Annotated in this window: 47 protein-coding genes (2 of these 47 cut by a window edge); 22 read left to right on the forward strand and 25 right to left on the reverse strand. The window is 65.1% G+C overall.

Annotated features, from left to right (window positions below):
• Both ACWYRN_RS06555 and ACWYRN_RS06560 read left to right on the forward strand, forming a co-directional pair.
• A protein-coding gene (locus tag ACWYRN_RS06555) for an HpcH/HpaI aldolase/citrate lyase family protein (protein ID WP_488691665.1) crosses the window boundary here: on the forward strand, positions 1-660 show its 3' portion. It extends 264 nt beyond the left edge of the window; 660 of the gene's 924 nt are visible here — the last part of the coding sequence; its start codon lies beyond the left edge, outside the window; the stop codon is at positions 658-660.
• Entirely contained in the window at positions 657-1,916 is a 1,260-nt protein-coding gene (locus tag ACWYRN_RS06560) for a TerD family protein (protein WP_488691666.1), read from the forward strand. The genes ACWYRN_RS06555 and ACWYRN_RS06560 overlap by 4 nt, the downstream gene beginning before the upstream one ends.
• Positions 1,917-1,952: 36 nt before the next feature.
• Here ACWYRN_RS06560 and ACWYRN_RS06565 read toward each other — a convergent pair whose 3' ends face one another.
• The 6 genes from ACWYRN_RS06565 to rpsL all read right to left on the reverse strand — a co-directional run bounded on the left by ACWYRN_RS06565 (position 1,953) and on the right by rpsL (position 8,068).
• Positions 1,953-2,882 carry a hypothetical protein gene (locus ACWYRN_RS06565; protein ID WP_488691667.1) on the reverse strand — a complete coding sequence of 310 codons (930 nt, stop codon included), beginning with the start codon at positions 2,880-2,882 and terminating at the stop codon, positions 1,953-1,955.
• Positions 2,883-3,062: 180 nt separating this feature from the next.
• Positions 3,063-3,380, reverse strand: coding sequence for a 30S ribosomal protein S10 (gene rpsJ / locus ACWYRN_RS06570; protein ID WP_036209000.1), 318 nt, complete (start codon positions 3,378-3,380; stop codon positions 3,063-3,065).
• A gap of 198 nt (positions 3,381-3,578) precedes the next feature.
• Complete coding sequence (gene tuf, locus ACWYRN_RS06575) at positions 3,579-4,769, reverse strand: elongation factor Tu (protein WP_229435987.1); 1,191 nt, start codon at positions 4,767-4,769, stop codon at positions 3,579-3,581.
• Positions 4,770-4,853: 84 nt separating this feature from the next.
• Complete coding sequence (fusA, locus tag ACWYRN_RS06580; RefSeq protein WP_488691669.1) at positions 4,854-6,959, reverse strand: elongation factor G; 2,106 nt, start codon at positions 6,957-6,959, stop codon at positions 4,854-4,856.
• Between the two features lie 116 nt (positions 6,960-7,075).
• The gene (gene rpsG, locus ACWYRN_RS06585) at positions 7,076-7,546 is read right to left on the reverse strand and encodes a 30S ribosomal protein S7 (protein ID WP_488691670.1); all 471 of its coding nucleotides are present in this window, start codon (positions 7,544-7,546) and stop codon (positions 7,076-7,078) included.
• Positions 7,547-7,681: 135 nt separating this feature from the next.
• A complete protein-coding gene (gene rpsL, locus ACWYRN_RS06590; RefSeq protein WP_056336781.1) occupies positions 7,682-8,068 on the reverse strand; it encodes a 30S ribosomal protein S12 in 387 nt (128 codons plus the stop codon).
• A gap of 385 nt (positions 8,069-8,453) precedes the next feature.
• On the opposite strand from rpsL, the gene ACWYRN_RS06595 reads away from it, so the two are divergent.
• Positions 8,454-10,310, forward strand: a complete 1,857-nt coding sequence (locus tag ACWYRN_RS06595; protein ID WP_488691671.1) for a phosphoethanolamine transferase — start codon at positions 8,454-8,456, stop codon at positions 10,308-10,310.
• Positions 10,311-10,472: 162 nt separating this feature from the next.
• Here the strand turns inward: ACWYRN_RS06595 and ACWYRN_RS06600 are convergent, their stop codons facing one another.
• Positions 10,473-12,056: a MutS-related protein gene (locus ACWYRN_RS06600; protein WP_488691672.1), complete on the reverse strand. Its 1,584-nt coding sequence runs from the start codon at positions 12,054-12,056 to the stop codon at positions 10,473-10,475.
• A gap of 188 nt (positions 12,057-12,244) precedes the next feature.
• On the opposite strand from ACWYRN_RS06600, the gene ACWYRN_RS06605 reads away from it, so the two are divergent.
• From ACWYRN_RS06605 to ACWYRN_RS06655, 11 genes are all read left to right on the forward strand, one after another.
• Positions 12,245-14,029 carry a YbhB/YbcL family Raf kinase inhibitor-like protein gene (locus ACWYRN_RS06605; RefSeq protein WP_488691673.1) on the forward strand — a complete coding sequence of 595 codons (1,785 nt, stop codon included), beginning with the start codon at positions 12,245-12,247 and terminating at the stop codon, positions 14,027-14,029.
• Between the two features lie 382 nt (positions 14,030-14,411).
• Positions 14,412-15,680 (forward strand): efflux RND transporter periplasmic adaptor subunit, encoded by a 1,269-nt coding sequence (locus ACWYRN_RS06610; protein WP_488691674.1) that lies wholly within the window; start codon positions 14,412-14,414, stop codon positions 15,678-15,680.
• Between the two features lie 35 nt (positions 15,681-15,715).
• Entirely contained in the window at positions 15,716-16,438 is a 723-nt protein-coding gene (locus ACWYRN_RS06615; RefSeq protein WP_488691676.1) for an ABC transporter ATP-binding protein, read from the forward strand.
• A 10-nt stretch (positions 16,439-16,448) separates the two neighbouring features.
• Entirely contained in the window at positions 16,449-17,759 is a 1,311-nt protein-coding gene (locus ACWYRN_RS06620) for an ABC transporter permease (protein WP_488691677.1), read from the forward strand.
• 19 nt (positions 17,760-17,778) lie between these two features.
• Positions 17,779-19,011, forward strand: a complete 1,233-nt coding sequence (locus ACWYRN_RS06625) for an ABC transporter permease (protein ID WP_488691678.1) — start codon at positions 17,779-17,781, stop codon at positions 19,009-19,011.
• Between the two features lie 21 nt (positions 19,012-19,032).
• On the forward strand, positions 19,033-20,385 hold the full coding sequence (locus ACWYRN_RS06630) for a sigma-54-dependent transcriptional regulator (RefSeq protein WP_488691680.1): 1,353 nt from the start codon (positions 19,033-19,035) through the stop codon (positions 20,383-20,385).
• Between the two features lie 16 nt (positions 20,386-20,401).
• On the forward strand, positions 20,402-21,718 hold the full coding sequence (locus ACWYRN_RS06635; protein ID WP_488691681.1) for a sensor histidine kinase: 1,317 nt from the start codon (positions 20,402-20,404) through the stop codon (positions 21,716-21,718).
• A gap of 21 nt (positions 21,719-21,739) precedes the next feature.
• Positions 21,740-22,342: a glutathione S-transferase family protein gene (locus tag ACWYRN_RS06640; protein WP_488691682.1), complete on the forward strand. Its 603-nt coding sequence runs from the start codon at positions 21,740-21,742 to the stop codon at positions 22,340-22,342.
• Positions 22,343-22,397: 55 nt separating this feature from the next.
• Complete coding sequence (locus ACWYRN_RS06645; RefSeq protein ID WP_488691683.1) at positions 22,398-23,174, forward strand: spermine/spermidine synthase domain-containing protein; 777 nt, start codon at positions 22,398-22,400, stop codon at positions 23,172-23,174.
• A gap of 414 nt (positions 23,175-23,588) precedes the next feature.
• Positions 23,589-25,136 carry a hypothetical protein gene (locus tag ACWYRN_RS06650; RefSeq protein WP_488691684.1) on the forward strand — a complete coding sequence of 516 codons (1,548 nt, stop codon included), beginning with the start codon at positions 23,589-23,591 and terminating at the stop codon, positions 25,134-25,136.
• Positions 25,137-25,255: 119 nt separating this feature from the next.
• On the forward strand, positions 25,256-27,142 hold the full coding sequence (locus ACWYRN_RS06655; protein ID WP_488691685.1) for an ABC transporter ATP-binding protein/permease: 1,887 nt from the start codon (positions 25,256-25,258) through the stop codon (positions 27,140-27,142).
• A 448-nt stretch (positions 27,143-27,590) separates the two neighbouring features.
• Here the strand turns inward: ACWYRN_RS06655 and ACWYRN_RS06660 are convergent, their stop codons facing one another.
• The 12 genes from ACWYRN_RS06660 to ACWYRN_RS06715 form a co-directional block, all read right to left on the reverse strand.
• Positions 27,591-27,860, reverse strand: a complete 270-nt coding sequence (locus ACWYRN_RS06660) for a hypothetical protein (protein ID WP_488691686.1) — start codon at positions 27,858-27,860, stop codon at positions 27,591-27,593.
• 140 nt (positions 27,861-28,000) lie between these two features.
• Complete coding sequence (locus tag ACWYRN_RS06665; protein ID WP_488691687.1) at positions 28,001-28,498, reverse strand: hypothetical protein; 498 nt, start codon at positions 28,496-28,498, stop codon at positions 28,001-28,003.
• A gap of 76 nt (positions 28,499-28,574) precedes the next feature.
• Entirely contained in the window at positions 28,575-30,104 is a 1,530-nt protein-coding gene (locus ACWYRN_RS06670) for a hypothetical protein (RefSeq protein WP_488691688.1), read from the reverse strand.
• Positions 30,101-32,086, reverse strand: coding sequence for a hypothetical protein (locus ACWYRN_RS06675; RefSeq protein ID WP_488691690.1), 1,986 nt, complete (start codon positions 32,084-32,086; stop codon positions 30,101-30,103). Before ACWYRN_RS06675 ends, ACWYRN_RS06670 begins: the two co-directional genes overlap by 4 nt.
• Complete coding sequence (locus ACWYRN_RS06680) at positions 32,070-33,053, reverse strand: BatA domain-containing protein (protein WP_488691691.1); 984 nt, start codon at positions 33,051-33,053, stop codon at positions 32,070-32,072. The genes ACWYRN_RS06675 and ACWYRN_RS06680 overlap by 17 nt, the downstream gene beginning before the upstream one ends.
• Entirely contained in the window at positions 33,050-33,937 is an 888-nt protein-coding gene (locus ACWYRN_RS06685) for a DUF58 domain-containing protein (RefSeq protein WP_488691692.1), read from the reverse strand. The genes ACWYRN_RS06680 and ACWYRN_RS06685 overlap by 4 nt, the downstream gene beginning before the upstream one ends.
• Before the next feature lie 12 nt (positions 33,938-33,949).
• Positions 33,950-34,954, reverse strand: coding sequence for an AAA family ATPase (locus ACWYRN_RS06690; protein ID WP_488691693.1), 1,005 nt, complete (start codon positions 34,952-34,954; stop codon positions 33,950-33,952).
• Between the two features lie 3 nt (positions 34,955-34,957).
• Positions 34,958-35,578, reverse strand: a complete 621-nt coding sequence (locus ACWYRN_RS06695) for a DUF4159 domain-containing protein (RefSeq protein WP_488691694.1) — start codon at positions 35,576-35,578, stop codon at positions 34,958-34,960.
• Positions 35,579-35,591: 13 nt separating this feature from the next.
• The gene (locus ACWYRN_RS06700; protein WP_488691695.1) at positions 35,592-36,929 is read right to left on the reverse strand and encodes a TldD/PmbA family protein; all 1,338 of its coding nucleotides are present in this window, start codon (positions 36,927-36,929) and stop codon (positions 35,592-35,594) included.
• 9 nt (positions 36,930-36,938) lie between these two features.
• Complete coding sequence (locus tag ACWYRN_RS06705; protein ID WP_488691696.1) at positions 36,939-38,576, reverse strand: TldD/PmbA family protein; 1,638 nt, start codon at positions 38,574-38,576, stop codon at positions 36,939-36,941.
• 173 nt (positions 38,577-38,749) lie between these two features.
• Complete coding sequence (locus ACWYRN_RS06710) at positions 38,750-40,084, reverse strand: TldD/PmbA family protein (RefSeq protein WP_229439545.1); 1,335 nt, start codon at positions 40,082-40,084, stop codon at positions 38,750-38,752.
• Between the two features lie 10 nt (positions 40,085-40,094).
• Positions 40,095-41,732, reverse strand: a complete 1,638-nt coding sequence (locus ACWYRN_RS06715; RefSeq protein ID WP_488691697.1) for a TldD/PmbA family protein — start codon at positions 41,730-41,732, stop codon at positions 40,095-40,097.
• Positions 41,733-42,045: 313 nt separating this feature from the next.
• On the opposite strand from ACWYRN_RS06715, the gene ACWYRN_RS06720 reads away from it, so the two are divergent.
• Entirely contained in the window at positions 42,046-42,837 is a 792-nt protein-coding gene (locus ACWYRN_RS06720) for a class I SAM-dependent methyltransferase (RefSeq protein ID WP_488691698.1), read from the forward strand.
• A gap of 346 nt (positions 42,838-43,183) precedes the next feature.
• On the opposite strand, the gene ACWYRN_RS06725 is transcribed toward ACWYRN_RS06720, so the two are convergent.
• Entirely contained in the window at positions 43,184-44,827 is a 1,644-nt protein-coding gene (locus tag ACWYRN_RS06725) for a serine hydrolase (protein ID WP_488692785.1), read from the reverse strand.
• 22 nt (positions 44,828-44,849) lie between these two features.
• Complete coding sequence (locus ACWYRN_RS06730) at positions 44,850-46,706, reverse strand: M1 family metallopeptidase (protein WP_488691699.1); 1,857 nt, start codon at positions 46,704-46,706, stop codon at positions 44,850-44,852.
• 235 nt (positions 46,707-46,941) lie between these two features.
• Here ACWYRN_RS06730 and ACWYRN_RS06735 point away from each other — a divergent pair, with 235 nt between their 5' ends.
• Positions 46,942-47,517, forward strand: coding sequence for a TMEM165/GDT1 family protein (locus tag ACWYRN_RS06735; protein ID WP_488691700.1), 576 nt, complete (start codon positions 46,942-46,944; stop codon positions 47,515-47,517).
• Between the two features lie 126 nt (positions 47,518-47,643).
• Here the strand turns inward: ACWYRN_RS06735 and ACWYRN_RS06740 are convergent, their stop codons facing one another.
• Together ACWYRN_RS06740 and ACWYRN_RS06745 are read right to left on the reverse strand one after the other, a co-directional pair.
• Positions 47,644-48,570: a PfkB family carbohydrate kinase gene (locus tag ACWYRN_RS06740; protein ID WP_488691701.1), complete on the reverse strand. Its 927-nt coding sequence runs from the start codon at positions 48,568-48,570 to the stop codon at positions 47,644-47,646.
• 8 nt (positions 48,571-48,578) lie between these two features.
• Positions 48,579-49,199: a glutathione S-transferase N-terminal domain-containing protein gene (locus tag ACWYRN_RS06745; protein WP_488691702.1), complete on the reverse strand. Its 621-nt coding sequence runs from the start codon at positions 49,197-49,199 to the stop codon at positions 48,579-48,581.
• Positions 49,200-49,344: 145 nt separating this feature from the next.
• Between ACWYRN_RS06745 and purB the strand changes: the two genes are divergently transcribed.
• Positions 49,345-50,724 carry an adenylosuccinate lyase gene (gene purB, locus ACWYRN_RS06750; protein WP_488691703.1) on the forward strand — a complete coding sequence of 460 codons (1,380 nt, stop codon included), beginning with the start codon at positions 49,345-49,347 and terminating at the stop codon, positions 50,722-50,724.
• Positions 50,725-50,964: 240 nt separating this feature from the next.
• On the opposite strand, the gene ACWYRN_RS06755 is transcribed toward purB, so the two are convergent.
• Positions 50,965-52,944, reverse strand: coding sequence for a TOL_0244 family TonB-dependent receptor (locus tag ACWYRN_RS06755; RefSeq protein ID WP_488691704.1), 1,980 nt, complete (start codon positions 52,942-52,944; stop codon positions 50,965-50,967).
• A gap of 199 nt (positions 52,945-53,143) precedes the next feature.
• Here ACWYRN_RS06755 and ACWYRN_RS06760 point away from each other — a divergent pair, with 199 nt between their 5' ends.
• Genes ACWYRN_RS06760 through ACWYRN_RS06770 form a run of 3 tightly spaced genes read left to right on the forward strand, consistent with a single transcriptional unit; the run spans position 53,144 to position 54,837 of the window.
• Positions 53,144-53,677, forward strand: coding sequence for a cytochrome b (locus tag ACWYRN_RS06760; RefSeq protein WP_488691705.1), 534 nt, complete (start codon positions 53,144-53,146; stop codon positions 53,675-53,677).
• Between the two features lie 10 nt (positions 53,678-53,687).
• On the forward strand, positions 53,688-54,239 hold the full coding sequence (locus tag ACWYRN_RS06765; protein WP_488691706.1) for a YceI family protein: 552 nt from the start codon (positions 53,688-53,690) through the stop codon (positions 54,237-54,239).
• A gap of 28 nt (positions 54,240-54,267) precedes the next feature.
• Positions 54,268-54,837, forward strand: coding sequence for a YceI family protein (locus tag ACWYRN_RS06770; RefSeq protein WP_488691707.1), 570 nt, complete (start codon positions 54,268-54,270; stop codon positions 54,835-54,837).
• Between the two features lie 204 nt (positions 54,838-55,041).
• On the opposite strand, the gene ACWYRN_RS06775 is transcribed toward ACWYRN_RS06770, so the two are convergent.
• Positions 55,042-56,538, reverse strand: coding sequence for a hypothetical protein (locus ACWYRN_RS06775; protein ID WP_488691708.1), 1,497 nt, complete (start codon positions 56,536-56,538; stop codon positions 55,042-55,044).
• A gap of 353 nt (positions 56,539-56,891) precedes the next feature.
• Here ACWYRN_RS06775 and ACWYRN_RS06780 point away from each other — a divergent pair, with 353 nt between their 5' ends.
• Together ACWYRN_RS06780 and cls are read left to right on the forward strand one after the other, a co-directional pair.
• Positions 56,892-57,161, forward strand: coding sequence for a GlsB/YeaQ/YmgE family stress response membrane protein (locus ACWYRN_RS06780; protein ID WP_036212790.1), 270 nt, complete (start codon positions 56,892-56,894; stop codon positions 57,159-57,161).
• A gap of 73 nt (positions 57,162-57,234) precedes the next feature.
• Positions 57,235-57,671 carry the start of a cardiolipin synthase gene (gene cls, locus ACWYRN_RS06785; protein ID WP_488691709.1) on the forward strand. Its footprint extends 841 nt past the window's final position, so the window shows 437 of its 1,278 coding nt (coding positions 1-437); it begins with the start codon at positions 57,235-57,237; its stop codon lies beyond the right edge, outside the window.

Here is a 57,671-nt window from a genome sequence, read left to right on the forward strand (position 1 = left end):
AAGCTGACCGGCTTCGTGATCCCGAAAGCCACGCGCCACAACCTGGAGTCGTATGTGAAGCTGGTGCGCGGCACCGACCACATGCTGATGCCGACGCTGGAGACCGCCGAGGTGTTCAGCGAAAGCGAAATGGAAGCCTTCCGCGACCTGCTGCAGCAACCCGGCATCCGCAACCGCATCCTGGCGCTGCGCATCGGCGGCAACGACCTGCTGGCCCTCCTGGGGCTGCGGCGGCCGCGCGGCATGACGATCTACCGCACGCCGCTGGGCCCGGCGATCGCCCGGCTGGTGACCATCTTCCGCCCCTACGGTTTCGCGCTGACGGCGCCGGTGTTCGAGCACCTCGACCTGCCCGCACTGCTGGACCAGGAAGTCCAGGAAGACCTGGCTTACGGCATGGTCGGCAAGACGGCGATCCACCCGACCCAGGTCGCGCCGATCGAGGCGCACTACAAGGTGAAACCGCAAGACCTGGAAGCGGCGCGCGCGATCCTCGACCCGAACAGCCCGGCCGTCTTCAAGCTGCACGAGTCGATGTGCGAAGTGGCCACGCACCGCGCCTGGGCCGAGCGCATGGTCGCGCAGTCGCACCTGTTCGGATCCGACCCCACCGAGGCGCCGGGCTGGCCGGCCGCCTTTATCGAAAAGGAAAACACATGAACACCTTTGCACGCGGCCAGAAAGGCAAGCTGGCGGACCTGGGCGCCGGCACGCGCTTCCCGGTCGAGATCGACATCAATGCGCCGGGCATGTCGGTCGACGTGTCCTGCTTCGGGCTGGACGCCGCCGACAAGCTCTCGGACGACCGCTACATGGTTTTCTACAACCAGCTGGCCAGCCCGGGCGACGCGGTGCGCCTGGCCCTCTCGGGCAGCAAGGCGAGCTTTGACGTGAACCTCGACGCCTTGCCGGCCTCGATCGCCAAATTGGTCTTCGTGGCCGCCATCGACGGCACGCAGACCATGCGTGCGCTCGGCGCCAGTTCGCTGACCCTGGGCAGCGCGCTGCGCTTCCCGTGGTCGGGCAGCGACTTCGGCGACGAAAAGGCGGTGATCGTGGCGGAACTCTACCGGCGCGACGGCCAGTGGCGCTTCGGCGCCGTGGGCCAGGGCTTCAATGGCGGCCTGTCGGCGCTGCTGGCGCACTTCGGTGGCACCGAGGCCAAGCCGGCGTCGCCGTCGCCGGCGGCTCCTGCCGCACCGGCCGCACCTGCTGCGCCAAAGGTCTCGCTGTCGAAGATCACGCTGGAAAAGCGCGGCGACAAGGTCTCGCTCGACAAGGCGGCCGGCCGCGGCTACGGCCGCATCCACGTCAACTTGAACTGGAACCAGTCGTCGATGTCCAATCCAGCCTCAGCGCCGGCGCCGGAACGGACCGGCTTCCTCGGCCGCATCACCGGCGCCCTGGGTAACGCAGGCCGGCCGCGCCGTCCGGGCGGCGGCATCGACCTGGATCTCGGCTGCATGTTCGAGCTGGCCGACGGCCGCAAGGGCCTGGTGCAGGCGCTCGGCAATGCCTGGGGCGACTACGATGGACTCCCCTACATCAAGCTCGACGCCGACGACCGCACCGGCGCGGCCACCGGCGGCGAGAACCTGTGGATCAACGGCGACCAGTTCGACCAGATCCGCCGCGCGCTGATCTTCTCCTTCATCTACGAAGGCGTGCCGAACTGGTCGGCCACCGACGGCGTGGTGACGGTGGCGGTGCCGAACCAGGCCCCGATCGAGGTACGCCTCGACCAGGGCGGGCGCCAGATGATGTGCGCGATCGCCATGATCGAGAACCAGGGCGGTCGCCTGCAGGTGACCAAGATGGTCGAATACTTCGAGCAGCAGGGCCGCACCAGCGCGCACGAGATGATGGACCAGCGCTTCGGCTTTGGCTTGCGCTGGAAGACCGGCAGCAAGGATTGAGTCGCCACCCATGACGATGGCGGCTTCTTTGCTGGCTTAAGCTGAAGGCGCGGCGCGCTGCAGGGCCGCGCTCAGCAGCTCCGGACGGTCCAGGTACAGGAACACATACGCCGGCGCCGGTTTCTCCAGCTGGTAAGTGATGATCGTCACTGGCCGCTCCCGGCGCAGGCGCAGCACCACGTTCGGCGCATCGAAAGGCGACACGGTCACCGTATCGCGCTTCGCCACGCCATGGCGCTTGCACCATTCATCCGGTTTTTCGCCGACGCTCTCCACACGCTCGATCGCACCCAAGGGAATCAGGTCAGATGCGCGTGCGCCGATCGACAAATCGAGCGCATCGCCGGTCAGCACATGCCCTTGCGCACCGCGCACCAGCCAGCGGTCAGCCGCCACATACATCAGGATCGAGGCGGCGGACAACAGCGAGCACGTGTGCAGAATGCTACGCACCCCGGGATTGTCGATGAAGAGCGAAGCAATTGCGGCATCCAGCGGCAGTTCGATGCAGGCCGAGAAGACGGCAATCGCGAGTACGGTCGTGTAGGAGCCGCGTTCGGTATAGGTCAGCACGGTGCCGGCCGGGCGCGGCGCGTGCGGCTGGCGGCGCATCCAGGCGAAGAAGGCCCGGCGCATCGCGCGCTCAAACCGGTACAGGGCCAGGAACTCGGGCGGAAAGGCCGCGCCCACGCGCTCGCGCCAGGACGTGCCCTTGCGCGCCACGCGGCGCAGGCGCCCCGTGAAATCGGGAATACCGGCCAAGTCCTTGGCCACGATCAGCAGCAGGGGCAGCATGAACAGCGGCTTGTCGAGAAAGGGCTTGAGGGCGGCGGGAAGGACGATCGACGCCAGGCGCCCGAAGATGAAGACGAGCCAGGCATAGCCCAGCATCTGCCACCAGTTGGTGTCCTGCAGCCAGGTGATCTTCCGTTGTACTGCCTGCCTTACTGCTCCCTGCCCGTCCATGCCGTTCTCCATGCGCGCCAAGAAATCATTGCATGAAGTTTAACACGCTTGGTGTTCGGCAATTTGGATCGGCCGGGGACCCATAAAGCATCGGGGCCGGAAAGTGCCGCCTGTTGGCGGACCCTTCCAGCCCCGATTATTTGTCACCGGTGGATCGCTCCACCAATGGCGAAATCTTGATTACTGCAGTTTGATTTCGACGTCGACGCCAGCTGGCAGGTCCAGCTTCATCAGTGCGTCAACGGTCTTGTCGGTAGGATCGACGATGTCCATCAGGCGCTGGTGCGTACGGATTTCGAACTGGTCGCGCGAGGTCTTGTTGACGTGCGGCGAACGCAGGATGTCGAAACGCTGAATGCGGGTTGGCAGTGGAACCGGGCCCTTGACCACAGCGCCGGTGCGCTTGGCGGTGTCGACGATTTCCAGTGCGGACTGGTCGATCAGCTTGTAGTCGAACGCTTTCAGGCGGATGCGGATTTTCTGGTTTGGAGCGGACATGCGATTTCCTTAGAAAAGAGCGAACCGGTTGTTAAGGCCGGCAATGATTTGTCAGGTGCTACAAGGTGCTACATACAGCAAAGGAGCGAAAGTATATCACCGTTCGTTCCTGGACAGAGGGGGTGGAACCGAAATTCCACCCCCTCTGTTGTGCGAACCGGACGCCCCGAAGGGCGCCCTTTTCACGATCAAACGCTATTAGGCGATGATCTTGGCAACCACGCCGGCGCCGACGGTACGGCCGCCTTCGCGGATTGCGAAGCGCAGGCCTTCTTCCATCGCGATCGGGTTGATCAGCTTGACGGTGATCGACACGTTATCGCCTGGCATGACCATTTCCTTGTCCGCTGGCAGCTCGATCGAGCCGGTCACGTCGGTGGTACGGAAGTAGAACTGCGGACGGTAGTTGTTGAAGAACGGGGTGTGACGGCCGCCTTCATCTTTCGACAGAACGTAGATCTCGCCGGTGAAGTGGTTGTGCGGCTTGATCGAGCCTGGCTTCGCCAGAACCTGACCACGTTGCACGTCTTCACGCTTGGTGCCGCGCAGCAGCAGACCGACGTTGTCGCCAGCTTGACCCTGGTCCAGCAGCTTGCGGAACATTTCCACGCCGGTGCAGGTGGTCTTCACGGTGTCGATGATACCGACGATTTCGATCTCTTCGCCGACCTTGATGATACCGCGCTCGACACGACCGGTGACCACGGTACCGCGGCCCGAGATCGAGAACACGTCTTCGACTGGCATCAGGAAGGCGCCGTCAACAGCACGTTCCGGGGTTGGGATGTAGGTGTCCAGGGCTTCGGCCAGACGGACGATGCACTCTTCGCCCATTTCGCCTGGCTGGCCTTCCAGCGCCATACGTGCCGAACCCTTGATGATTGGCAGGTCGTCGCCTGGGAACTCGTACTTCGACAGGAGTTCGCGGACTTCCATTTCAACCAGTTCCAGCAGTTCTGCGTCGTCGACCAGGTCGCACTTGTTCAGGAACACGATGATGTACGGAACGCCAACCTGACGCGCCAGCAGGATGTGCTCGCGGGTCTGTGGCATTGGGCCGTCGGCGGCCGAGCACACCAGGATCGCGCCGTCCATCTGCGCTGCACCGGTAATCATGTTCTTGATGTAGTCGGCGTGGCCTGGGCAGTCAACGTGTGCGTAGTGACGGTTTTCGGTTTCGTACTCGACGTGCGCGGTGTTGATGGTGATGCCGCGTGCTTTTTCTTCCGGAGCCGCATCGATCTGGTCGTATGCCTTGGCTTCGCCGCCGAACTTCTTCGACAGGACGGTTGCGATTGCAGCCGTCAGGGTGGTTTTGCCGTGGTCAACGTGACCGATGGTGCCGACGTTGACGTGCGGCTTGGTCCGTTCGAATTTACCTTTTGCCATTTTGATCTTCCTTTAAAAGAACGATTTTTACTTTGTGTCGTTATTGTAGCCGCGGCGGACACCCGCCACGGCACACATTTTTTATTACTTGGCTTTCGCGGTCACGATTGCATCGATGACGTGCTTCGGCGCTTCCGAGTAGTGCTTGAATTCCATCGTGTAGGTTGCACGGCCCTGGGTCGCCGAACGCAGCGAGGTCGAGTAACCAAACATTTCCGACAGCGGAACTTCGGCCTTGATGATCTTGCCGCCGCCGCCTGGGATTTCGTCCATGCCCTGCACCATGCCGCGACGCGACGACAGGTCGCCCATCACGTTACCGGCGTAGTCTTCCGGCGTTTCGACTTCGACCGACATCATCGGTTCCAGGATGACTGGCGATGCTTTGCGGCAGCCGTCCTTGAATGCCATCGAACCGGCCATACGGAACGCGTTCTCGTTCGAGTCAACGTCGTGGTACGAACCGAAGGTGACGGTGACCTTGACGTCCACGACTGGGTAGCCAGCCAGGACACCGTTGGTCAGGGTTTCGCGCACACCTTTTTCGACCGCAGGGATGTATTCACGAGGAATCACACCGCCCTTGATGGCGTCGACGAACTCGAAGCCCTTGCCCGGTTCTTGCGGTTCGATGGTCAGGACTGCGTGACCGTACTGGCCGCGGCCGCCCGACTGCTTGACGAACTTGCCTTCGACGTCGGTGACTGCCTTGCGGATCGTTTCGCGGTATGCAACCTGTGGCTTGCCGACGGTTGCTTCCACGTTGAATTCGCGCTTCATGCGGTCAACGATAATTTCCAGGTGCAGCTCGCCCATACCACCGATGATGGTCTGGCCCGATTCTTCGTCGGTACGCACGCGGAACGACGGATCTTCCTGTGCCAGGCGGTTCAGTGCCAGGCCCATTTTTTCCTGGTCGGCCTTGGTTTTCGGCTCGACTGCCTGCTGGATGACAGGCTCAGGGAAGACCATCTTCTCCAGGATGATCGGTGCCGAAGGATCGCACAGGGTTTCGCCGGTGGTCGCTTCTTTCAGGCCGACCGCAGCAGCGATGTCGCCTGCACGGACTTCCTTGATTTCTTCGCGCTGGTTCGCGTGCATCTGCAGAATACGGCCGACGCGTTCCTTCTTGCCCTTGATCGGGTTGTAGACGGTGTCGCCCGAATTGATGACGCCCGAGTACACGCGGAAGAAGATCAGCTGGCCGACGAACGGGTCGGTCATGATCTTGAATGCCAGCGCAGCGAACTTCTCGCTGTCGTCGGCCTTACGGGTGACCGGCTGGTCGTCTTCGTCGGTACCGCCGACCGGTGGAATGTCCACTGGCGATGGCAGGTATTCGATGACCGCATCCAGCATTGCCTGAACGCCCTTGTTCTTGAAGGCGGTGCCGCACATCATCGGGACGATTTCGCCATTGATGGTGCGCTCGCGCAGGGCCTTCTTGATGTCGGCTTCCGACAGTTCGCCTTCTTCCAGGTACTTGTTCATCAGGTCTTCCGACGCTTCAGCGGCGGTTTCGACCAGCTTCTCGCGCCATTCGTTGGCCTGATCGACCAGCTCGGCCGGCACGTCGACGTAGTCGAACTTCATGCCCTGCGAAGCGTCGTCCCAGAGGATCGCCTTCATCTTGACCAGGTCGACCACGCCCTTGAAGTTGTCTTCGGCGCCGATCGGGATCTGCAGAGGAATCGGGTTGGCCTTCAGGCGCGCGCGCATCTGGTCGTAGACCTTGAAGAAGTTCGCACCGGTACGGTCCATCTTGTTGACGAAGGCCAGACGCGGGACTTTGTACTTGTTAGCCTGACGCCACACGGTTTCCGACTGTGGCTGCACGCCGCCGACTGCGCAGTAAACCATGCAGGCGCCGTCCAGGACGCGCATCGAACGTTCCACTTCGATGGTGAAGTCGACGTGGCCCGGGGTATCGATGATGTTGAAGCGGTGTGGCTCGAAGTTGTTGGCCATACCTTTCCAGAAGCAGGTCGTCGCTGCCGAGGTAATGGTAATGCCGCGTTCCTGCTCCTGCTCCATCCAGTCCATGGTGGCGGCGCCGTCGTGCACTTCACCGATCTTGTGGTTCACACCCGTGTAGAACAGGATGCGCTCGGTGGTGGTCGTCTTGCCGGCGTCGATGTGAGCGGAAATACCGATGTTGCGGTAGCGCTCAATGGGGGTAGTGCGTGCCATAATTTTTCCTAAATCTTTGAATGGACAAAACCGGGCAACATTTTGAGATCAAAACGCGCCCGGCCTGAACAACAGATACTGCACGGCCAAGCCCCAGAGGAACCCAGCCATATTTTTTAGAAGCGGAAGTGCGAGAACGCCTTGTTCGCTTCCGCCATGCGGTGCACTTCGTCACGACGCTTCATCGCGCCGCCGCGCATTTCCGCGGCTTCCATCAGTTCACCACCCAGGCGTTGTGGCATGGATTTTTCGCTGCGCTTGTTTGCGGCTTCGCGCAACCAACGCATGGACAGCGCCATACGACGGACCGGACGAACTTCCACTGGCACCTGGTAGTTGGCGCCGCCAACACGGCGGGATTTCACCTCGACCAGTGGCTTGCAGTTGTTGATCGCGGCCGCGAACACTTCCAGCGGGTCCTTGCCCGATTTTTGCTGGATATGTTCAAACGCACCGTAGATGATGTTTTCTGCGACCGACTTCTTGCCGGACAGCATCAGGACGTTGACGAACTTGGCGACATCGGTGTTGCCGAATTTTGGATCCGGCAGGATCTCGCGCTTGGGTACTTCACGACGACGTGGCATTTCAATTCCTTCCTATCTTCAGTTGAGTGCTTTTTCAGCACTCGCGAAAGACCCTCATGATCTTTCACTTACTCGGCCTTCCGGCCGGCTCAACTTAACTTTTCAATGTGACCTGTCGATGACAGGGCCGCAGGATTACTTCTTGGCGCCGGCCTTGGCACGCTTCGCACCGTACTTCGAGCGAGCTTGCTTACGGTCTTTCACGCCCTGGGTATCCAGTGCGCCGCGGACCATGTGGTAACGCACACCTGGCAAGTCCTTGACACGACCGCCGCGCAGCAGGACAACGCTGTGCTCTTGCAGGTTGTGGCCTTCACCGCCGATGTACGAAATGACTTCGAAACCGTTGGTCAGGCGAACTTTGGCGACTTTACGCAGAGCCGAGTTAGGCTTCTTCGGGGTCGTGGTGTACACACGGGTGCAAACACCGCGCTTTTGCGGGCAGTTTTCAAGTGCCGGCGACTTGCTCTTCACAACCGCAGCAACGCGCGGCTTGCGAATCAGTTGATTGATGGTTGGCATCGTTCCTAATCCAACAAAGTACTACAGTTGATGACCCGAACCGCACAGGAGCGACCCGGGGACTGAAACCTAGTCCCGTTCAAGACTGACAGCGGAGGCGACGAAAGCCACTCACCGAAAAGGAGCGGCTGCGAGAGCGTATACGATTGCCAGAATAAATCGAGAACTCGCGAGTATAGACTTCCCGCAAACTGAGGTCAACCGGTTTACTGGCAGCGCAGGGGGCAGCCAGTCCAAAGCGCCGGTAAACGCCGGTATTTGTGGTAGTCCCGACACAAGCGGCGATGCCCGCTGGAAGTACCTTGCACGGCAGGAATAGCTTTCCCGGCGATAAAAATCGGATAATAGCCGACTTTCCCCTGCCGCTATTGTCGATATCCTGCCCATGCGTTTGCCCGTGCGCCTGCCGTTGCGCTTGCCTGTCCGTCCGGCCACTGTCTATCTCGTGCTGACGTATGCGCTGCTGTCGGCAATGCCTTTCTTTCCGCTGCTGCTGGGCTTGCCGGTCACGCGGCCCTTGCAGGTGCTCGGCGTCGAGGTCATGGCCTGGATCGCGGCCTGGGCCCTGTTCAAGCGTCCGGCCTGGTTCCATCCGCTGCTGCTGCCGGCCTTCCTGGCGCTGCCGACCGAGCTCTACTTATATACCTACTACGGCCAGGGCATCTCGACCCACCACCTCGGCATCATGGCCGAGACCAGCCCGCTCGAAGCCATGGAATTCCTGGGCTCCAAGGCCTGGCTGCTGGTGGGAGTGCTGCTGGGCGTGCTGGCCTGGTGGGCCAGCTGCTGGCGCGCGGCATGGAAGACCCGGCAGCTCGACTGGAACGACAGCTCGCGCTGGGTCGTGCTGGGTGTGCTCGGATTGGCGGTGGCCGTGTTCGCCTACGAAAAACAGGTGGGCGTGACGCCGGAACCCAGGCCTGCCGCTGCCTCGGCGGCACGGGTGCACCTGGTGGCCGCGGCGAAGCCTGCGGCATCCGCGACGGTTTCCGCATCCACCGATGCCTGGTCCGCGCCGCGCTTGCCGGGCTGGGCCAGGCTGCCGGTCGAGCTGGATGCCTTTGCCCGCTCCTGGCCCTTCGGCCTGGTGGCGCGCGGCGTCGACTTCTACAAGGAGCGCCAGTACCTGGCCGATCTGAACCGGCGCAGCGCCGCCTTCCGCTTCGGCGCACGGCAAAGCGACCCCGCCAACGCCCCCGACGTACTGGTGATGGTGCTGGGCGAATCGGCGCGCTTCGACCGCTGGAGCATCAACGGCTACACGCGCGAGACCAATCCGCTGCTGGCCAAGGAAGCGAACCTGGTGCCGCTGCAGGACCTGATCACCTCGGTATCGGCCACGCGCCTGTCGGTGCCGGTGATCATTTCCCGGAAACCCGCGATGCAGAGTTTGAAGGACGGTTTTACCGAAAAGTCCTTCCTGACCGCCTTCAAGGAAGCCGGCTATAAAACGTATTGGCTGTCGAACCAGATCTCCTTCGGCAAGTTCGACACGCCGGTGTCGGTGTTCGCCAGGGAGGCCGACACGGTCGAGTTCCTGAACCTGGGCGGCTTCACCACGCGCTCGAACCTGGACGAGGTGCTGTTCGATCCGCTGGAGCGGGCCTTGCGGGACCCGGCGCCGAAGAAGCTGATCGTGCTGCACACCCTGGGCAGCCACTGGAACTATGCGCACCGCTATCCGGCCCGGTTCGACAAATGGACGCCCTCGCTGCGCGGCGTCGACAAGCCGGTGGTCACCGACGACGCCATCGAACCGCAGATGAGCAATAGCTACGACAACTCGATCCTGTACACGGACTGGTTCCTGAGCCAGGTGATCGACAGGCTGAAGTCGCCCGAGAAGGCGGCGGCCCTGATGTACGTGGCCGACCATGGCCAGACCCTGTACGACAAATCCTGCGACCTGGCCTTCCACGGCCACAACACGCAATACGAATTCCACGTGCCGGCCTTTGTCTGGTATTCGGACGTGTACGCCGCGCTCTACCCGGCCAAGGTGGCGCAGCTGAAGCAGCGCCGCAAGGCGCGGCTGTCGACCGAGAACGTGTTCCATACGCTGGTCGACCTGGGCGACATCCGCTATCCCGGCGAGCGCCTGGAGTGGAGCATCGCCAGCCCGCAATGGAAGCGCCACAAGCGCTATGTCGACAGCTACGGCTGGACCGACTACGACAATGCGCGCATGCGCGGCGATTGCCGCGAGGTGATCGACAAGGGGACGCCGCTGCCCCGAAGGTGAACACCGATCGGGTGGCTCGTAGGGTGGACGGCTGTGCCGTCCACGCGTTCAACTATCCTGCGAACTATCGCGCCATGCTAGCGGGCGCTGAACGCGTGGGCGGCGCACCGGCCACGTGTCCGCACACTGTCAGGTATAGCCGCCTGCGCGGCCCGGACCACCCTACAGCACATGCGCCCCGGCTTCCGGTTGGCCTAAATACGACTCCAACCAATCGGCCACCTTCTTCGCCTTGCCCTCGATCTCCGCACCAAAACCCTGCGTCGCCAGCAGCGCAATCCCGTTGGTCTGCGCCAGCACGCCCGGCGCCAGGACCAGCCCGCCTTCGTCGTCGCGGCCGATGCACAGCGCCTCCAGCCGATGTTCCAGCACGGAGGCCAGCACCAGGTTATGCGACGACACCACTACCCTCGCCCGCGCCGCCAGCGTATCGAGCACGGCCGCGCTGGATGCCACCGACTCCACGTGGTTCGTGCCCCGGAAGATCTCGTCGATCAGGCAGATGCCCGGATGCGGCCCCTCGGCGGCGGCAATCAATTCCTTCGCGCGGCGCAGTTCGGCCATGTACAGGCTCTGCCCTTCCAGCAGCGAATCCTCGTTCTGCATGCTGGCATACACCGGCAGCGCCGGCAGCCGCGCGCGGCGCGCATGGCAGAAGCCGAACGCGCGCGCCACCACCAGGTTCAGGCCCAGCATGCGTAGAAAAGTACTCTTGCCCGAGCCGTTCGGCCCCGAGATGAAGGCGCCCTTGTCTTCCAGCGCCACCGACAGCGCGGCCGGAGACGCCAGCAGCGGATGCACGCCGGCCTCGATCTCGATTGCCCCATCGCTGCGCCCGGCCCAGCACCATGCCGGTGACGCGAGCAGCGTGCGCGCCAGCGCCAGGTCGGCTTCCAGCTCGGCGCAGGCGAGGTAACACTCGACCAGGAAGTCGCGCTCCGCGAACGCGATGGCCTGGCTGCGGTAATAGTGCTTGACGTTGGAGAGCATGAACCAGTCGCCATACGCCCCGCCATCCTGGCTCATGCGCGCGAACATCGAGCGCGCCAGGCGCCCGCCCAGTCTGGCGGCGTGCTGGGCGCCAGCGCGCAATGCGTCCGGCGCCGCCGCGTCGCGGGTGCCGACGGTGCTGCTGGCCAGGAGCAGCATCTGCAGCGTGTTCAGCGCACGCTTCCAGGCCTCGACGCGCTCGTGGTAGCGCATCTGCCCCGCGATCAGCAAATACAGCACGCCAGCCGTGGCCAGCCAGGACCAGGGCGTGAGGATGACGCCGGCAATCGAGGCCAGCAGCGCCAGCGGCAGTAGCCAGGTCCAGCGCAGCCAGGCCGGCGGCGCGGGCGCCTTCCCTTCGAACAGCAGGGCCGCCGCTTCGGTATCGGCATCGCGCAAGGGGCGCAGCGCCGCTTCCAGTTGCGTGCGGCGCGCCGGGTCGGCCATCAGCGCGCGCAGGCGCTCCGCCTGGTCGGCACATTCCGCATCGTTCGCGCCGCCGCGCAGGCGCCGGTACAAGGCCTGGCGGCCGAAGATGCTGACGCCGGCGCCCAGGCGCTCGTGGTAGCGCGGCAGCAGCAAGTCGTTCCAGGTCTGGTCGTCGAGCGCGGCATTGCCCGTGGGCGCCACCCGGTGCAGCTGGGCGATGTCGCTGTCGGCAAAGAAATAGTCGATCGGGGTCGCGTCCGGCCAGGCAAGCAGCTTGCGCGCGCCCTTCCTGAACGAGTCGAACAGCGTGGCGGCGAAGGCGGTCATGGTCGTTTCCAAGGCAAGGTCGTGAAGTATCCATGCCCCAACTATGGACAAGTTGACAAAAATCAATACGAATGTGCGTTAAGCCGGACTCATCAAATGTTCGTTCCCCCACATACCGCCGCGCGCCACTCTGGCACGATGAGCCGACCAACACTTACCCGACGATATCGACACGAAAGGACTGCACGATGAAACGCGCGCTCGCGGCTTCCCTGATGGGCCTTGCCATATCGGCTGCCTATGCCCAGCAGGGCGACGGCACCCAGTTCTCGACCAACATCAACATCTGGAAGCCGAACAAGGTCGAGCCGACGCCGGAGCGCATGCGTGCCATCAAGGCGCCGAGCGGCTTCACCGTCACGCCCTTTGCCACCGGCCTGAAGAACGCACGCATCATCGCCGTGGCGCCGAACGGCGACGTCTACCTGAGTCGGCGCGACCAGGGCGACGTGCTGCTGCTGAAGGACGCGAACGGCGACGGCCGTGCCGATGGCGCACCGGTTACCGTGGCCAACCGTGCCGGCGCCCATGGCCTGGCGATTCGCGACAACAAGCTCTACCTCATCACAGCCAAGGAGTTGTTCGTCGCCGACATCCAGCCGGACGGCCGCCTGGGCGAGCTGAAGATGCTGATCGGCGACCTGCCCGACGCCGGCCAGCACGCCAACCGGACGATTGCCTTCGGCCCGGACGGCATGCTGTACATCAGCGTCGGCAGCACCTGCAATGCCTGCAACGAAAGCAATCCGGAAAACGCCACCCTGCTGCGCGCCTCCCCGGACGGCAAATCGCGCAGCATCTTCGCCAGCGGCCTGCGCAACATGATCGGCTTTGCCTGGCATCCGCAGACCGGCGAGCTGTGGGGCTTCGACCATGGTATCGACTTCCTGGGCGATAACCAGCAGCAGGAAGAGCTGAACAAGGTCGAGATGGGCAAGCAGTACGGCTGGCCTCACGTCTTCGGCAACAACGAGGTCTACCCGCAAAGCACGCCGCAGGGAGAAATCAGCAAGGAAGAATGGAAGAAGCGCAGCACGCCGATGGTGCTGGGCTACACCGCGCACGCGGCGCCGATGCAATTCGTCTTCGCCGACAAGAGCGCCTTCCCGGCGCAGTACCGCGGCGACGCCTTCGTTACCATGCGCGGCTCGTGGAACCGCAACCCGGCCTCGGGCTACGAGATCGTGCGCGTGCGCTTCGAGAATGGGCAGCCGAAAGGCGTCGAGCCCTTCGTCACCGGTTTCCTGACCGATGGCGGCAAGACCCACATCGCGCGGCCGGTCGGGCTGGCGTTTGCGAAGGATGGGGCGCTGCTGATGGCGGACGATGCGAATGGGGTGATCTACCGGGTGGCGTACACGGGAACCGGAGCCACCGCACCGAATGGCGCGGCCGCGATGCCGCCCGCCGGGCCGATGGAGCAGCAGGCGAACAAGGGGAATGGCGTGCCGCTGGCGAACAAGCGGGCGGAGACGCAGGCATCGGGGGCGGTGACGGTGAGCTCGTCCAGCTTCCGGAATGGCGGCGCCATGGACCAGAAGTACAGCGAGTATGCCGATGGCGTGTCGCCGGCGCTGTCGTGGAAGGCGGTGCCGGGGGCGAAGTCGTACGCGATCATTGCCGAGGACCCGGACTCGAAACCGGTGGCGCCGTTCGTGCACTGGCTGGCGTGGAATATCCCGGCGAATGTCACCAGCTTGCCGGAGGGCGTGCAGGAGCAGCCAAGGCTGACCGATCCGGAAGGCGTGCTGCAGGGGCGGAACACGCGCGGGTCGATGGGGTATTACGGGCCGAAGCCGCCGGTGGGCGAGGCGGCGCATCCGTATCACTTCCAGGTGTATGCGCTGGATGTGATGCTGGACGTGCCGTTCGGGTCGGACCGGGATACGCTGCTCAAGGCGATGCAGGGGCATGTGATGGCCAAGGGCGAGATCGTCGGGAAGTATGGGCAGAAGCAGAAGCCGCAGAAGTGAGATGTTGATGAACGGCGGTGTGCAACGGTTGTAGGGGCTGTTGCCTGCTCTGTTATAGGTTTTCACGATCCGCGTGGGCACGAGTGCCCACCCTACGGTCACCGTTCTCAGCGAGATCATACGAAACCCGGATACGCAGCGTGTCCCGTAGGGTGGGCACTCGTGCCCACGCGGATTCAAAACACCATTAACGTTACAGGCAACAGCCCCACTCCCCCCCGCACACCGCGCGGGCACACCCGTGTCCGCGTACGTTCGCCCGCCCCCGAACGGACACCCGGACACGTCCGTCCGCGCCGCAGCCCCTGAAAAATCAATGACTTAAACCCTGGCACGGATCGTGCAATAACGACTGCATACAACGTCGTTACCCGCACACACCATGATCCGCGATACCTCCCACCAGGATGCCGTCGTCACCGCGCCGCCGTCCCACAAGTTCAAGCGCCCCGCCCTGCTGGCCGGGATCGCTGCGGCCCTGGCGATCGCCGGCGCCCTGCTTTTTTCCAACTGGAGCAGCGCCAGCCACTCGGTCAGCGCCAGCCGCCTGCGCATTGCCGAAGTCGGCCGCGGCACCCTGGTGCGCGATGCCTCGGTCAACGGCCGCGTGGTCGCCGCCGTCAGCCCGACGCTGTTCTCCACCGCCCCCGCCATCGTCAACCTGCAGGTGGCCGCCGGCGACACGGTCAAGAAGGGCGACGTCCTCGCCGTGCTCGAATCCCCCGACCTGTCCGACGCCCTCAAGCGCGAACAATCCACCTACGAACAGCTGAAGGCCGAAGTCGCACGCCAGCAGATCCTGTCGCGCAAACAGAAGCTGCTGGCCCAGCGCGAAGCCGACACCGCCGAGATCGACCGCCTGTCGGCCCAGCGCACCCTGGAACGCTACGACAGCGTGGGCCAGGTCGGCATCATCGCCAAGATCGACTACCAGAAAGCCAAGGACGCCCTGAACTCGGCCCAGATCCGCGCCCGCCACGCCAGCCAGGCGGCCAACCTGGAAGGCGACGACGTGGCCCTGGCGATCCGCACCAAGGCCAACGAACTGGAACGCGCGCGCCTGTCGATGGCGAACGCCCAGCGCCGCGTCGACGAACTCACCGTGCGCGCCCCGGTCGACGGCTTCATCGGCACCCTGAACGTCCAGAACCGCATGGTGGTGGCCGCCAACGCCCCGCTGATGACCCTGGTCGATTTGTCGCGCCTGGAAGTCGAGATCGAGGTCCCGGAAACCTATGTCTCCGACCTGGGCCTGGGCATGAACGCCGAGATCACCCTGCCCACCGGCAGCGCCAGCGGCAAGCTGACCGCGCTGTCGCCGGAAGTGGTGAAGAACCAGGTGCTGGCGCGGGTGCGCTTCGACGGCGAGCAGCCGAAGGGCCTGCGCCAGAGCCAGCGCGTCACGGCGCGCCTGCTGATCGAAGAGAAGCCGAATGTCGTGATGGTGGCGCGCGGCCCCTTCGTCGAGAGCGAAGGCGGACGCTTCGCCTACGTGGTGCGCGACGGCCTGGCGGTCCGCACGCCGATCCGGCTGGGCGCCACCAGCGTGTCCGGCGTGGAGATCCTGTCGGGCCTGAAGCCGGGCGACCGGATCGTGGTGGCCGGCACCGACGCCTTCGAGAACGCCGCCAGCATCTCGATCAACAACTGAACCCAACCGAAACGAGCAACCCGAAAGGACATCCCATGCTGCGCATGACCAATCTCTCCAAGGTGTACCGCACCCACATGATCGAGACCCACGCCCTGCGCGGCTTCGAGATCCAGGTCAACCAGGGCGAGTTCGTGACCGTCACCGGCCCGTCGGGCTCGGGCAAGACCAGCTTCCTGAACATTGCCGGCCTGCTGGAGGAATTCACCAGCGGCGAATACATCCTCGACGGCGTCAACGTGCGCGGCATGGACGACAACGCGCGTTCCCGCCTGCGCAACGAAAAGCTCGGCTTCATCTTCCAGGGCTTCAACCTGATCCCCGACCTGAATTTGTTCGACAATGTCGACGTACCGCTGCGCTACCGCGGCTTCCATGCGCGCGAACGCAGGGAGCGCATCGAGGACGCGCTGGCCAAGGTCGGCCTGGCCTCGCGCATGAAGCATTACCCGGCCGAGCTGTCGGGCGGCCAGCAGCAGCGCGTGGCGATCGCGCGCGCCCTGGCCGGCTCGCCCAAGCTGCTGCTGGCCGACGAACCAACCGGCAACCTCGATACGCAGATGGCGCGCGGCGTGATGGAGCTGCTGGAAGAGATCAATGCCGCCGGCACCACGATCCTGATGGTGACCCACGATCCCGAGCTGGCGGTGCGCACCCACCGCAACGTGCACATCATCGACGGCCAGGTGTCGGACCTGGTGCGCCAGGGTCCGAGCCTGGCCGCCGGCCACGCCCATCCGGCGCCGGCCGCCGTCTGAGGAGCACCCCATGTTCGGCTATTACTTCAAGCTCGGCCTGCGCAGCCTGCGCCGCAATCCCGCGCTCACCGCCCTGATGGTACTGACCCTGGCCGTAGGCGTGGCCGCCAGCGTCTCGACGCTGACCATCCTGCACATGATGTCGGGCGACCCGATCCCGCACAAGAGCGAGCGCCTGCTGGTGCCGATCTTCGACGTCCAGCCGGCCGAGGGCTACGTGCCGGGCACGCCGTCGGACGAGCAGCAGGTCACCTATATCGACGCCATGAACCTGTTGAAGAGCGGCCAGGGCATGCGCCGCACGGCCTTGTACGGCATCGCGCCCTCGGTCGAGCCGCTGCGCAAGGACATCGGCGCTTTCACCGCGCCCGGCATCGCGCCCACGCGCGACTTCTTCGCCATGTTCGAGGTGCCCTTCCTGCACGGCCAGCCCTGGAGCGAAGCCGACGACGCGCGCGGCGCGAATGTCGCCATCCTCGGGCGCCAGGTGGCCGAGAAGCTGTTCGGCGAAACCAGTCCGGTCGGGCAGCGCATCAACGTCATGGGCCAGCCTTTCACCATCGTCGGCGTGGTCGATCACTGGGAGCCCAAGCCCCGCTACTACAAGCTGGTCGGCAGCGACTACTTCGGCGTGCGCGAAGAACTCTTCATTCCCTTCTCGACCGCCGTGCGCCTGGAGGCGTCGCGCAACGGCGGCATGAGCTGCAGCGCACGCGCCGAGCCCGGCTTCCAGGGCGTCATGCGTTCGGAATGCACCTGGGTCCAGTTCTGGTTCGAGACCGCCTCCAGCGGCGAGCGCAAGGCGCTCAGGGACTGGCTCGACGGCTACGCGGCCGAGCAGCGCAAGCTGGGCCGCATGCGGCGCGGCGCCCCGTCCGAGCTGTACGACGTCATGGAATGGATCGAGCACGAGAAGGTAGTCGGCAAGGACAACAAGCTGTCCGCCTGGCTCGCCTTTGGCTTCCTGGCCCTGTGCCTGGTGAACACCGTCGGCCTGCTGCTGGCGAAGTTCTCGGTGCGCTCCAGCGAAGTCGGCATCCGGCGCGCGCTGGGCGCCTCGAAGCGCGAGATTTTCCGCCAGTTCCTCGTCGAGAGCGCGGTGATCGGCCTGGCCGGCGGCCTGCTCGGCCTGCTGCTGGCCTTTGGCGCGCTGGCCCTGATCGGCATGCAGAACGGCGAAGCCGCCGCCGTTGCGCGCATGGACCTGACCATGCTCGCCTTTACCTTCCTGCTGTCGGTGCTGGCCGCCGTGCTGGCCGGGCTGTTCCCGACCTGGCGCGCCAGCCAGGTCACGCCGGCCATCCAGCTCAAGTCGCAATAAACCAGAACGAGGACCCATCATGGAAATCCGTCCCATCCTCTCGACCATCCTGCGCAACAAGACCGGCGCCATCCTGGTCGCTCTGCAGGTCGCGCTCAGCCTGGCGATCCTGGCCAATACCCTGCACATCGTCAGCGAACGGCGCGCCGCCGCGGCCCGCCCGAGCGGCATCGCCGACGAGCTGTCGGTGTTCAAGATCGACGTCAGCCACCTGTCCAGCGACGGCCCCGAGCAGCAGCTGGCGACCATGAAGCGCGAGACCGAGCTGCTGCGCGCGATTCCCGGCGTGGCCGCCGTCACCCAGGTCAACCAGGTGCCGATGACGCAGTCGGGCTGGAACAACAGCGTCGCCATCGACCGCAGGCAGACCGAGGAATCCTCGCCTTCATCCTCCTACTTCGCGCCCGACTCGCTGGTCAAGACCTGGGGCCTGAAGATCATCGAAGGGCGCGACTTCCTGCCCGGCGAAGCCCAGGACATCGACCTCAACTCGAAAGACGAGCCGCGCGTGGTGATCCTGTCGAAAGCCCTGGCGCAGAAACTCTGGCCGGACCAGAATGCGATCGGCAAGACCATGTACTTCGGCACCGGCGAAGGCGCGATCGAAGTGCGCGTGGTCGGCCTGGTCGAGCGCCTGCAAAGCCATGGCGCCGAGGTGAGCGAACGCGGCGAACTGTCGGCCATCGCGCCGGTGCGCCTGTACGGCAGCAACCAGGCCTACACCTTCACGATCCGCGCCGAGCCGGGCCAGCGCGATCGCGTGCTGCGCGACGCCGAAGCGGCGCTGCGCAAGGCCTCGGCCACGCCGGTCATCCTGGAAAGCCGCACGGTCGAGCGGATCCGCAAGTCGCGCTACCGCGCCGACATGGCACTCTCGTGGATGCTGGTGACGGTGAGTGTGCTGCTGCTCCTGATTACCGCCAGTGGCATCGTCGGCATGGCCAGCCTGTGGGTCACCCAGCGCCGCAAGCAGATCGGCGTGCGGCGCGCGCTCGGGGCGCGCAAGCGCGACATCCTGCGCTACTTCCTGCTCGAGAACTTCATGATCACGAGCAGCGGCGTGGCGGGCGGCGTGCTGCTCGGCGTGGGCCTGAACCAGCTCCTGGTCAGCAAGCTCGAGATGGCGCGCCTGCCGCTCGAATACCTGGTGGGCGGTGCGGTGCTGCTGTGGGCGCTCGGGGTACTTGCCGTGTACGGGCCGGCCTGGCGCGCGGCGAGCATTTCGCCGGCCCTGGCCACCCGCAGTACCTGACGCGATGCTATCCTGACGCCCATGCCCACTGTACTCATCATTGACGACAACGCCGCCGTCGGCGTCGCCCTCGACGTGCTGTTCTCGCTGCACGACATCGCGGCGCTGCATGCGGCTTCGCCCGAGGAAGGGCTGGCGATCCTCGCCCGCGAACCAGTGGACCTGGTGATCCAGGACATGAACTTCAGCGCCGACACCACCTCCGGCGAAGAAGGCGTGGCCCTGTTCCGGCAGATCCGGGCGCATCATCCCGATTTGCCGGTGATCCTGCTCACCGCCTGGACCCACCTCGATGCGGCGGTCGACCTGGTAAAAGCCGGCGCCGCCGACTACCTGCCCAAGCCCTGGAACGACGAACGTTTGCTGGCCACGGTCACCAACCTGGTCGAACTCGGCCAGGCGAACCGCGCGCTGGCCCAGCGCGTAGGGCGCGAGCGGCGCGAACGGCGCGAACTGGAAAACCAGTACGACTTGCGCGGCCTGGTCTGGGCCGACCCGGCCACCGAGCGTGTGTTGCAGCTGGCCTGCCAGGTGGCGCGCGCCGACGTCCCGGTGCTGATCACCGGTCCGAACGGCACCGGCAAGGAACGCATCGCCGAGATCATCCAGGCCAATTCCCAGGTCAGGGACGGCCCCTTCGTGGTGCTCAATTGCGGCGCCCTGCCCTCGGAACTGATCGAGGCCGAGCTGTTCGGCGCCGACGCCGGCGCCTATACCGGCGCCTCCCGGGCGCGCGAAGGCAAGTTCGAGGCGGCCGACGGCGGCACCCTGTTCCTCGACGAGATCGGCAACCTGCCGCTCGCCGGTCAGATGAAACTGCTGCGCGTGCTCGAGACCGGGCGCTTCGAGCGCCTCGGCTCGAACCGCGAGCGCCAGGTGAAGGTGCGCGTAATCAGCGCCACGAACGCCGACCTGGCGGCGATGATCCGGCTCGGCACCTTCCGCGAAGACCTGTTCTACCGCCTGAACGTGATCGAGCTGCGCCTGCCGCCGCTGGCCGCGCGCCCGGGCGACATCCTGCCGCTGGCTACCAGCTTCCTGGCGCCGGGCAAGCGCCTCGAGCGCGGCGCGGAAAGCGCGCTGCTGGCCCACGCCTGGCCCGGCAACGTGCGCGAACTGAAGAACGTGATGGCGCGCGCCAACCTGCTGGCCCAGGGCGACCTGATACGCGTGGCCGACCTCGGCCTGCCGGCTGCTGCTACAGCTGCGGCAACGGCGGCGCCGGCGCTCGAAGCGGAACCGGACCGCGACGCCATCGCCGCCGCCCTGGCGCGCGCCGGCGGCGTGGTCTCGCAGGCCGCCGCCGAGCTTGGCCTGTCGCGCCAGGCCCTGTACCGGCGCATGGAACGCCTCGGCATCGCGCGCGGCGCCTGATTCGCCGGCCACCGCGATGCGCCTGTCCCTCGTCACCCGCTTCTCGGCCCTGGTCGGCACCCTGCTCGCGCTCGGCATCCTGATCGCGCTGGCGCTGGATTACTTCCTGCCGGGCCGCCCGCTGCTGGTGTTCGTGCTATGCCTGGCCTGCGTGGTGCCGCTGTCCATCATCACGGTGCGCGCCCAGGTGCAGCCCATCCTGTCGCTGTTCCGGGCACTCGAGGGCACCGTTACCAGCTACCGCGATGCCGACTTTTCCTTCAGCCTGCACTGGCCCCGCAACGACGAACTGGCCGACCTGGTGGCCTCGCACAATGCGCTGGGCGACGTGCTGCGCGAGCAGCGCCGCGACCTGGTGCAGCGCGAGCTGCTGCTCGACACCATGGTGCAGAACACGCCCGTGGCGATGCTGCTGGTGGCCGACCTGCCCCAGCGCGCCGGCACCGTGGTGTATGCCAACCTGGCTGCGCGCCAGCTGCTGGCCGCGGGCCGCAAGCTCGAAGGCCACCGCCTGGAAGCCCTGCTGGACGACGCCATTCCCGCCTTGCGCGAAGCGCTGGCGCGCGGCGGCGACGGGCTGTTCACGGCCGGCGAAGGCGAAGACGAAGAGGTGTACCACCTGGCGCGCAGCCACTTCAGCCTGAACGGGCGCAAGCACGAACTGCTGCTGCTGCGCCACCTGACGGCCGAACTGCGGCGCCAGGAAGTGCAGACCTGGAAGAAGGTGATCCGCGTGATCAGCCACGAGATCAACAACTCGCTGGCGCCGCTCGCCTCGCTGGCCCACTCCGGGGCCGAGCTCGTACGGCGCGGACAGACCGAGCGCCTGCCGATGATCCTGGAAACCATCGGCGAACGCACCCGCCACCTGGAAAGCTTCATCCTCGGCTACGCGCGCTTTGCCAAGCTGCCGGCGCCGCGTATCGACGCCTGCGCCTGGCCCGAGCTGGTGGCGCATTTGCAGGCCCAGGTGAGCTTGCGCGTGGTGGGAGACTTGCCCGAGGAGCCGGCCCGCTTCGACCGCGCCCAGATGGAGCAGGCCCTGCTGAATTTGCTGAAGAATGCGCACGAATCGGGCTCGCCGCCGGAGGACGTGGAACTGCAGGTGCGGCGCGGCCAGGACCTGCTGCGCATCGATGTCGCCGACCGCGGCAGCGGCATGAGCGAGGCGGTGCTGACCAACGCCCTGGTGCCCTTCTATTCCACCAAGCGCAGCGGCACCGGTCTGGGCCTGGCGCTGGTGCGCGAGATCGCCGAGGCCCACGGCGGACGCGTGCTGCTGGCCAACCGCGAAGGCGGCGGGCTGGCGGTGACCATGATCCTCCCTACCTGAACGGTTCACACGGAGCGCTGCATGCTGAAGATAGTCGGAAAAGCCACCTCGATCAACGTGCGCAAGGTGCTCTGGACCTGCGCCGAACTCGGCCTGCCCTTCGAGCGCGAAGAGTGGAACGACGCCGCGCATGCCGCCCTCAACCCGAACCGCATGGTGCCGGTGCTGGTCGACGGCGACCTGGCGCTGTGGGAATCGAACACGATCTGCCGCTACCTGTGCACCCGGTACGATGGCGCAGCCCTGCTGCCGCACGAGGCCGGCCCGCGCGCCAGGGTTGAACAATGGATGGACTGGCAGGCCGCGGAACTGAACACCGCCTGGCGCTACGCTTTCATGGCGCTGGTGCGCCGCAGTCCCGCCCACACCGACGCGGGGCAGATCGACGCCAGCAGCGCCAGCTGGAACAGCCACATGGGCATCCTCGACGCCCAGCTGGGCCAGACCGGCGCCTGGGCGGCCGGTCCTGATTTCACGCTGGCCGACATCGTGCTGGGCCTGTCCGCCAACCGCTGGCTGATGACGCCGATGGCGCGCCCCAATTATCCGCACGTCGCGGCCTGGCTCGGAAAACTCGACGAACGCGCAGGCTGCCGCCTGTACGGCCGCAACGGCACGCCTTGATACGGCCAGGCGCGGCGCTCTGGTAAGATCGGCCTTCACCGCCGAACGCCTCGCCATGTCCAAGCCGCTTCCCTTCGATCCCCGTTTCGCCCAGCCGGGCCACCCGCCCGCCACCATCACGGAATTCGAGGGCGTGCGCTCGCTGCACCTGGGCACCTCCTGGGAACAGGGTGCGATGCGCATTGCGCGGCCGGATGCGATCGAGCTGGAATACGTACAGATGATGATGGCCTGGCTGCTGTTCCTGGATGCGCCGCGCCACATCGTGCAGCTGGGCCTGGGCAGCGCGGCGCTGACCAAGTTCTGCCACCGCCGCTTTCCGGACGCGCGCGTGACGGCGGCCGAACTGAATCCGAACGTGATCGCCATCTGCCGCGCGCTGTTCGAGCTGCCGCCGAACGACGACCGCCTGGACGTACGCGAAATGAACGCCCTCGACTTCGTGCTCGACCCGGCGAATTGTGGCCAGGTCGATGTGCTGCAGGTGGATTTGTACGACGAGGAAGCGCGCGGCCCGGTGCTCGACACGCCGGAGTTCTATCAGGGCTGCTTCGACTGCCTGGCGCCGAACGGCATCATGACCACCAACGTGTTCGGCGACTTCGCCAGCTACGACAAGAACCTGGACGCAATGCGCGAGGTGTTCGATGCCGTGGTCTGGCTGCCTGAGGTGCACGACGCGAACATCGTGGTGATCGCCTTTAAGGACGCGCCGCAGATCGACTTCGCCGTGCTCTACGAGCGTGCCGGCGAGATCAAGCGGCGCTACAACCTGCCGGCCAAGGACTGGGTGAATGGCCTGAAGGAGTGGATGCGCGACCAGGCCGAGTAATGGCCAGGTAATGGCCAGGTAATGGCCAGGTAATGGCCAAAGTAAGCGCTAAATAAGCGCCGCACCCCGGGGGCTGGCTGGCACTCGGCCGGCAGCGCCTTCGGCACGATCCCTTCGCCGCTGCAGCTCCACGACACATTTCCCTCCTTGTCGCCATTGCACACCTTTCGCTTGCCTGTCTTAATTACAAGATAGCAACTTTATGCTATCGTTAAAAGAAAATAAATACGCAAAGTAGTAATGTTGGCAATTGCCACAAACTCGGCCGGCGTGTATTTCCAGCCATGCTGAACCAACGTTCTTATTAAAATATTTACAATTTGTATAGCGGGCATTAGGCTCGAAAAGATATTCATACCACTTGGGATGCACATGGCAGGCGCGCTACCGAACACCCCTTCCCGCAACTCCTTCATGCATTGGCTATTCCTGGCCAGCCTGCTGTGGGGTATCGCGATCTTCTGGATCGCGCCCCGCCCGCCCCTGATCGACCTGCCGCAACATGCGGGCCAGGTCGCCTTGCTGCGCGACCTGGTCGCCGGCGTCTCGCCCTGGTCCGACCTCTTCCGGCTCAATTTCTGGACCCCTTACCTGATCGGCTACGGGCTGGCCTTGCCGCTGAGTTTCATCATGCCGGTCGGCGCCGCCCTGCAAGTCGTCCTGTCGGCGGCGTATGCCGCCTTCGTGCTGCTGGGGACGCGCCTGCGCGCCCATTTCGGTGCCGACCCGCGTCTCGACTGGCTGTTCCTCCCCGTTTTCTTCGGCTTTGCCTACAGCTGGGGTTTCTATACCTTCCTGGTGTCGACGCCGGTGGTCATCCTGTTCGTGCTGGCGATGGACCGCTATGCGCAGCGGCGCACGGTACAAAGGGGCGTCGCGGCCATGCTGGTCGGGCTGGCGCTGCTGCTGTCGCACGGACTGGCTTTTGTATTCGGCATCATCGTGTCCGGCTGCCTGTACACGGTCCGCGTCCACGCCGGCGGCGGCGCATGGGTGAAGCGCTGGCTACGCGGCGCCTGGCCGCTGGTCGTGCCCGGCATCGCCTGCGTCTTGCTGTACCTGGTCAGCATCCGGATCCAGTCGGAATACTGGACCCACGGCAAACTGCAGGTATTCTGGGACATCAGCGTCATGCGCCTGCCCCGGCTGCTGGCGAATGCGATCGGCGACTACTACACGCCCAAGCTCGTACTCGGCGTGGCGGTGCTGGCCATGCTGGCGGCGCCCTGGCTGCTCGGCTTGCGCATCGACCGCCACCACCCAGCCACCTGGATTCCACTGGCCATCGTGTTGTTCATCCAGTTTCTCGTGCCGAGCACGATGATCAGCACCGCCTACGTCTACCAGCGTTTCGCAGTGTTTTTCCTGCCGGCCTATGCGCTGGCGTTCCTGATGCGTCCGGCCGCTGCTGCTGCGCCACGCACGCGCGCTCTGCCGAAGCTGGGGTCCGTGGTGCTGGTGGGGGGCGTGTGGTTGGCGCTGGGCTGCCATTCGCTGGAGATGTGGCGCTTCGCGAAGGAAGCCAGGGATTTCGAGACCGTGCTGGCGGCGATGGAACCGAAGCAGCGGATACTGGCGCTGACCTTCGATGACCGCAGCGAACAGGCGAACCTCGACCTCCCCTACCGCCATTACGCCACCTGGTACCAGGCGGACAAACAGGGACTGGTCGACTTCAATTTTGCCTGGTTCCCGCCGCAGATGGTGCGCTTCCAGCCGGACCGTCTCCCGGCGGTGCGGGAGGGTATCCGGGGGCACAACTTCAGCGCGCGCAAATACCCGCTCGATCCGTATCGCTACATCGTCGTCAGGCATACGGCGCCCCTGCCCGCCACGCTCTTCGACGGCGCCGACTGCGCGCCGCGCGCGGTGGCAAAAGAGGGAAGCTGGACGCTGTTCGAACGCGCCGGCTGCCAGCCCGCGCAGCATGACGGCGCGCGTGCGCGGCCGGCGCAAGGCTGAGCGCAGCGTCCCGCCCACGTCGTGTCGGGCGCGCCGTACTTACTGTGTTTGTTTCCGCACCGAACGGGCAGGTTGGCAGTCGTATGCTGGGGTCCTGACGCACACCGTAAGCGAATATCATGAAGACGCCCACCTCCGCCAGCAGCGACATCGGAACCAACCCGGACCCGGCGTCATCCGGCGACAAGCTGCGCACCGCCGGCCTGTCGCTCGCTGCATGGAAGCAGTTCGTGAATGTGGCAAAACCCTACTGGCAGGGGGATCAAAAGCGCACGGCATGGTTCCTGCTGCTGCTCCTGATCGTGCTGATGCTGGTCGAGACCAAGCTCGCCGTCATGCTCAACGACCAGGCCGGCGAAATGACCTCGGCGCTGGCGGGCAGGAACGGCGACCGCTTCTGGACATCGGTGCGGGCCTGCCTGCTGGTGCTGGCCTTTGCGGTGCCGGTGTACGCCTTCTATTACTACATGCGCGACCGCTTCGCCAACCAGTGGCGGCGCTGGCTCACCGGCCGCTTCCTCGACGGCTACCTGAAGGAGCGCAAGTACTACGCGCTCGGCGCCAACTGCGAGATCGACAACCCCGACCAGCGCATCAGCGAAGACATCAACACCTTCACCGGCCGCTCGATCCACTTCCTGCTGATCTTCCTCGGCTCGATCATGCAGCTGGTCGCTTTCAGTACCGTACTGTGGTCGATCTCGCAGGTGCTGGTCGGCGTGTTGGCGGTGTATGCGCTGACCGGGACCGTCATCGCCCTCTACGTCTTCGGCAATCCGCTGATCCAGCTGAACTTCTGGCAGCTGCGGCGCGAAGCGGATTTCCGTTTCAGCCTGATCCGCCTGCGCGAGAACGCCGAGTCGATCGCCTTCTACCGCGGCGAAGCGCAGGAGCGCGCCCACATCGACGGCAAGTTCGACAGCGTGATCCAGAATTTCGCGCGCCTGATCCGCAAGCAGTGCTCGCTGAACCTGTTCCAGCGCACCTTCAGCCAGCTCACCCTGGTGCTGCCCTTTATCATCCTGGCCCAAGGCGTGCTGTCGGGCGAGCTGGAAGTGGGCCGCGCCGTGCAGGCGGCCGGTGCGTTCACCGCGGTGTTGACGGCGGTCGGCGTCATCGTCGACAACTTCGAAAGCCTGAGCCGCTTCGTGGCCGGCATCGACCGCCTGCAGGGCTTGTCGGCGCTGGTGCTGCCCGGTGCGGCGCCTGAAGCGCCCGCCGCCGGCGGACATCCGCGCATCCGCATGCGCCCCGGCGAGCACCTGGCACTGGAAGCGCTGACGCTGCATCCGCCGCAATCGGAACGGGTGCTGATCCGCGAGCTGAACCTGGTCCTCAAGCCCGGCGACGCCTTGCTGATCACCGGCGACAGCGGCTGCGGCAAGAGTTCGCTGCTGCGCGCGATTGCGGGCCTGTGGAACACGGGCAGCGGCACCATCCAGCATCCGCCGCTGGAAAGCTGTTTCTTCCTGCCGCAGCAGCCCTACCTGCAGGCCGGCACCCTGCGCAGCCAGCTGCTCTACCCCAGCGGCACGTCCAGCCTGGGCGACGCCGAGCTGCTGGAGATCCTGGACCAGGCGCACCTCCCGCACCTGGCCGCGCGCGTCGGCGGCCTGGACGCCGTGCAGGACTGGGAAAAGCTGCTGTCGGTCGGCGAACAGCAGCGCCTGGCCTTTGCCCGCGTGCTGGTGCACCGGCCATCCATCGTCATCCTCGACGAAGCGACCAGCGCGCTCGACAGCGGCAACGAAGCCTCGCTGTATGCGCGCCTGCGCGCGAACGGCACCACCCTGATCAGCATCGCCCACCGCGCCGCCGTGCTGCGCCACCATACCCACGTGCTGCGTCTGCTGGGCGACGGCGCGTGGGAGATGCATGACGCCGAAGGGTATCAGTTCGATGGGGCGGTCGTGCCACTGCGGGGCAGCGGCGGCGGTACTGGTGCGGGTACGGGCGCCAGCCTGCAGCTGGTGACGCCGGCGCCGGTGATGGCGGCGACGGGCTAGTTCGCGGCTGGCTTCAGGCCTTCTTGTGGAACGAATGCGCCGCCCGGCCTGAGAACGCCTGGCAAGACCGTTCGCCATACCGGCAACGGATGAGCGGGCAAGCGGGCCAAAGGAACGTCTGATGTATGTCTGCTCTTCGTTCGTGTCGGATGCGTAGCCCTCGAAACGAGGCTATCGAACCTGAGGTACGCTCCACGATCCGCCGCCATCCTCCACGTCTTTTCGTCATCCCACGCCATGGTGTGATCATTGCTACGTGAGCGAAGCCCTGCGGCAGTTGTTGATGAGCCCGGAGACAAGCTGCGATAGATGCCTAAAGGTTTTCGGAAGAAGTGCGTGGGCCATGGCATGACTCGGCTATAAACACGGCCGCACTCTTCATGCTTGGACTGCGGGGATGGACGTCCACTATCGACCAAAGCAGACATCTTGCAACCGCAAAGACGCGTTATATATTCCGGGGCAGCAAGGAGAGCCAATGTTCTGTTTGAACCAGAAGTGGTTCTAGCTCTGGAGAAAAACCGTCCTCGTCATACCACTCTGCGATGTGGATTTCGCCTGCAAGCCTTTTCATTTCCTGAATAAGCACATAGGGCATTCCCTCTAAAGCACTTCCATTGCTTTCAATAATTCTCGCAAACAAACATGCAGAAATCTTGTCCGATCTTAAGTCCTGTAAGGAACCTTCGATACGTGCAATCAACGTTTCGTTAGACATGAGGCAACCGTCTTTGCGATCAGGATAAGCTGGTTAGGGATGCCGTGAACGTCCGCTTCTGGGCCGATAGCAGGCCATTCGTATAGCTCAGGGTATGAGCTTATCCCATCTGGTCAAGTAACAGGTATCGTCAGGCTCGCTTAGTCCCAGCGCCCGTCCCCGGGCTGGAAAACCACCCGGTCGGGCGTCCGGCCAGGGTCGATCGCCGCGTTGTATTCCCCGTATTCGGCGCACAGCGAGAACGGCGCGCCGCCCCGCACGTCGTAGCGGATGAACCAGGCCACCGCGAACGCCACTTCTTCCGGTTCCGGCGGCGAGCGGCGCCATTCGCCGAACGCCTCGCGCAAATCGTGGAAGTCAAAGGCGCCGGGTTCGGAAATGAACTCAAGGGTCACGATGCGGGCCTCGGGCGAGGTGCCGGGCGTATCCAGCGAAAAGTGGATCTCGTCGAACAAGGGCGACGACGCCTCCAGCGTGCCGTCGCGCTCGCCCGACATCAGGTAGTCGCGGTGGTGCTCGGGCATGGTGCCCAGGTGCCGGATCACGTCGACATACGGCTTGCCGGCACTGGCCAGTTCGAGTGCGGTACCGATCGTCTGCGCCAGTGCAAGGGCGGCCGGGCTGTTCAGGTCTGCCATGGTGTTCCAATCGCGGACGGAACCACCAGTGTAGTGAAATCCGTCGCTGCGAAATGCACGGATTGTCACGACGCGGTCAGCGCCGCTCGCGCCACCACAGGCCGAGCATGGCCAGCGCGAACACGAGGCCGAACGGCCAGCCGGGCAGCGTGCCCCGGGTTTGTTCGGCCGCCACCGGCGTACGCGCCGCATAGCGGGCCGTAGCGTCGTGCCGCTCGGCGGCCTGCCACTGCGGCCAGTCGCCCGGTGCATACACGTAGACCTGCCCCACCGCCGGCTTGGCGCCCTGCGTTTCCATGCGCAGCCAGCCCGCCTGGCGCGGCCACACGGCCACGCACGACGCGTCGACGCGATCACTGCGGTGCTGCCAGGCCAGGGTGTGGTCCAGGGCCGGGAAGCGGACCTTACCCGTTACGCCCTGTGCGCAGACTTCCACACGCTGGCCCGGCAGCGGCATTTCCTGCGGATCGAGCCAGTGCACTTCCTCGATGCGCTGCACGCCGAGCGTATCGAGCACGCCCTGCCACCACAACGCCAGCGCGCGCGGCTGCGCAATCGCCTGGCGGTGCCAGTCGGCGGCGCCGAGCCAGCCGATGCGGCCCTGGCCCCAGGCACGCGCCCACACGGCGTCCTTGCCGCTCCATGCGCCGGCCTGTGCGCCAGCCGGGTTCAGGGGCGCCGCCGTCAAGGCCAGCGAGCCGACTGTCGCATCGGCCGGCTGCGCATGCAGCGCGAGCTGCACGCTGCGCGACCAGACCGCGCTGTCGTTGGCGTTCCCGCCCAGGACCAGCAGCGCGGCGCCCTGCTTCACTTCGTCCAGCAAGGCGCTGCGCGCGGCGCCGGATGCGCGCTCGAACCAGGCGGCGTCGATCAGCAGCAGGCCAGGCTTGTCCATCTTCTCGCGCGCGGTTTCGCTACGGGTGACGGTTTTACCGAGCGCCACCTGCCAGTCGATCACGGCATGGCTGCTTCCCAAGAGTTCGTTCAGCACGCGCAAATCGAACGATGGCGCGCTGAAGCGGCCACGCACCTGCAGCGGCGGCGTTGCGCTGACGACCACCGGCACCGGACCTTCGGCCACCAGCTTGCCTCCCGCATCGAGCAGGCGCGCCTTTAAATCGAGGGTTTCGGCCAGCGGCGGCAGCCAGTCGACGGTAAGCGCGCCATCGCCGCGCGCTTCGGCCAGCACCTGGCCATTCTCGGCCAGCAGCTGCAAACGTGCCGGCGTCTTCGCGGTGCGCTGCACGGTGAGCGTGAACATGCGGCCCAGCGGCAGCTGGCGCGGGAAGTCCAGGCGCAGCGTTTCCGACGTGGGCGGCGTCCAGGACAAGGGCCGCGCCGGCAGGTCCTGCCATTGCGCGGCGCGCAGGCCGTCGCCTTCCAGGGTCAGGGCACGCACGCCGTCGAGCGTCGTGGGCGGTTTCGTCGGGTCGATCGCCAGGGTGGTGCCCAGCTCGCCGGGCAGCTTCCAGCCCGTGGCCAGCAGGAACAGCGCGCCGGTGGCAATCGCGGCCAGCAGCGCGTCAAGAGGGCGGCGGCGCCACAGGTACAGCAGCAGGCTGATGGCGCCGACGATGAGAATGGCTGCGCGCAGTTCGATACTCACTTCGGCCCTCCTTTGCTCCACGCGCGGGTGAACGGCGTCTGCGCCACCGGTTTCGCTTGCAGGATCACCGGCGCCTGCGCAATGCCGGCGCGCAGCCAGGCGCGCAGGGCCGGACGGCAGCGCAGGCAGCCGTCCGCCACGTCCTGGACCGCGCGCTGGGCGGCCAGGCGCTGTTCGTCGTCAGCCAGGCGCTCGCGCACCCAGTCGTGGGCGGTGCGCGTCCACAGGGCGGGCAGCGGTCCTTCGCTCGACAAGGCCGTCACCAGCTCGCGCAGCGGCAGCGGGATCGCATCCTGGGCCTCGCCCTGCTCGCGCCGGTAGCTGGCCGCGCCGACCACGTCGCCCGTCATGCGGATTTCTTCCTTGATCGGCGGCGGCACGAAGGCGGTCTTGTGCAGGTAGATGCGGTCGGCCTGCTGCAATTCCTTGATCGCTTCCAGGGCCTTGAGTTCGGGCGCCAGCGCGGTTTTCGGGGTGATGGCGCGCAGGGCCTTTTCGGCATCCCACATCGCTACCAGCGCACGGCGCAGGATTTTTTTCGTTCCCTCGTCGTACATCGTCGCGTTCTCGGCTTCGTCGTGGGCATGGCCGAATTCGTGCAGCACGTCCAGTGGTTTACCCGGTGCAGCGTGGTCGTCGTGGTCGTCGTGCTCTTCCTCGCCGCCGAACAGCGTCGACTCCTCGCCCAGGAACTGGCCGTAGCGGCGGCGCAGCTGGGCCTGGTCGGCGGCAATCGCCTCGCTGCGCTCGCGTACTTCGCCCGCGTTCATGCGGGTCGCCTTCATGTCGGCGATCAGCTGCTCGGTATCGATGATGATCTGGCGCTGGCTGCGCAGGCTCTGCGGCTTGACCAGCATCGGCATGGCCGAGGTCTGTTCTTCTTCGTCCTGTTCCGGCGCGGGCAGGCGCAGGGTATAGGTCGGCGACTGCACGGTGTGCGGCCTGGCGGCATTGTCGACGGCACGCACAAAGAAGTACAGCTCGTCGCCCGGCTCCATGCCCAGGTCCGCCAGGGTCCATTGTTTCGACCAATTGCGCACGCGCGGGTCCTTCGACGTCGGGATCGGCATTTCGCTGTCGGTGAACTTGATGTTCTCGCCGCTGCCGCGCGCCAGGGTCAGGTGCAGGGTGGCGCGGCGCACGGCGTAGTCGTCGCGCACCGTCAATGCCATGGCCGCGCTCTTCGCTTCAGGCTTGAGTTCCTGGATCATCTGGGTTGGTTGCGAGACCGTGATCTGCGGTGGCGCATCCGGCGTCACCTTCAGCGTGTAGCGCGCGCCGCGCCAGCGCCAGAACAGGGATTCGGTGGCGGTCAGCTCCGCGCATTTGCCGCCCACGTTCAGGGTGCGGCCATCGCTCAGTTCGAGGATGGTCTGGCCGGCATCAAGATTCTTCAGGCACCAGGTGAGCTTGCTCCCCTCCGGCAGTTCGAGGTGGCGCGGTGCGCCTTCGCTGCGCGCAAGGCCGGTGTACGACGGCGGGATGGCGGTAAGGGTCAGTTGCGGGATCACGGCCGCCCTGGCAGCCGGCACCGCTGCGCCTGGCGCTGCCGGCTGTGCTGCGCTGCCCTGCTGGCCGAAGTACCAGACGATGGCGGCAAACACCAGCCAGGGCGCGAGCCAGCTCAGGCCCATGTCCACGTGACGGCGCACGATGGCGCGCACCGTGCGCGCGTCGAGGCGTTCGGCGATGCGCGCCAGCAGGCGCTCGCGCTGCAGCCTGGCCAGCGGCGTGTCGGCATCGACCAATAAGGCGCTGCTGTCTTCCAGCTCGGGCACATCGGCGTCGAGCCAGCTCACCCAGCCATGCGATACGCGCTGGCGCAGGCGCGCGCCGTCCCACATGCACCAGGCCACCCAGGCCAGGAGGCCCGGCAGCAGGCGCAGCGACAGCCAGGGCAAGGCGCCCAGTACCCACAGCGGCAGGCGCCGCAGCAGCGCGGCACGCCAGATGCGCCCGGCGATGTCAGCGTCGGCGTGCATGGGTCAAGGTCCTCTCGAGAGCAAACAGGGCGACCAGCGCCATCATCAGGAAATCGCGCAGCGCACCGTCGGCATGCTGCGTTGCCGGCACGTTCGATGCGGCGAAGCGGTGTGCGGGCGCCGTATGGGGCAGTGGCGCGTAATGCAGGCTGCGCCAGGTTTCCAGCAGGCGGCGCGCGGCAGCCGGGTCGGCCGGCGGCCAGGCACTTGATGTCCAGAGACGGCCGTGCGCACTGCCGGCATAGCGGATGCCGTCCACGCCGGGGGCCTTGGCCAACTCGGGGAAGGCCGCCGCATTCGCGGCCCACCACAGCGGCGCACGCATCGATGGCGGCGGCGCTTCCGGCTTGTCCCAGACGATCAATTCGGTTTTCGCGCCCGGCGCGGCGTCGAACACGGCGCGCAAGGGGCCGTCCAGGGCGGCGAACATGCGGCGCCATTCGCCTGCCCGCTCGCTGACGATGGCCACGTGTACCTCGCGCGGTGCGGCGGGTTTGGCCAGCGTGCGCAGTTCGAGCGCGTGGCGGAACTGGGGCAGCGTGGCCGGCATTGGGATATCGCCTAGCACCAACAGGCGCGCGTCCGGTTTCCATTCGCGCTCATGGGCGCGGACCCAGCCCAGGGCCTCGGCTGCGGGAAGCGGCAGGCGCGCTGCATCCTCCAAGCCGGCCTGCGCGGCCTGCTGCTCGACCCAGGCGGCGTCCGTACCTTCCGCCACGACGACGGTATTCCCGCGCCACGGCAGCACGGGGTCGGCCAGCCAGGCGATCAGGCAGGCCAGCAGCAGGCAACGCACGATCATCAGGATCACGTCGGCCCAGCGCCACACGCGCATCTGGCGCGGTTCGGTGCGTGGCAGGAAGCGCGCACTGGCCAGGGGTTCCGCCGCAACCTGGACGCGCTTCTTGCGATGCCACCAGATTGGCAGCAGCAAGGTCGGTAAAGCCAGCCACCACAAACTGTTCATCGTTTACCCGCCTGGCGCAGCCATTGCCGCAATACGTCACCGGGCGCCTGTTCGATACGCGCATGCACCAGCGGCACGTCGCCGGCGCGGCAGGCCGCCGTCACGGTGGCGAAGTGGGCCTCGCGGTTGCGCAGGTAGCCTTCGCGCAGGTCGGCGCCGAAACGGAACACGCCGGCGTCCATCTCGGGGTCGCGGTAAGCCGGGTCCGCGGCGAAGCCGCCCGTGCACTCGGCCTCGGTCTGGATGCAGGCCAGGCGCACGTCGTGGCGCATGTGACGCAGGCGCAGCAGCGCTTCCGACAAGGGAGAAGGAAAATCGAGGAAGTCGCTGGCGGCGAACACCAGCGACGGCGATTGGGCAAAGCGCAGGCCGGATTTCAGCGCGGCGGCGTCCGGCAATGCGCCTTCGGCCTGCGCCGCGTTCAATCGCGCCAGCACGCGCTGCAACTGGCGCGGACCACGCGCGGCGGGCGTGAACTGCACGCGGCCACCGGACAACACCACCAGCCCGAAGGCATCGCCCTGGCGCTGGGCGATCGCCGCCACGCAGGCGAGCAGGGTACGCGCATAGGCGAGTTTATCGAGCCCGGGAATGCTGCGGCTCGGCTCCATCATCGAGGCGCTGGCGTCCAGCACCAGCCACAGCGCCACGTGGCTGTCGCGCTCGGCCTCGCGCACGTAGTAGCGGTCGGCGCGCGCCAGCAGCTTCCAGTCGACGCGGCGCCATTCGTCGCCCGGCGCATAGGCCCGGTATTCGGAGAACTCGACGCCGGAGCCGCGCTCGCGGCCGGCGTGGATGCCCTGCCCCAGCCCGGCCAGCACGTGGCGGATGACGAGGTCGAGGTTGGTCGTGTGCGCGATCAGCGCCGAGCTTATCGATGCCATTCAACAGCCAATTCAGTCGACCTTGATCTCGCGTTGCAGCGCCTGCAGGATGTCGGCCATCGCCACACCGTCGGCTTCGGCCTCGAAGTTGCGCACGACGCGGTGCGCCAGCACCGGCAGCAGCATGGCCCCAATATCGTCGCGCGTCACGGCCAGGCGGCCCTGCATCACGGCGCGCGCCTTCGAGGCCAGCACCAGCGCCTGCCCGGCGCGCGGGCCGGCGCCCCAGCCGACGTGCTTCTTCACCGCGGCCACCGTCGTTTCCTGCGGCCGCGTGGCGCGCACCAGGCGCGTGGCATAGCGCACCAGGTGGTCGCCGATCTCGATGTCGCGCACCAGCTGCTGCAGGCGCAAGAGCGTGGCCACGTCCATCGCCGCTTCGGCATCCTGCAGGCTCGAGCGGGTGGTGGCCGCCACCATCATCACTTCTTCGTCCTCGGTCGGATAGACCACGTCGATGCGCAGCAGGAAGCGGTCGAGCTGGGCTTCCGGCAGCGGATAGGTACCGCTCTGTTCAATTGGGTTCTGCGTGGCCAGCACGAAGAAGGGGCGCGGCAACGCATGGGTATGCCCGGCGAAGGTAACCGAGCGTTCCTGCATCGCTTCCAGCAGGGCCGACTGGGTCTTGGGCGGTGCGCGGTTGATCTCGTCGGCCAGCAGCACTTGCGTGAACACCGGGCCGGGCTGGAAGCGGAAGGAGCGCTGGCGGGTCGCCGCGTCTTCTTCCAGGATCTCGGTGCCGACGATATCCGAGGGCATCAGGTCGGGCGTGAACTGCACCCGGCGGAACTGCATGTCGGTGGCCTGGGCCAGCGACTTCACCAGCAGGGTCTTGCCCAGGCCCGGCACGCCCTCGACCAGCGCATGGCCGCCGGCCAGCAGGCAGGTGATCAGGAGTTCGACCACGTTTTCCTGGCCGATGATCACCCGGCCCATGCTTGCCTTCAGTGCGGCGGTCTTGGCCACCAGGCTTGCCACTTCCACTTCATTCCACGCTACCGCATCTTGTTCAGCCACTGCTCAAGCCCCTAACGCATATTGAATGATGTTCACCGCAAAGCGGGTATTGTCGACCGCGAGAAAACGCTTGTTACGGAAGTCGTAGTCCCACTCGCAGCCATAGTCCTTGTTCGAGTACAGCACGCGCACGCGCCCGCCTATCTCGATCGCCTTCAGGTATTCGTGCACCAGGTCGTCGCCCCAGCCGTTCAGCTCCACCGAGGTATTCGGCGGGCCGTCGAACTTGAAGAAGCTCGAATACACCGGATGGTTATTCGGGATCTTCTTCAAGGCCGTGGCCCCGAAGATCTTCGCCATTTCGGCCTCGAACGACTTCGCGAACAGGCCGTCGATGTCGTGGTTGCAGTCGTCCACGAAGACGAAGCCGCCGCCCTTCACGTAGCGCTCGAAGTTCTTGCGCTCGGCCGGGGTGAACTGCACCAGCTTGTGCCCCGCCAGGTAGCAGAACGGGGCTTCGAGCATCTTCGGGTCGGACAGCGACACCATCCGCTCGGCCGGGTCCACCTTCAGGGTGGTGTACTCGACCAGCGAATTGAGCACGTTACTGGGCATGCGGATATCCACGTCCCAGTCGCCCGACTCGTACATCAGGCGCGTGAAGTAAAAATCGTACCGGATCATCTCTTGATGCGATCTACACCGCGTCGGACAGCGAAGTGAAGTTGAAGTCGCGCACCTTCATCGGCGGCAGGATCATCTGGTACGGCACTTCGTCCGGCGCGATCACCTCGGGCTTGCCCAGCTCGTCGACGTTGTTGAGCAGGGTGACCGGGCTTTCGTTGAAGCGGAAGTTCTTGATCGGGTACTTGATCTTGCCGTTCTCGACGTAGAAGGTGCCGTCGCGGGTCAGGCCCGTGATCAGCAGCGACTGCGGGTCGACCATGCGGATGTACCAGGTGCGGGTGACGACCACGCCCTTTTTCGTCGAGGCGATCAGTTCTTCCAGCGACTTGCTGCCGCCGGCCATGATCATGTTGCCGTGGCCCGCAGTCGGCTTCACGCCCTGCTTCTGCGCCCAGTAGCGCGAGTACTCGAGCGAGGCGATGCGGCCGTTCTTGATGATGTCGGTGCGCTGGCGCGCCATGCCGGTCTGGCCATCCCAAGGCATGACTGGCACGTCCGGATTCCACGGGTCGGCCCAGACGTTGATGCGCTCGTCGAACAGCTTGTCGCCCAGGCGGTTCTTGCCGCCGGACTTGGTGAGGAAGCTGCGGCCTTCGTCGGCGTCGCGCGCGCTGAAGGAGCCGAACATATTGCCCAGCACTTCGGAGGTCGCGGCCGGCTCCAGGATCACGGTGTAGCGGCCCGGCTCCAGCGCTTTCGCGTCGACCGAACGCAGCGCCTTTTCGATGGCGACGCCGGCCGCCTCGCGCGCGTCGAAGCGGCGTGCATCGACCGCGGCGCGGCTGACCCAGCCCGAACCGCGGCCGTCTTCGGTGCGCGCGGTACAGGTGTAGGTGAGGTCGGTCATCTCCTGGAAGCCGAACACGCCGTTCGAGTTGGCAATCGCGTTGAAGCGGGTGTTATCGTTGAAGAAGCCGGCGGTGACCAGCTTGTTCTTCTTCGCTTCCTCGATGCTGTAGGCCGCCACTTGCGCGCGGAAGTCCGGGTCGATGTCGGCAGTGGCACGCACGAACGTCGGCGTGGCCTTGTATTCCTGCTTGCCGATGGCCGGCATGAACTCCGGGTTCTCGGGTGCCAGGCGCGCCAACTCCTCTGCCCTTCGCACCGCTTTCTCCAGCGACTTGTCGTCGAACTCGTTCAGCTGGGCGATGCCCGATTTCTTACCGAACGCCACCTGCACGGTGAGGGTCATGTCTTCGTTCAGGCCGGCGGTCGAGATGCTGTTGCGCGCGAAGCGCACGTTGCCCGAGCGGTTGCCGCTGATGTCGACGCTGCATTCGTCTGCCTTCGAGAACGAGAGGACACGGTCGCAGATACGTTTTGCTTCTTCCTGGTTCAGCTGTTTCATGTGTTCTCCTCAACCGATCTTGCGTGCGGTGTTGATGACATTGATGCCGTTGAAGCGCGTGGTGCTCGACCCGTGCGAGACCGCGCTGACCTGGCTCGGCTGGCCCTTGCCGTCGAAGAAGGAGCCGCCCATGCGCCAATCGCGTTCGTCGCAGATGGCGCTGCAGGCATTCCAGAATTCCTGGGTGTTCGACTGGTAGGCCACGTCTTCCAGCGGGTTCGTGATCTTGCCGTTCTTGATCTCGTAGAACAGCGTGCCGCCGAACTGGAAGTTGTAGCGCTGCTGGTCGATCGAGTAGGAGCCGCGGCCGATGATGTAGATGCCCTTCTTGACGTCGGCGACCATTTCGTCCGGCGTCATGCGCGCCTTGCCGGCGGCGAGCGACACGTTCGGCATGCGCTGGAACTGCACGCTGCTCCACGAGTCCGCATACGAGCAGCCGTGCGATTCCTTTTCGCCGATGATGTGAGCCTGGTCGCGCGTGGCCTGGTAGTTCACCAGCACGCCGTCCTTGATGATGTCCCATTCCTTGGCGCGCACGCCTTCGTCGTCGTAGCCGATCAGGCCGAGCGAACCTGGCGTGGTGCGGTCGGCAATGAAGTTCACGCGTTCGGAGCCGAACTTGAATTTCTTGGTCTGCCATTTGTCGAGTGTGGCGAAGCTGGTGCCGGCGTAGTTGGCTTCGTAGCCGAGCACGCGGTCCAGCTCCGTCGGGTGGCCCACCGCCTCGTGGATGGTCAGGAACAGGTGTTCCGGCGCCAGCACCAGGTCGTACTTGCCGGGTTCGACGGATTTGGCGCTGAGCTTCTCGCGCGCCTGCTTGCCGGCCAGGCGCGCATCCTCGACCACGTCGTAGGACTTGGTGTAGAGCGTGGTCACGCCGCCGGCGGCGCGTACCTTGTCTTGCGCGCGCACGTCGAAGTATTCGTAGCCCATGCTCACCGGCGCACCGAGGCCGCCGCGCGAGCGGAACTTGCCGGTGGCCTTGTCAACCGCGGTGGCGGTGATCGGCGCCCACAGGCGGTGGATGTCCTGGTCGATGTAGGAACCGTCGGTGGAAGCGAAATACTTTTGCTGGTTAATCTGGAACAGGTTCGCCGTCATGAAGCTGGCGCCCGCCTCCAGGCCGGCCTTGTTGGCGGCGATCAGCATGTCGGCCTTTTCCTTCACCGGCACCGCGCGCCAGTCCTTCTTGATCGGCGTGGCCCAGCTGACTTCGCCTACGCCCTTCACCGGCGCGAGTTGCACCGGCTCGGTTTGCAGTTTGGCGTTGGCCTTGGCAATCGCTACCGCCTGGCGCGCAGCAGCGGCCACGGCGTCGGGGTGCATGCTGTTGGTGGCGGCGAAACCGTAGGCGCCGCCGGCGATCACGCGTACGCCAACGCCGGTCGATTCGGTGTTGGTGATGTTCTCGACGTTCAGGTCGCGCGTGGTGATGAACTGGTTCAGGTAGCGGCCGATGCGCACGTCGCAGTAGGACGCGCCGGCGCTTGTTGCGGCGTTCAGGGCGGCGTCGGCCAGGGATTTCTTGAAGCTCAGCGCCATCGGGTTGAGCAGGTCTTCGGCCGCGATGGCGTTGCCGAATACCGGGACCAGCATGGCGCCAGCGGTGCCGGCGCCGATTTTCAGAAAACTACGTCGTTCCATTGTGTCTCCGTTGCGTTTGTAGGGTGGACGGCTTCGCCGTCCACGCGTTCAGCCCATGCGTGCGATTCGATGCGTGCGATTCGATATGCAAATGTGCGTGGAACGCGTGGACGGGGGACCCGTCCACCCTACAGGCCAATCACCGGTTATTGGCTGTCGGCCTGCGTTATTGCTTACACCGCGTCCGACAGCGACGTGAAGTTGAAGTCGCGTACCTTCATCGACGGAATCACCATCGGGTCAGGGCCTTCGTCGCCGCCGATCACCACCGGCTTGCCGATTTCCTCGATGTTGTTCAGCAGCGCCACCGGGCTTTCGTTGAAGCGGAAGTTCTTGATCGGGTGCTTGATCTTGCCGTTCTCGATGTAGAAAGTGCCGTCGCGGGTCAGGCCGGTCAGGGCCACCGATTGCGGGTCGACCATGCGGATGTACCAGGTACGGGTAACCAGCACGCCCTTCTTGGTGTTGGCGATCAGTTCGGCCGTGGTCTTGTCCGTGCCGCCCATGATGTAGTTGCCGGCGCCGCCGATCGAGCGCACGCCCTTTTGCTGGGCCCAGTAGCGCGAGTAGTCCATCGAGGCCACGCGGCCGCCCTTGATCAGGTCGATGCGTTCTCGCGCGCGCATGGATTCGTCCCACGGCAGCACCGGCACGTCCGGGTTCCATGGGTCGGTCCAGATGTTCACCTGCTCGTCGAACAGCTTGTCGCCCAGGCGGTTCTTGCCGCCGGCCTTGGACAGGAAGCTGCGGCCTTCGTCGGCGCGGCGCGCGTCGAAGCCGTTGAACATAAAGGCGAGCAAATCGCTGGTGGCGGCCGGTTCCAGCACCACGGTGTAGCGGCCCGGTTCCAGTGCCTTGGCATCGACCGAGCGCAGCGCCTTTTCGATGGCGACGTCGGCCGCTTCGCGCGGGTCGAATTTCGCCAGGTCGCGCGCCGAGCGCTTGACCCAGCCCGAGCCGCGGCCGTCTTCGGTGCGGATGGTGCAGGTAAAGTCGAGCGAGGTCAGGACCTGGTGGCCGAAGACGCCGTTCGAGTTGGCGATGGTTTCGAACGAGGTGGTGTCGGTCAGGAAGCCGGCAGCCACCAGGCCCTGCTTGCGGCAGGCCTCGATGCTGTAGGCGGCGGCCTGGGCGCGGATCTCGGGGTCGATGTCGGCGGTCTTCTGGACAAAGGTGTTCGACTGCCTGAACGCGGCCTTGGCCACGGCCGGCATGAACTCCGGATTTTCCGGCGCCAGGCGCGCCAGCTCCTCGGCGCGGCGCACCACGCGCTCGAGCGACTTGTCGTCGAACTCGTTGATGCTGGCGGTGCCCTGGCGCTTGCCGAAGGCGACGCGCACGGTAATCGACGTGTCGTCGGTCAGGCCGGCGGTGGAGACGGCGTTGCGGGCGAAGCGGATGTTGCCGGCGCGTTTGCCGCCGATGCTGACGATGCATTCGTCGGCCTTGGTCAGCGACAGCACGCGGTCGCAGATGCGCTTGGTTTGTTCCTGGGTCAGGATGGTCATGTGCGTTTCCTTAACCGATCTTGCGGGCGGTGTTGATCACGTTGATGCCGTTGAAGCGCGCGGTCGAGGCGCCATGCGAGACGATGGAAATCTGCGGCGGCTGGCCCTTGCCGTCGAAGAAGGAACCACCCATGCGCCAGTCGCGCTCGTCGCACAGGGCCGTGCAGGCGCTCCAGAATTCCTGGGTGTTCGCCTGGTAGGCCACGTCTTCCAGCATCTCGCCGATCTTGCCGTCCTTGATTTCGTAGTACAGCTGGCCGCCGAACTGGAAGTTGTAGCGCTGCTGGTCGATCGAGAACGAACCGTCGCCGACGATGTAGATGCCCTTCTTGATGTTCTTGACCATCTCGTCCGGCGTCATTTTCTTTTTGCCGGCGGCGAGCGACACGTTCGGCATGCGCTGGAACTGCACGTTGCTCCACGAGTCGGCATACGAGCAACCGTGCGATTCCTTTTCGCCGATGATGTGGGCCTGGTCGCGCGTGGCCTGGTAGTTGACCAGGATGCCGTCCTTGATGATGTCCCACTGCTTGCACTTGACGCCTTCATCGTCGTAGGCCACCGCGCCGAGCGAACCCGGGGTGGTCTTGTCGGCGACGATGTTCACCAGGTCCGAGCCGTACTTGAATTTCTTGGTCTGCCACTTGTCGAGCGTGGCGAAGCTGGTGCCGGCGTAGTTGGCTTCGTAGCCGAGCACGCGGTCCAGTTCCGTCGGGTGGCCCACCGATTCGTGGATGGTCAGCCACAGGTGTTCCGGCGTCAGCATCAGGTCGTACTTGCCCGGGGTGACCGACTTCGCCGTCAGCTTGCGCTTGGCGTCGCGGCCGGCGGCGCGCGCGTCCTCGACGATGTCGTAGGACTGGGTGTACAGGGTGGCGACGCCGCCGGCGGCCTTGATCTTGTGCTCGGGGCGCGCGTCCAGGTATTCGTAGCCCATGCCGACCGGGGCGCCCAGGCCGGCGCGCGAGCGGAACTTGCCGGTCGCCTTGTCGACCGCGGTGGCCGTCATCGGCGCCCACAGGCGGTGCAGGTCCTGGTCGATGTAGGAGCCGTCGGTGGAGGCGAAGTACTTCTGCTGGTTCACCTGGAACAGCATCGACTGCATGAAGTTGGCGCCGCCGTCCATGCCGGCCTTGTTGGCGGCGATCAGCAGGTCGGCCTTGTCCTTGATCGGCACCGTGCGCCAGTCCTTCTTGATCGGCGTGGCCCAGGCCACTTCGCCCACGCCCTTCACCGGCGCCAGCTGCACCGGTTCGGTCTGCAGCTTGGCGTTGGCTTTCGCGATTGCTACCGCCTGGCGCGCGGCGCCGGCGATGCCATCGTTCGTCATGTCCGAGGTGGCGGCAAAGCCGTAGGCGCCATTCACGATCACGCGCACGCCGACGCCGGCCGATTCGGTATTGACGACGTTCTCGACGTTCAGGTCGCGCGTGGTGACGAACTGGTTCAGGTAGCGCCCGATGCGCACGTCGCAGTAGGAAGCGCCGGCCTTGGTGGCGGCGTTCAGCGCGATGTCGGCCAGCGCCTTTTTCGCCGATGCGGCCATCGGATTGAGCAGCTCTTCGGCCGCGATTGCGCGGCCAGCCACCGGGATCAGCATCGAGCCAAAGGCGATGGTGCCGATGTTGAGGAAGGTACGACGTTCCATTCTGTCTCCTGAATTCAAGCTGCTTCTGGGGCGGCGTTCATACGGACCGTGCCGCGTATGTATATGGTGAACTCGTGGCTGCCGGCGCTGCGAGCGCAACGGCAAACTGCTCAACATTATCAGCAACTAAACGTTTTGAATAGGCAATCTTGGCGGCCGATACAAACTGGCTACACGACTACGCACGGCTGCTGCATGCGAGGGCGTTTTTGTATTGACACTCCCTCCGAAGGTGCGCGCGGATTCGCTTGACTGTGCGGTATGCATGCCTGATCATCGGGCGCGACGCTCAACCACAATGGAGACGCAACCGATGAAACGACTGATCCTGGCAGCAGCATTGGCCACTGGCATGATGGGCGCCGCCCACGCCGACGACGCTTTGAAAGCCGCCATCGCCGGCGAACACCGCGCCGCCACCAACAGCGCGCGCGATGTCTACCGCCACCCTTACGAAACGCTGACCTTCTTCGGCATCAAGCCGAACATGACGGTGGTGGAGCTGGTGCCTTCGGGCGGCTGGTACACTGAGATCCTGGCGCCCTACCTGCGCGACAAGGGCAAGCTGATCGGCGCCGGCCAGGCCGTCGCACCGGGTAATCGCTACGGCGAAGCCTTCAAGAAGAAGCTCGACTCGAATCCGGCGCTGTACGACAAGGTCGTGACCAGCGTGTTCGAGCCGCCGAGCCGCTACGAGATCGCCGCGCCGAACAGCGTCGACATGGTGCTCACCTTCCGCAACCTGCACAACTGGGTGGGTTACGGCGACGACTCGGTGAAGACGATTTTCAAGGAAATCCACAAGGTGCTCAAACCTGGCGGCGTGCTGGGCGTGGTAGACCACCGTCTGCCGGCGTCGATGAAGCAGGACGAAAAGGCCTCGAGCGGCTACGTGCACGAGTCGTACGTGATCAAGATGGCCGAGAGTGCGGGCTTCAAGCTGGCGGGGCGTTCGGAAGTAAATGCGAATGCCAAGGACAAGGCCGACCACGACAAGGGCGTGTGGACGCTGCCGCCGGTGCTGGCGAACAAGGACAAGGATCGCGAGAAGTACATCGCGATTGGCGAGAGCGATCGGATGACGTTGAAATTCGTGAAGCAGTAGTAAACGGGGCCGATGGCCCCGTTTTTTATCGTAGCGCCGGCATATTCGTGAGGCAGGAATGATCGGGGCGGTGACCGTACGGTGGGCACGCCGTGCCCACGCGGAAGCCTGATACGGGTTGGCTCCGTTTGATGCCGGTACTCTGCACAGCGTTAGCTGTCGTCCAAGATAAACGTTAGCGATTGTTCTTTGAGACACGTTGTCTCGATATGCGCAACGCGTCCAGAACACGGCCACCGATGACATCGCATTCCGCGTGGGCACGGGGTGCCCACCGTACGGTTTAAGCCAACAATGACGCGCGGGTCGTCGGCGCAATAAAAACGGGGCCGCGGCCCCGTTCGTTTTATTTCTTCGCTGCCGCCTTCACCGGCGTGAACAGCAAATCATGGAAGTCGTAGCTGAAGTCGGTCTCTTCCGACACCGCCTTCATCTTCACATGATCGATGCTGCCGTCATGGTTCAGCGAGAACGTCGCATATGCATCCGCATTGAAGTTGCGTTCCTTCCAGCGCACGATGAAGGTATCGTGCTGGAAGTGCTCCATCTCGCCGGTCAGATCAGGCGTCTTCGAGAACGACATCACCAGCTTGTTGCCATTGCGCTTGACGTTCATGATGCCGTACCACGGGTCCTCGTACTGCCCTTCGTAGGCCGACAGCGCCAGCGACGGCTTGGAGGTGGACGCGCGCGTGGTCGATGCCGACTTCAGACGCGCCAGTTCCTTGGCGTGCGCTTCTTCCTCGACCTCGGACACCAGCTTGATCCAGTCGGTCGGCGTGGAGCCGGTCATGTACTGGTCCATCAGGCGGTACTGCAGCGCGCTCAGGGCGCCGCCGCTTTCGGCGTTCGTCAGGATCGCGATGCCCAGCTTCGATTCCGGCACCAGCAGCACGCGCGAATAAAAGCCCTGCAGTGCGCCGCCGTGCATGGCCACCAGCTGACCCTTGTAGTCGCGCAGCTGGAAGCCCAGGCCGTAGGCGTAGAAGTTCGGCTTGGTGGACGCCAGCGGGCCTTTCGGGGTGTTGATCTTCATCGGCGTCTGCGCGGTCCACATTTCGCGCGATTGCGCTTCGGACCACAAACGCAGTTCCTTGCCGTCGGCACCCTTGGCGCCGGCCACGCGGCCGCCGTCGAGCAGCACCTGCATCCACTTGGCGATGTCTTCGGCATTCGTATTGATGCCCACCGCGCCGACGGCGTTCGCCACCGGCATCGACTTCACGGCGCTGATCTTGTCCTTGATCTTGCTGTGCGCGTTCGAGGCGTTCGGGTTGCCCGCATTCTCCGCCAGGCTGGTGGTGGTCGTGCTCATGCCAACCGGCGTCAGGATGCGTTCGCGCACCGTGTCGCCCCAGGATTTTCCGGACTTCTGGGCAATGATCTTGCCGGCCACGATGTACAGCAGATTGTCGTAGGCATAGCTGCTGCGGAAGCTCGTAGCCGGGCGGATGTAGCGCAGCTTCTCGATGATCTCGTCGGTGGTGAAACTGGTGGTCGGCCACCACAGCAGGTCCCCGGCGCCCAGGCCCAGGCCGCTGCGGTGGGTCAGCAAGTCGCGCACCGTCATTTCGCGGGTGACGTAGGCGTCGTACATCTGGAAGTCCGGCAGATGCTTGACCACCGGGTCGTCCCATTTCAGCTTGCCGTCGTCGACCAGCATGGCCAGGGCGGCGGCGGTAAAGGCTTTCGAGTTCGAGGCGATCTCGAACAGGGTCTTGCCGTCGACTTTCGCCGGCTCGCCGAGTTTGCGCACGCCGAAGCCGCGCGCGGCGATCACCTGGCCGTCCTTGACAACGGCAATCGCAATGCCGGGCACGTCGAAGGCCTTCATGGTGCGCGTGACGTCCTGTTCGAGGTCGTAGGCGCTGACGGGCGCGATGGCGGCGATCGCTGGCGCTGGCGCTGGCGCTGGCGTTTGAGCGTAGGCGCCGGTGGTAGAAAACGCGATGAGGACTGCGGCTGCAAGGTGTTTGAAATGCGGTTTCATCTGTTGCACTCTCTGGTTCCTTTTATTGTTTGGCCATCTGTTTATCGACGCTACCCTGCGTTTCAGGATGGTAGCGTTCGCGGGCGGACTTGTAGACATTCTCGGCCCAGGCTCGGTCTTCCGCATTCGCACGCAGTGCGGTGTACAGCGGCACCACGAACTTCTGGCGGCCGACGCTCATCAGGAAGGCGTTCAGCTGCGGGCGGATGTCGCGGTAGCCGGCGTGCACGGCGGCGCGGTAGAAGCGGAAGGCGACTTCGTTGTTGCCGGTCTTGGCCAGGCCGAATGCCAGGTCCAGTTCCTTCAGGCGCTTCGCATCCACCTTGTTGTCGATATCGTTCAGGAACTTCATCCACTCGGCGGCCGTCCAGCCCTTCGTATCGAGCTTGGCGGTCGGCAGTTCGCCCTCCATCCAGGCGGCGGTGGTCGCGTCCAGCGCAACCAGGCGCTGCGACTTGGCATGCTTCGCGCTCGCCGGAATGCCGGGGCCGTACAGCCATTCGTCGAGTTCGGCGTCGCTCATCACCTGCGGATGCTTCGCCAGCAGATTGGAACGCAGGTAGGCGACGAACTGGTCGGTGGTCACGCTCTGGAAGGCGTGGCTGTCGAACCAGCCGCGCAGGAAGGGATCGAACACGGCGCGGCCGGCGCGCTCTTCGAGCGTGCGCAGGAACCAGGCGCCCTTCGGATAAGCCAGGCCTTCGTCGGTGTAGGTGCTGGAGCCGGTGTCGGCGGCGCGCGTGATCAGGGCCTGCTTGGCCGGCGGGATGTCTTTCAGCGAGTCGATCGCTTCTTCCTGCTCGAGCTGCAGGTTCATCAGCGCGACTTCCTGGCCATACAAGACCTCCAGGATGCGCGTGGTCACGTAGGTCGTAAAACCTTCGTTCAGCCACCAGTGCTTCCACGAGGCGTTGGTCACCAGGTTGCCCGACCAGCTGTGCGCCAGTTCGTGGGCGATCAGGTCGACCAGGCTGCGGTCGCCGGCGATCATGGTCGGGGTGAGGAAGGTCAGGCGCGGGTTTTCCATGCCGCCGATCGGGAAGGACGGCGGCAGCACCAGCATGTCGTAGCGCCCCCAGCGATACGGGCCGTAGAGCGACTCGGCGGCTTCGACCATCTTTTCGGTGTCGGCCAGTTCGTAGGCGGCGGCTTCCATGCGCAGCGGCTCGGCGTAGACGCCGGTGCGTCCGCCCAGGGTGCGCGCTTCGAGTTCGCCGATGCCGATGGCCAGCAGGTAGGACGGAATCGGCTGCGGCATGGTGAACTTCCAGCCGCCCTTGCCGGTCGCCTTCGGGTCGTTATCGGCGCTCATCACCACGCGCAGGCCTTGCGGCGCTTCGATGCGCGCGGTATAGGTAAAGCGCACCGATGGCGTGTCCTGCACCGGCACCCAGGAGCGCGCGTTGATCGACTGCGACTGGCTGAACATGAAGGGACGCTTGCCGGACAGGGTCTGGGCTGGCGTGAGCCATTGCAGGGCGCTGGCGGTGGGGGCTGTGTGGTAGTGGATGCGCACCTTCGGCGCTTGCGCCGGCAGCTGCACGTGCAGGGCCTGGCCCTTCTCCTGGTCGAACTTGTCGAGGCTGTACTTTGCCGGGGCCCAGCGGCCCATGGCGTCCTGGGCTTCGATCTTCGAGATCGTCAGTTCGCGCGTGTCGAGGTCAAGGGTGCGGGCGGACTTGTCGAGCCAGTCGAGCGAGAGTTCGGCAAAGCCGGACAGGGTCTTTTTCTCGAAGTCGGCCTTCAGGTCCATGTGCAGGGCGCGGGTGCGCACCTGGTCGTAGTTGGCGTAGCTGAGCGGGTCGAGCGCGAGGGCCTGGGCGCTGGCCGTGCCGAGGATGGCGCACAGGGTGGCGCGCAGCAAGGTACTGGTTGTCATGGTGTCTCGTTGGTGGTGTGGCCCGGCCCTGGGGCGGGCGGAAGCAGCTGGGCAGGATAGCACTTTAGGGTGGTGTGCGAAAGGATGGGGCGCGGCGCGGCGCGGTGTTCGACATGCAAGTGCCGTACAGCGTGGACACGGGTGTCCACCCTACCAAACATGGAACCGGCGCTGTATTGACGCGCTTTCGCGGGCCTGACTCTGCTATGATCCGCGCTTTTGCACGCACCACTTTATGGATGCCTTCCTGGTCGCTACCGGCATCGTCGGCCTCGCTGAAATCGGCGACAAGACGCAGCTCCTGGCCTTTCTTCTCGCCGCGCGCTTTCGCCGTCCGCTGCCCATCGTTGTCGGCATCTTTGTCGCCACCCTGCTGAACCACGCCTTTGCCGCCGCCGTCGGCGCACTGGTGAGCGAGCTGCTGGGGCCATCGGTCATGCGCTGGGTGCTGGGCCTGTCCTTCCTGGGCATGGCGGTGTGGGCGATGATTCCCGACGAAGTCGACGAGACCGAGGCCTCGCTGGCCAGGTTCGGCGTGTTCTTTACCACCGTGCTGGCGTTCTTTGTGGCCGAGATGGGGGACAAGACGCAGGTGGCCACCGTGGCGCTGGCAGCGCGCTACAACGAGATCGTGACGGTGGTGGCGGGCACCACTTTCGGCATGATGCTGGCGAACGTGCCGGCGGTGTACTTCGGCGAGCGGATCGCGAACAAGATTCCGCTCACGCTGGTGCACGGGATTGCGGCGCTGATCTTTGCGGCCTTGGGCGTGGCGACGCTGCTGGGCGTTGGCGAGGGTTTCGGATTGTAGGGTGTAATATCAAACGCGCATTTGTTCGATGTGTGGTTGAACGCGTGGACGGGGGACCCGTCCACCCTACGGCGCAACGCAACAATTGCAAACATAATCGACCGGCGTTCAACCGGCCGGATCAAATCAACGCCAGCGGCTCATCCACTTGTCGTAGAAGCCCAGGTCGCGCGGCACGGCGCCGGTGACGGCGCAAATCGCGCCGGCGAATTCGTTGGCGCGCGTGAGCGTGACGTCCAGCGGCCAGCCGCGTGCACGGCCCAGCAGGAAGATCGCCGAGAATGCATCCCCTGCTCCCACCGTGTCGATGACGAAGGGCGGCGCCGGCGTGTCGCGGGTGTCGATCGTGGCGCCGTCGCGGCCGAAATACACCGAGCCGCGGTGACCAAGCGTGACGATCAGCGCCTGCAGGCCGAACATCTGCAGCAGGCCGGCGCAGGCCGAACGGGTTTCGTTGGGGGCCAGCGGCGGGTCGTTCGGGCCGAGCTGGAAGTACCACTGGAACAAAGCCTGCAGCTCTTCCTCGTTCACCTTCACGATATCCGCAGCATGCAGCGCGTGGAACACGGTGCGCTCGCCGTACTGGCCTTCGCGCAGGTTCAGGTCGAGAAAGCGCGTGGCGCCTGTAGCCGACAACAGCGCCTGCAGCGTGCCGCGCGAGCGTTCGCTGCGTTGGGCCAGGGTGCCGAAGTAGATGGCCGAGGGCGTCACCGACGCCATGGCCGCCAGCGCCGCCTCGCGCTCGATGTAGTCGTAGGCCTGGTTCGGCACGATCATGAAGCGGTGGCCCTTGGCCAGGCGCTCGACCAGCACGCGGCCGGTTTCCTCGATGGCGTCGCGCTGCAGGCCGGCCTGCGACATGGCGAAGCGCTCGAACTCGGCGCGCACGCTTTCGCCGTTGCGGTCTGCGCCGACGCGGGTAATCATCAATTGCGGCGCCATGAAGGCGGCCAGGTGGCGTGCGACGTTGAAGGGCGCGCCGCCCACCACCTGCTCGGTGGCGAAGTCGTCGACCAGGGCTTCGCCGAAGACGACGGTTGCCGTGTTATCCAACGGGCCGCTCACGCTTCGAACGGCACGGTGTCCTTGAAGGACGCGCGCTCGGCCAGCTTGTCGTGCAGGCGGGCCAGGTTCGGATGGTCGCCGCGCCAGTCGATTTCCGGGAAGCGGAACGTCAGCCAGCCCAGCGCGCAACCGACGGCCACATCGGCCAGCGAGTAATTCTTGCCCATGCAGTAGGCGCTGTCGCCGAGCTTTTCCGACATGACCTGCAAGCCGGCCGTTACCTTGCCCAGCTGGCGCGCGATCCACTGCGGGCTTTGCTGTTCCTGCGGGCGCAGCGTGCGTTCCAGGCGCACCAGCACGGCGGCATCGAGCACGCCGTCGGCCAGCGCTTCCCAGACTTTCACGTCGGCGCGGTCGCGGCCGTTGCCGTTGGCAGGCAGCAGCTTGCACACCGGCGTCAGGGTGTCGAGGTATTCGGCGATCACGCGCGAGTCGTAGAGGGCGCTGCCGTCTTCCATCACCAGGCAGGGCACCTTGCCGAGCGGGTTGGACAGGTGGACCTGGGTGCTCGCGGCCCACACGTTATCGAGCTCGAAGGAGTAGTCGAGCTTCTTTTCCGCCATCACGACGCGGACCTTGCGTACATAGGGACTGGTGGTCGAACCGATGAGTTTCATAGACGCTCGGAAAGGATAATTTAATAAGAGTATAACATTGGCCCTGCCGCGAAAAACCGCCGTCACGGCCGCTTTCGACGCGCCCGCAACAAGGGACGCGGGCCAGTCCAATGGTAAAATCGACGTTTTTGCACGGACGCCCGCCATGACCGCTACCGCCCCCCTTTCCTCCCTGTCGGCCCTGTCGCCGCTCGACGGCCGCTACGCCGCCAAGACCGACAAGCTGCGCCCGATCCTGTCCGAAGCCGGCTTCATGCACCACCGCGTGAAGGTCGAAATCGCGTGGCTGCAGGCCCTGGCCCAGGCTGGCTTCGACGAAATCAAGCCGTTTTCGGCTGAAGCGATCGCCCACCTCGACAAGATGGCCGCGGACTTCAGCGAAGCCGATGCCGCGCGCATCAAGGAGATCGAAGCGGTCACGAACCACGACGTGAAGGCGGTTGAATACTGGCTGAAGGAACAGGTGAAGGACGTGCCGGAGCTGGTGGCGGCGTCGGAATTCATCCACTTCGGCTGCACCTCGGAAGACATCAACAACACCTCGCACGGCATGATGCTGAAGGCCGCGCGCGACGGCGTGATCGTGCCGGCCCTGCAGAACGTGATCGCCAAGCTGACCGAGATCGCCCATGTCAACGCCGAGCTGCCGATGCTCTCGCGCACCCACGGCCAGACCGCCAGCCCGACGACGCTGGGCAAGGAATTCGCCAACGTGGTCGCCCGCCTGCAGCGCGCCGTGAAGCGCATCGCCGATGTCGAAATCCTCGGCAAGATGAACGGCGCGGTCGGCAACTACAACGCCCACCTGTCGGCTTATCCGGGCTTCGACTGGCAGGCGTTCTCGAAGGACGTGATCGAGTCGCGCCTGGGCCTGACCTTCAATCCGTACACCATCCAGATCGAGCCGCACGACTACATGGCCGAGATGTTCGACGCCATCGCACGCGCCAACACGATCCTGCTGGACCTGAACCGCGACATCTGGACCTATGTTTCGCTGGGCTACTTCAAGCAGAAGCTGAAGGCCGGCGAAATCGGTTCGTCGACCATGCCGCATAAAGTCAATCCGATCGACTTCGAGAATTCGGAAGGCAATCTGGGCCTGGCGAACGCCGTGCTGCGCCACATGGCCGAGAAGCTGCCGGTCTCGCGCATGCAGCGCGACCTGACCGATTCGACCGTGCTGCGCAATATCGGTGTCGGCTTCGGCTACGCCCTGCTGGCCTACGACAGCTGCCTGCGCGGCCTGAACAAGCTGGAAGTGAATGCAGCGCGCCTGGAAGCGGACCTGGACGCCAGCTGGGAAGTGCTGGCCGAGCCGGTGCAGACCGTGATGCGCCGCTACGGCATCGAGAACCCGTACGAGCAGCTGAAGGAACTCACGCGCGGCAAGGGCATTACGCGTGAAGCGCTGCAGGAGTTCATCGGCAAGCTGGCGATTCCGCAGGAAGCCAGGGAGCTACTGCTGGCGATGACGCCGGCGAATTACACGGGGATTGCGGCGCAGCTGGCCAAGGCGATCTGAGGATAGCCTCCGTATAGAAAAAAGCCCGCTTCAGAAATGATGCGGGCTTTTTTTATTTGGACACTCACCGCGTTATTGGCGACGTTTTTGTAGGGTGGGCACCTGTGCCCACGCGGTAGAGCTGCTGGTCAGCCGCAAAACACGCAAAGCTCCACGGCAGCAGGTCATGGAGAACATATCGACACCCATCCGTGGTACAGCGTGGACACAGGTGTCCACCCTACGCACCCCACCGCCGCATCAATTGGTCCACACAAGCTTGACGCCCACCCTGCGCTCCAGCTCCAGCCTGGTCGCCACCGCCCCGTACTCCCCATGGCTGCCGTTCAGATTCTGCCCCACCAGCGACAGCTCCAGGTTCGGCCGCAAGCGCCAGCCGAAGCGCGCATCCAGCGCCCAGTACCCCGGCACGCCAGGATTCTCGAGCGCCGCCACCTTGCGCAGCGCCACCTCCAGCTCGCGCCGTTCATCGAACGCATGGTGCGCGCGCAGCTGCAGCGTGTGCTCCGGGTCCTTGCCCGCCGTTCCCGGCCCGGCCGCGTCGTTGCTGCCCGCCTTCAGCCGCAGCCGTTCGTGCAGCGCCGTGAACCCGCCCGACAAACGCCAGGCGCGGTTGAGCTGGTAGCTGCCCCACATCTCGATCCCCGTCGCCCTGCCCTCCATCAGGCTGCCGAAGGTGAGAAAGGTAGAGGTCGGGTCGATCTCCTGGGTGCGCAGGTGGTCGTAGTCGTTATGGAACAGTGTCGCCGAATACGACAGCCCCGGCAGCGGCTGGCCGCGGTAGCCGAGCTCGAACACCTGCGCCACCTCTGAGCGCACCTGGCGTCCGCCCTGCAGCAGGTATGGTGGGCGGCCGGGGATATAGGCGTCGACATCCAGCCGGGTCGGCGCGCGTACCGTGCGCGACGCGGCCGTCCACAGCGTATGGTGCGGGTCCACGCGCCAGGACAGGCGGGCCGTGGGCAGGAATTCGTTGCCGGTGTAATCGTTGCGTTCGATGCGGGCGCCGAGCGTCAGGCTCAGGTCCGGACGCAATGCGATCTCGTCCTGGGCAAACAGGCTGGCCCAGGTTTGCCGGTCGCGCGCCGGCAGGAAGGCGATGACTTCGCTGTTGGTGACGCGGTCCCAGCTGTGACGGTAGTTGGCGCCCCATACCAGGCTGTGCGCGCCGTGCACCGGCAAGGTGTGCTGGAACTGGACATCGGCGATCGACAGCGACTCGGTGAAGGTAGGCGGCACTTCGCGCCGCGTGTGGTCGAGGTAAGCCTGCACGGCCAGGCCGCCGCTTCCGGGGAGCGCATGCTGCCAGCGCCCGGTGAGGTTGGCGCCTTCGGTGTGGATGTCGCCCAGGCGCAGCCCAAGGCCGCTGACGGAAATGGCGCCCGGCTCCGGCTGCCCGAGCTCCCCGCGCACCACGTTGCCGTTGACGCTGAAGGTATCCGCGCCGCGCTCCCAGTCGGTACGGAAGCCGATTTGCGCCTGGCGCCAGGCATCGTCCACGCGCGCGCCGCTGGCCAGCTCACCGGCGGAGCGGCGCAGCGCCTTGCCGTACACGCGCCAGCTGGCGTCCCCGCTGCGCCCGCCCTGGCGGAAAGCCAGGTCGGCGCCGTCGCTGCCCGCGCCCAGCACGGCCAGGCTGCCCTGGGTCTCGCGCGCCGAACGGGTCGTGATGTTGATCACGCCGTTCACCGCGTTCACGCCCCACATCGTGCCGCCCGGCCCGCTGATGACCTCGATGCGCTCGACGTCTTCCAGCATCACGTCCTGCATGTCCCAGAACACGCCGGAAAACAGCGGCGCATACACCGAGCGGCCGTCGATCATCACCAGCAGTTTGTTCGGTGCGCTGTTGTTGCTGCCGTTCAGGCCGCGCGCGCTGATGGCATGGCCGTAGCTGCTGATCTGCGCCACCTGCAGGTTCGGCGCCAGGCGCAGCGCTTCGGGCAGGCTGCGCGCGCCGGCGCGGCGGATGTCCTCGTGGGTGATGACGAACACTGCGGCCGGCGCATCCTGCAGGCGCTCGGGCTTCCTGGAGACGGAAGTGACCTGAATGTTCGCCAGTTCCTCGATCGACAGATCGGCGAAATCGGCTTGCGGCGCCGGCAACGGCGTTGCGGCCTGCGCGGAGGTGGCGCCCATCGCCGGCGCCGACGCGCACAGCGCCAGGCCGACCCAGATGGCCAGTGCGCGCGGACGCAACGAGAACAAGGGATGGTGCATGACTTCCTTTACACGGTGCGACGCCGCCGCGTCCAAATTATAAATTCACGCTTGCCACGATTTTACATTCGGCGGCTTCACGGCTGTGCACGTTTAACAATCCATGCTAGTGTACAGAAAGAAACAACCGCCTCTCCCACATCGACGTGGCTTTTTGTTATAGTCTGGCGCTGACCAGTACGAACACGGACAATCAACCATGCAGCGTTATTCTTCCGTCGCCATCGCCCTGCACTGGCTGATCGCCGTCCTCATCATTGCCACATTCACGCTCGGCCTGGTGATGACCGACATTCCCGGCCTCACGCCGACCAAGCTGCGTTACTTCTCCTGGCACAAATGGGCTGGCGTAACGGTACTGGCGCTGGCCGCGCTGCGCCTGCTGTGGCGCCTGCGTTCGCGCCCGCCGGCCTACCCGGCCCACATGCCCGCCTGGCAGCGCACCGTTGCCCATTCCCTGCACGGCCTGCTTTACGTGCTGATGTTCGCCGTGCCCCTGTCCGGTTACTTCTACAGCCTGGCGGCCGGCGTGCCGGTCGTGTATTTCGGCCTGTTCCCGCTGCCCACGCTCATCGAGGCCGACGCCGCGCTGAAGCCCACGCTCGGCGCCCTGCACTACTGGCTCAACATGCTGCTCGCGGCCCTGGTGGCTATCCACGTGCTAGCCGCGTTCAAGCACTTGCTGCTGGACCGCGACGGCGTGATGCAGCGCATGCTGCCCTTTTCCCGATAAGGAGTTCCCGATGACACCCCTGCGCACCCTGTTCGCTGCCGCCCTGTTCACCGCCGCCGCCGCCCACGCTGCCCCGCTGAAAACCGACCTGGCGAAAAGCAGCGTCTCGGCCACCTTCAAGCAGATGAACGTGCCGGTCGAGGCCAAGTTCAAGACTTTTAGCGCCCAGATCGACTACGACGCCGCCAAGCCGGACGCCTCGAAGGCCGCGGTCGACATCAACACGGCCAGCATGGACCTGGGCGACCCGGAATATAACCGCGAGGTTGCCAAGAAAGAGTGGTTCAATACGGCGCAGTTCCCGAAAGCGACGTTTGTTTCGACGTCGATCAGGCCAGCCGGCACGGACAAGCTGAATGTTGCCGGCAAGCTGACGATCAAGGGCAAGACTGCCGACGTGAGCTTCCCGCTGACGGTGAAAACGGCAGGAAAACAGCAGGTTTTCGAAGGCCAGTTGCCAATCAAGCGCCTGGCTTTTAACATCGGCGAAGGCGAGTGGAAAGACACCAGCATGGTCGCCGACGAAGTTGTCATCAAGTTCCGCGTTACCGCGGGCCAGTAAATCACCAAGCCAACCAAGGGATGTACACATGAAACTCAAGTTCCTCGTCGCTGCCACCCTGGCCACCAGCGCCAGCCTTGCCTTTGCCGCTGCCGATACCTACAAGATCGATCCGGGCCACACCTACCCGAGCTTCGAAGCCGACCACATGGGCATCTCGGTCTGGCGCGGCAAGTTCACCAAGACCGAGGGCACGATTACGCTCGACCGCGCCGCGAAAACCGGCAGCGTCGACATCACCGTGGACATGAACAGCGTGGACTTCGGCCATGAAAAGATGAACGAGCACGCACGCAAGCCAGACATCTTCGACGTCGCCCAGTTCCCGACCGCCACCTTCAAGGGCAATAAAGTACGCTTCAATGGCGACACCCCGGTGGCTGTCGAAGGCCAGTTCACCCTGCATGGCGTGACCAAGCCGCTGACCCTGACCATCAACAAGTTCAAGTGCATCGACCATCCGATGCTCAAGCGTGAAGTCTGCGGCGCGGATGCCTCGGCCACCTTCCAGCGCAGCGACTTCGGCGTGAACTTCGGCCTGCCGCGTTTCTCGCCGGAAGTCAAACTCGCGATTCAGGTGGAAGCCGTCAAGCAGTAATCCCGGGCACAAACGCGTAGGGTGGACGGGTTTCCCGTCCACGCGTTGATCGATATCGGCCCCGATATCGTGCACGATGATCTTGCTGCAAACTATCGACGCGTGGACGGCAGAGCCGTCCACCCTACGGGCGCGGCGGCGCCCCATCAGATAGCAAAAAGCCCCGCTGCATCACTGCAGCGGGGCTTTTTTACGTCCGGCTAATTACTTGCCGTCGCGGTCCGAGTCACCCGGAATCGCGCGCTCGACGCGGTCCCATGCGGCGCGGCTGGCGACCTTGGCGTGGTCCCACGACAGGCGCGAAGAACCCTTGCTGCTGTTCCACTCGTCCGACAGGTAGGACTCGTTCTGGTCGTAGCTGCCCGGATAGCGGCCCTTGCCGTTGTAGCCCAGCGCGTAGGCCGGTGCGTAGTCGTCGTAGGTGTAGCCCGGGGTGTAGTGCGACTGGTTCTGGTAGTTGTTGCGCCAGTAGTCGTCTTCCTGGGCCGGGTTGACCAGGCCGCCGACGCCCTTGCCGGCCATGCCGCCGACAGCGGCGCCAATGCCGGCACCCACCACCATGCCGACCGGGCCGCCCACGGCGCCGATCGATGCACCCGCCGCGGCGCCGCCGCCGGCGCCCACGCCCTTGGCCAGGTTATGGTCGTGCAGCTCGTCGCCAGGCGCCGAGTTGGCCACTTCGCCCACGCCCTTGCCGGCTGCGCCGCCAGCCAGGCCGCCGATCACGGCGCCGGCAGCCATGCCGACCGGGCCGCCGACCGCGCCGACCGTGGCGCCAGCCACCGCGCCGCCGGCGCCGCCGACGCCTTGCGCCAGGTTATGGTCGTTCAGGTCGTCGGTGGCTTTTGGATTGACCACTTCGCCCGCGCCACGGCCGGCAGCGCCGCCCGCCAGGCCGCCAACGACAGCACCGGCCGCCATGCCGATCGGGCCGCCCACGGCGCCGATTGCCGCACCGGTGGCCGCACCGGCGCTGGCGCCGACGCCTTTGGCCAGGTGGTGTTCCGACAGGTCGTCGCCGGTTTTTGGATTCACGACTTCGCCCGCACCCTTGCCGGCGATGCCGCCGGTGACTGCGCCGATGGCGGCGCCGGCCACCATGCCGACCGGGCCGGCCGCGGCACCGATACCGGCGCCAACCAGCGCGCCTGCCGTGCCACCGACGCCGGCGCCGATCACGTGCGAGCCGCCGCTTTCGGTCCACGAGCGGTGGATGTGGGCTGCATCTTCGTCGGAACGGGCGTTCACGCCCATCAGGATGCCGCCGTTCTGGATGCCTTCTTCATAGTGCTTGGCACGTTCTTCCGGGATGCCGGCGCCGATCAGCGCACCGATCAGGCCGCCGGTGATGCCGCCCGCGCCCGCGCCGGCCAGGGCTGCCGCCAGCGGACCCGCCACGACCAGGCCAACACCCGGCAGCACCAGCGTGGTGCCGACTGCGGCAATACCGGCCAGCACGGCGCCGATGGTGCCGCCGATGCCTGCGCCGATGCCGGCGCCTTCGGCCGCTTTGCTGCCCAGTTCGGTATCGGTATCGCTGAAGTGGGTCTTGCGGGTCGAATCCGACATCATCAGGTTGACGTCGTCGCGGCCATAGCCGCGGTCGGAAATCGAGCCATAGGCGCGCTCGGCGCTGGCGCGATCGGGGAACAGGCCGGTGACCATGCGCGACTGCTGGTTGTTGTTGGTGTCGTAGCTCATGATGAATCCTTTCGAAAGGGGTCTGACGCGGAATCGGGGTGCAACGCGCCCGAATATGGGGCATTGCCGGTCCATCAACGATATGCCTGCCGAGCTATTCACTTCTGTTCGCTGACGCACCCTGTTTAGGACATTCCGGGCGTCAATTAACCGCCTCTTGGTAAGCATCGGACAAAGCATTGGGCAATAGTCGAAGCGGCATCAAATCCGGCCCCGGAATACCCGCATCAGATTCGTCGTCTAACGTTACTTGCCGCACCGACCCGCTACGGTTGGAATCCGTAGACTTTTTCACATGGCCACTCAAACAATTGGCCTCAGGTAGGTTTTTTCACTATGAGGAGGAACTAAAAATGTTATTCATTATCTGGATCGTTGTCGGTGGTATCCTGGGCTGGCTTGCAAGCATGGTCATGAAGACCGATGCCGAGCAAGGCATGATTCTGAACGTCGTGGTCGGTATCGTCGGCGCCTTCCTGGGTGGCTGGCTGCTGTCGCCGCTGTTCGGTACGGGCACCATCAATTCGGACGACTTCAGCGTATCGTCGCTGCTGGTTTCCTTCTTGGGCGCTGTCATCCTGCTGGCCATCGTCAATCTGCTGCGCCGCGGCCGCGTACGCTAATAACGTGGTAAGTTCCTGATAAACCAACGCTGCTACGCGTTGGTTTTTTTTGCCCGATTTGCCAAGACTGCCCATGCGCGCCAGAATCTTTACCATCGTCCTGATCACCAGCATCGTCACCCTGCTGGCCGGCTTCCTCGCCCTGAACTTCATGCCGAGCGAAAAGCAGATCGAGACCCAGCTGACGCGCCAGTACGATATCCACGATGCCCAGTTCCGCCGCTCGATGGGCGTGCTGCTGGGGCCGCCCATCATCGAGGGCAACAAGGTCGATGTGCTGTTGAACGGCGACCAGATTTTCCCGGCCATGCTCGACGCCATCCGCAAGGCCAAGACCAGCATCACCTTCGAAACCTATATTTATTGGTCCGGCACCATCGGCCACGAATTCCGCGACGCCCTGGCCGAGCGCGCCCGCGCCGGGGTCAAGGTGCACGTGATGCTCGACTTCGTCGGCAGCATCAAGATGGACGACGATTCACTGAAAACGATGCGCGACGCCGGCGTGCA

The sequence above is a fragment of the Massilia sp. BAP21 genome, assembly GCF_057801335.1.

What these genes read in the sequence shown, in the direction of transcription:
- ACWYRN_RS06685 (WP_488691692.1), bottom strand. Translation starts at nt 33,937, where the DNA reads ATGGCATCGATAAGCTCGGCGCTGATCGCGCACACGACCAACCTCGAC.
- ACWYRN_RS06730 (WP_488691699.1), bottom strand. Translation starts at nt 46,706, where the DNA reads ATGACAACCAGTACCTTGCTGCGCGCCACCCTGTGCGCCATCCTCGGC.
- ACWYRN_RS06655 (WP_488691685.1), top strand. Translation starts at nt 25,256, where the DNA reads ATGAAGACGCCCACCTCCGCCAGCAGCGACATCGGAACCAACCCGGAC.
- ACWYRN_RS06640 (WP_488691682.1), top strand. Translation starts at nt 21,740, where the DNA reads ATGCTGAAGATAGTCGGAAAAGCCACCTCGATCAACGTGCGCAAGGTG.
- ACWYRN_RS06560 (WP_488691666.1), top strand. Translation starts at nt 657, where the DNA reads ATGAACACCTTTGCACGCGGCCAGAAAGGCAAGCTGGCGGACCTGGGC.
- ACWYRN_RS06760 (WP_488691705.1), top strand. Translation starts at nt 53,144, where the DNA reads ATGCAGCGTTATTCTTCCGTCGCCATCGCCCTGCACTGGCTGATCGCC.
- ACWYRN_RS06745 (WP_488691702.1), bottom strand. Translation starts at nt 49,199, where the DNA reads ATGAAACTCATCGGTTCGACCACCAGTCCCTATGTACGCAAGGTCCGC.
- purB (WP_488691703.1), top strand. Translation starts at nt 49,345, where the DNA reads ATGACCGCTACCGCCCCCCTTTCCTCCCTGTCGGCCCTGTCGCCGCTC.
- ACWYRN_RS06610 (WP_488691674.1), top strand. Translation starts at nt 14,412, where the DNA reads ATGATCCGCGATACCTCCCACCAGGATGCCGTCGTCACCGCGCCGCCG.
- ACWYRN_RS06565 (WP_488691667.1), bottom strand. Translation starts at nt 2,882, where the DNA reads ATGGACGGGCAGGGAGCAGTAAGGCAGGCAGTACAACGGAAGATCACC.
- ACWYRN_RS06615 (WP_488691676.1), top strand. Translation starts at nt 15,716, where the DNA reads ATGCTGCGCATGACCAATCTCTCCAAGGTGTACCGCACCCACATGATC.
- ACWYRN_RS06720 (WP_488691698.1), top strand. Translation starts at nt 42,046, where the DNA reads ATGAAACGACTGATCCTGGCAGCAGCATTGGCCACTGGCATGATGGGC.
- ACWYRN_RS06675 (WP_488691690.1), bottom strand. Translation starts at nt 32,086, where the DNA reads ATGCACGCCGACGCTGACATCGCCGGGCGCATCTGGCGTGCCGCGCTG.
- rpsJ (WP_036209000.1), bottom strand. Translation starts at nt 3,380, where the DNA reads ATGTCCGCTCCAAACCAGAAAATCCGCATCCGCCTGAAAGCGTTCGAC.
- ACWYRN_RS06665 (WP_488691687.1), bottom strand. Translation starts at nt 28,498, where the DNA reads ATGGCAGACCTGAACAGCCCGGCCGCCCTTGCACTGGCGCAGACGATC.
- ACWYRN_RS06775 (WP_488691708.1), bottom strand. Translation starts at nt 56,538, where the DNA reads ATGAGCTACGACACCAACAACAACCAGCAGTCGCGCATGGTCACCGGC.
- rpsL (WP_056336781.1), bottom strand. Translation starts at nt 8,068, where the DNA reads ATGCCAACCATCAATCAACTGATTCGCAAGCCGCGCGTTGCTGCGGTT.
- ACWYRN_RS06650 (WP_488691684.1), top strand. Translation starts at nt 23,589, where the DNA reads ATGCATTGGCTATTCCTGGCCAGCCTGCTGTGGGGTATCGCGATCTTC.
- ACWYRN_RS06715 (WP_488691697.1), bottom strand. Translation starts at nt 41,732, where the DNA reads ATGGAACGTCGTACCTTCCTCAACATCGGCACCATCGCCTTTGGCTCG.
- ACWYRN_RS06710 (WP_229439545.1), bottom strand. Translation starts at nt 40,084, where the DNA reads ATGACCATCCTGACCCAGGAACAAACCAAGCGCATCTGCGACCGCGTG.
- ACWYRN_RS06635 (WP_488691681.1), top strand. Translation starts at nt 20,402, where the DNA reads ATGCGCCTGTCCCTCGTCACCCGCTTCTCGGCCCTGGTCGGCACCCTG.
- tuf (WP_229435987.1), bottom strand. Translation starts at nt 4,769, where the DNA reads ATGGCAAAAGGTAAATTCGAACGGACCAAGCCGCACGTCAACGTCGGC.
- ACWYRN_RS06605 (WP_488691673.1), top strand. Translation starts at nt 12,245, where the DNA reads ATGAAACGCGCGCTCGCGGCTTCCCTGATGGGCCTTGCCATATCGGCT.
- ACWYRN_RS06660 (WP_488691686.1), bottom strand. Translation starts at nt 27,860, where the DNA reads ATGTCTAACGAAACGTTGATTGCACGTATCGAAGGTTCCTTACAGGAC.
- ACWYRN_RS06625 (WP_488691678.1), top strand. Translation starts at nt 17,779, where the DNA reads ATGGAAATCCGTCCCATCCTCTCGACCATCCTGCGCAACAAGACCGGC.
- ACWYRN_RS06765 (WP_488691706.1), top strand. Translation starts at nt 53,688, where the DNA reads ATGACACCCCTGCGCACCCTGTTCGCTGCCGCCCTGTTCACCGCCGCC.
- rpsG (WP_488691670.1), bottom strand. Translation starts at nt 7,546, where the DNA reads ATGCCACGTCGTCGTGAAGTACCCAAGCGCGAGATCCTGCCGGATCCA.
- ACWYRN_RS06700 (WP_488691695.1), bottom strand. Translation starts at nt 36,929, where the DNA reads ATGAAACAGCTGAACCAGGAAGAAGCAAAACGTATCTGCGACCGTGTC.
- ACWYRN_RS06600 (WP_488691672.1), bottom strand. Translation starts at nt 12,056, where the DNA reads ATGACCGCCTTCGCCGCCACGCTGTTCGACTCGTTCAGGAAGGGCGCG.
- ACWYRN_RS06735 (WP_488691700.1), top strand. Translation starts at nt 46,942, where the DNA reads ATGGATGCCTTCCTGGTCGCTACCGGCATCGTCGGCCTCGCTGAAATC.
- ACWYRN_RS06630 (WP_488691680.1), top strand. Translation starts at nt 19,033, where the DNA reads ATGCCCACTGTACTCATCATTGACGACAACGCCGCCGTCGGCGTCGCC.
- ACWYRN_RS06725 (WP_488692785.1), bottom strand. Translation starts at nt 44,827, where the DNA reads ATGAAACCGCATTTCAAACACCTTGCAGCCGCAGTCCTCATCGCGTTT.
- ACWYRN_RS06645 (WP_488691683.1), top strand. Translation starts at nt 22,398, where the DNA reads ATGTCCAAGCCGCTTCCCTTCGATCCCCGTTTCGCCCAGCCGGGCCAC.
- ACWYRN_RS06770 (WP_488691707.1), top strand. Translation starts at nt 54,268, where the DNA reads ATGAAACTCAAGTTCCTCGTCGCTGCCACCCTGGCCACCAGCGCCAGC.
- ACWYRN_RS06705 (WP_488691696.1), bottom strand. Translation starts at nt 38,576, where the DNA reads ATGGAACGACGTAGTTTTCTGAAAATCGGCGCCGGCACCGCTGGCGCC.
- ACWYRN_RS06780 (WP_036212790.1), top strand. Translation starts at nt 56,892, where the DNA reads ATGTTATTCATTATCTGGATCGTTGTCGGTGGTATCCTGGGCTGGCTT.
- fusA (WP_488691669.1), bottom strand. Translation starts at nt 6,959, where the DNA reads ATGGCACGCACTACCCCCATTGAGCGCTACCGCAACATCGGTATTTCC.
- ACWYRN_RS06680 (WP_488691691.1), bottom strand. Translation starts at nt 33,053, where the DNA reads ATGAACAGTTTGTGGTGGCTGGCTTTACCGACCTTGCTGCTGCCAATC.
- ACWYRN_RS06620 (WP_488691677.1), top strand. Translation starts at nt 16,449, where the DNA reads ATGTTCGGCTATTACTTCAAGCTCGGCCTGCGCAGCCTGCGCCGCAAT.
- ACWYRN_RS06695 (WP_488691694.1), bottom strand. Translation starts at nt 35,578, where the DNA reads ATGATCCGGTACGATTTTTACTTCACGCGCCTGATGTACGAGTCGGGC.
- ACWYRN_RS06595 (WP_488691671.1), top strand. Translation starts at nt 8,454, where the DNA reads ATGCGTTTGCCCGTGCGCCTGCCGTTGCGCTTGCCTGTCCGTCCGGCC.
- ACWYRN_RS06755 (WP_488691704.1), bottom strand. Translation starts at nt 52,944, where the DNA reads ATGCACCATCCCTTGTTCTCGTTGCGTCCGCGCGCACTGGCCATCTGG.